The sequence below is a fragment of the Pseudomonas sp. NPDC089408 genome (assembly GCF_044749445.1).
GTDB lineage: Bacteria > Pseudomonadota > Gammaproteobacteria > Pseudomonadales > Pseudomonadaceae > Aquipseudomonas.
In genome coordinates this window covers 396082-453604 of record NZ_JBIVHY010000003.1, presented here as the reverse complement: position 1 = coordinate 453604, position 57523 = coordinate 396082, and the positions used below count along the sequence as shown (strand labels likewise).

The window sequence follows — 57523 nt, the reverse complement described above, 5'->3', positions numbered from 1 at the left end:
GAAGACCTGCTGGCGGCCGAAGCCAAGGCCCCGGCCGGCAACGGCGAGCTGACCAAGGACCCGCTGTCGGCGGAAATCGAATTCGACACCTTCGCGGCCGTCGACCTGCGCGTGGCGCTGATCGTCAAGGCCGAAGCCGTACCAGGCGCCGACAAGTTGCTGCAACTGACCCTGGACATTGGTGACGAACGCCGCAACGTGTTCTCCGGCATCAAGTCGGCCTACCCTGATCCGTCCAAGCTGGAGGGCCGCCTGACCATGATGGTAGCCAACCTCAAGCCACGCAAGATGCGCTTTGGCGTGTCCGAGGGCATGGTCATGGCAGCCGGCCCTGGTGGCGAGGAGATCTACCTGCTGAGCCCGGACAGCGGCGCCAAGCCAGGCCAGCGCATCAAGTAACAGACCTTGCCGGGGGCTGCTCTGCAGCCCCAGGGCCCTCACAGCAAACCCGGACAATCGCCCCGATTCCCGGCTATCGTCATCTCATGAATGACTACATCCTGATACTGATCAGCGCCGCGCTGGTCAATCATCTGTGCCTCCACCAACAGCCACTGCCTAGGCTGCACCTGCATGTGCACGGCTTGGCCTGCGCCCTGTGCATTGCCCTGGGTGTGATTGGCGCTCAGTTGCTGGCTCAAGGGGTGCTTGCACCGTTGCACATCCAGGACCTTGCCCTGTTCCTGTTGTTGTCCTGGCTGGCACTGCTCGCCTGGGGCATACCATGGCTCCTGGCCAAATGGCGCCCGGCCTGGCCCGTAGCGGGGTTGCCAGCACTGCTGTCGAGCAACGCAGTAGCGCTGGGGCTGGCCCTGCAACAGGCCAGCGATGACAGCGCTTGGTCATCCACGCTACTGCAAGCCCTGCTGGCCGGCGCCGGCTTCTGGCTGGCACTGGCCTTGTTCGCCGACCTGCGCCAGCGCACCAAGCATGCCGACATCCCCGGCGTACTTCGCGGCCTGCCCATCGAACTGATCGGTGCCGGCGTGATGGCCATGGCATTTTCCGGTCTCAACGGGCTGTTCACCCAATGATCGCCCAAGCCGACCCGCGGCTACGTACCACCATGGGCCTGGTCTTGCTGGCCTGTCTGCCGGGTCTGCTTGCCCTGCTGTGGCTACATGGCTGGGGGGTTCTGCTGAACCTGTTGTTGTGCGCCAGTACGGCGCTGCTGTGTGAAGCCGCACTGCTGAAGCTGCGCGCCCAACCCTTGAACGCAACGCTGAATGACGGCAGCGCTCTGGTAACTGCCGTGTTGCTGGCCGCCTCCCTTCCCACACTCGCACCCTGGTGGTTGCCAGTGGCCGCTACAGGCGTTGCCATCGGCATCGGCAAGCAGGCCTTCGGCGGCGTCGGGCGCAACCTGTTCAACCCGGCCATGGTCGGTTATGCCTTCGTACTGCTGAGCTTCCCGTTGCAGATGAACCATTGGCCAGGGCCGGTACCTGGCCTGCTCGACAGCGTTCCGCAGGTGTTCGCTGGCGGCGATCAGATCGATGCCTGGGCCCGGCCGACGCTGCTCGACGGCCTGCGCCACAACCGCAGCCTGACCATTGACGAGCTGTTCGCCAGCCACCCTGGCTTCGGCAACATGGGTGGGCGCGATAGCGAATGGGTCAATCTGGCCTTTTTGCTGGGCGGCCTGTTCCTGCTGCAGCGCAAGGTGATCAGCTGGCATGCGCCGCTGGGCGTGCTGGCAGGGCTGTTCGTTTTCAGCCTGTTGGGCTGGAACGGTTCGGGCTCGGACTCGAACGGCTCCCCCCTGCTGCACCTGTTCTCCGGTTCGACGATGCTGGCCGCGTTCTTCATTGCCACCGAGCCGGTCTCCGGCCCCAGAAGCGCGTGGGCCAGGCTGTATTTCGGCCTTGGCGCCGGGCTACTGATTTACCTAATTCGCACCTGGGGTAGCTATCCGGATGGCACTGCGTTCGCCATCCTGTTGATGAACCTGGTGGCTCCCACACTTGATCGCCTCGCCCTGCGGCGCCAGCAGGCCGTTCGATGAGGCACCTGGCACGTGATGTGGGCCTGCTGCTGCTGACAGCGGTACTGGCCGTAGCAGCCACTTTTGCATGGCGGCAATGGACCAGCCCGGCCGTTGCCAGCGCCGAGAAGCAACTGCAAAGCCGCCAAAGGCTGGCAGTGCTGCCCGAAGGCAGTTATGACAACCAGCCGCTGGACAGGCCGTTACCAAGGCCCGCCGCACATCGGCCCAACAGCCGTATCCTGGCAGCGTACCGTGCCACGCTGGCAGGCAAGCCAAGCGCCATCATCCTGGTCACCCAGACACAGGGCTACAGCGGCCCGATCGTGCTCAGTGTCGCCATCGCCAATGACGGTCGGCTGATCGGCAGCCAAGTGGTCGAGCAACAGGAAAGCCCGGGGCTGGGCGCACGCCTGGGTGACCCGCAGTTGAAGTGGCTGGGGCAGTTCGCCAACCGCCAGCTGGGTGAACACTGGGCACTGAAGCGGGACCAGGGGGACTTTGACCAGTTGGCCGGTGCAACCGTGACCTCGCGCGCCGTTATTACCGCTTTGCAAGAGGCGCTGGGCTATTTTGATGAGCAGCGCAGCGTGCTGCTGAAGGGCACCGCAGATGAATAGGTTCTACCTGCTGGCAGCAAGCCTGATCCCCCTGCTGGGTGCCACCCACACACTGCATGAGGGTGCCGGCATCGGCCTGTGCGCGGTAGTCACAGTCGGCCTGCACCAACTGTTGCTGGCCCCGCTACGTCTGCGCCTGGCCAGTTGGGCCTATGTGCTGGCCAGCCTGATACTGCTCGCAGCCCTGGCCAGCTGCCTGCAAATGGCCCTGCGTGCCTGGTGGTTGCCTATGGCACTTGCCCTTGGCCACTACCCCGCATTGTTGTGCCTGCAATGCCTTGCCTGCGACCACTTGCTGCCCTGGCAAGGCCGCTGGCGCCTGCTGGCAAGTTACCTTTGCGCCGTTTTTGCAAGCTGCCTGCTGCTCGGTGCCAGCCGCCAATGGTTGGCCGAGTTTGCCGGCCTGCACCTGGCCAGCCTCGCGCCCGGTGCGCTGCTACTGCTCGGACTGCTGTTGGCCTTGTACAATCGCCTGCGTCCGGGCCCTGCCCACCCACGTCGTCAAGGAAAGTTCTGATTTCATGAATGCCGCCAAACGCCTGGAGATTTTTCGCAGGCTGCATGAAGACAACCCCGACCCCAAGACTGAACTGGCCTACACCACACCGTTCGAACTGCTGGTGGCGGTCACACTGTCTGCGCAATCCACCGACGTCGGGGTCAACAAGGCCACCGCCCGCCTGTTCCCCATCGCCAACACCCCGGAGGCTATCTATGCCCTGGGTGTCGAAGGCCTTAGCGAGTACATCAAGACCATTGGCCTGTACAACAGCAAGGCCAAAAACGTCATCGAAGCCTGCCGGTTGCTGATCGAGCTGCACGACAGCCAGGTGCCACAAACCCGCGAAGCCCTGGAGGCGCTGCCGGGTGTCGGTCGCAAGACGGCCAATGTGGTGCTCAATACAGCGTTCCGCCAACCGACCATGGCAGTGGATACGCATATTTTCAGGGTGAGTAACCGCACGGGTATCGCGCCCGGCAAAACAGTACTCGAAGTGGAAAAGAAACTGCTCAAGTTCGTACCAAAAGATTACCTGCTAGATGCCCACCACTGGCTGATCCTGCACGGGCGCTATGTGTGCCAGGCGCGCAAGCCAAGGTGCGGCAGCTGCAGGATCGAAGATTTGTGCGAGTACAAGCACAAAACCTCCGACGATTGACGCGATAGCTGAAAACCGCTCTCGTCGATTGAAAAAATCTTTTTTACCAGCGTCTGCTTTCTGGTTATAAGGACGGCCAATGGCCCCTTGGCTTGGAGCGACTCATGAGTACCGATAAAGACGACCTGTCGATCGAAGATGATTTTGTTGCCGCAGACGATGACGCGGAGCCCCAGGTAGAAACCGCAAAGACCAACCTGAGCAAACGCCGCACCATCGACAACATGCTGGAAGAGCGGCGCCTGCAGAAGCAGCTGGCCGACTTCGACTACGACCTGTAACGCTAACCCTGTTATCTCGGCAAAGCCTCTGCGCGGAGGCTACAAGGCTTGGCGCTCAGCTCAGGCCTTGTCGTTGCGCCAGCTCGATCAGGTCGACCAGCGACCGCGCATTGAGTTTGAGCAACAGGCGCGACTTGTAAGTACTGACCGTCTTGTTGCTGAGGTACATGCTGTCGGCTATTTCCTTGTTCGAACGCCCGCGCGCCAGCTGTTGCAGCACCGTCATTTCCCGTGCTGAAAGACGGTTGACCATATCCACCTCGCTACCTGCGCTCCTGCCGCGTGACGGATGCAGGGCCTGGTTGGGGAAGTAGCTGTAACCTGACAACACTGCCTTGATTGCGCTCAGCAGCTCGGTAAGTTCCTGCTGCTTGCACACGTAGCCCGCCGCCCCCGCCTGCATGCAGCGCATCGAAAAGTTGCCTGGGGCCTGTGATGTCAGCACCAGTACCTTGCAGCGCGGGCTGAAGGCTGCCATGCGGGCAATCACCTCCAGGCCATCCAGTTTCGGGATACCGATATCCAGTACCACGATATCCGGCAGGTGTTGCCGTGTCAGCTGCAGTGCCGCCACCCCGTTGTCGGTCTCCGCCACGACTTCATACCCATGCCGCTCCATCAGCATGCGTACGGCAAGGCGTATGACCGGATGATCATCCACGATAAGCACTTTATTCATGCGATATCCATTCATTGTTGTGGCCTCGGCCCGCCAAGATAACCGACAGAAGGCCTGTTGGCGCGGCGATTTGCCAACGAAACTCATACGCAGACAAAACCTACAACATTTGCAGAAATTTCCTACGCCTCATTACTATCGTTGTAACAAGCAACTTCCTTATTACCGAAATGACGGTATCACCTGCCTGCAAAAAAACACCAGTTGATAAATGAACGTCAGCTGCAGAGATATCCGACTCAAGCACGTTGAAAAAACAAGGCTGCATGGCCTGTTTGCGATTATTCCTCACCTGGAAAGCAGTCCAGTTTTAGTTGAGTAGTGCTGTAAGGTAATGATGGGCAAAACCGCTGGAGATGGCCCTCATGACTCAAGCACAACCTGTTGCCCCGCTGACGATCATTGCCATCTTCGCGGGAATTATCGAAGCTTCCGCCCTTGCCACACTGCCGTTTCTCAGCGAGTCCAGCCAAAAGCTGTACACCTGGTTCCTGGTAGGCTTTCCGTTTTTCCTGACCGCGTTGTTTTTCCTGACGCTGAATTTCAATTACAAGTCGTTCTACAGCCCGTCACCAGGCAGACCGGCACCCGACGGCGCGCCAACCCTGAGCAGTGCCCCCACACCTGCCGTGGTCCACCAAGGGTTGCCGGGCGAGCCCGTCACATTCATGTTCTCTGGCCCCGACGCCTATCACATGATGGAACAGCATCTCTTGCATGCGCTTGCCCTACCGCCCGTGCCCTCACGCATATGGCGCTTTTGCAATCTGGATAAACGTCAATGTGCGCAATTGTCGATCAGCGCACTTGAAAGCGACGGCGTCACCCCGTCCAGTTGAACGCCTTTGAATTCGAGCAGGCAATAAAAAACCCGGCTTGAGCCGGGTTTTTATTGCACAAGCCAGCAATCAGAGCAGCGAACGGCCCTTGTTGGCAGCAATGCGCATACGCAGAGCGTTGAGCTTGATGAAGCCGGCAGCGTCCGCCTGATTGTAGGCGCCGCCATCTTCTTCGAAGGTAGCGATGTTGGCATCGAACAGCGAATCGTCCGACTTGCGGCCGACCACGGTGACGTTGCCCTTGTACAGTTTCAGGCGAACTACGCCATTCACGTTGGCCTGCGAAGCGTCGATCATCTGCTGCAGCATCACGCGCTCCGGGCTCCACCAGTAGCCGGTGTAGATCAGGCTGGCGTATTTCGGCATCAGCTCATCTTTCAGGTGAGCGACTTCGCGGTCCAGGGTGATCGACTCGATGGCACGGTGTGCCTTGAGCATGATGGTGCCGCCTGGCGTCTCGTAGCAGCCGCGCGACTTCATGCCGACGTAACGGTTTTCGACGATATCCAGGCGGCCGATGCCGTTGGCGCCGCCGATACGGTTAAGGTCGGCCAGGACGGTCGCCGGGGATTTCTCGACGCCGTCAATGGCAACGATGTCGCCGTTGCGGTAGGTGAGCTCGAGGTAGGTCGCCTGGTCCGGGGCGTTCTCAGGCGAGACGCTCCAGCGCCACATGTCTTCTTCGTGCTCGGTCCAGGTATCTTCCAGGACACCGCCTTCGTAGGAGATGTGCAGCAGGTTGGCATCCATCGAGTACGGTGACTTCTTCTTGCCGTGGCGCTCGATCGGAATACCGTGCTTCTCGGCGTAGTCCATCAGCTTCTCGCGGGACAGCAGGTCCCACTCACGCCATGGCGCGATCACTTTCACGCCTGGCTTCAGGGCGTAGGCGCCCAGCTCGAAGCGCACCTGGTCGTTGCCTTTACCGGTGGCACCATGGGAAATGGCATCAGCGCCGGTTTCATTGGCGATTTCAATCAGGCGCTTGGCGATCAGCGGACGGGCGATGGATGTACCCAGCAGGTACTCGCCTTCGTAGACGGTGTTGGCGCGGAACATCGGGAACACGAAATCTCGCACGAATTCTTCGCGCAGGTCGTCGATGTAGATCTCTTTAACGCCCATTGCCTGGGCCTTGGCACGGGCCGGCTCGACCTCTTCGCCCTGACCCAGGTCAGCGGTGAAGGTCACCACTTCGCAGTTGTAGGTATCCTGCAGCCACTTGAGAATCACCGAAGTATCAAGGCCGCCGGAATACGCCAGTACGACCTTTTTTACGTCCGCCATGCCATCACTCCACGGGGTTGTACGGAAAGGGATCGATTCTAACGACGTTGCGGATAAATTTACAGTGGGGCGACAGCTTCTGACGACAAAGCGACAGGAACTTTCAGCGGCGCGACGCGGTTAGTGGCTTGCTACAAGAGGTTCAGCGCCTGTGAGATCGAGCGCCGCCCGCGCGGCGCTTCGCGGGGCAAGCCCGCTCCCACATCTGTTTCGGGCCAATCATTCCTGTGCCTTTGGCGCGCGCACCCTGGGTGCATGGCTGGAGATTGATGAAAAGCCGCGGCGCCCCCTTCAATATCGAAGGGAACAAACAAGGCGGACAGAGGTGACCTCACAGGAGTAATTGGCACGAAACAGACTGTGGGAGCGGGCTTGCCCCGCGAAGCGCCGCGCGGGCGGCGCTCGATCTCATAGGCGCTGAAAATGTTGTGGTGAACACCTGTTCGCCTTGATGCAACCTCAAGGCATGCACCACAAACAAACAAACAAACAAACAAACAAACAAACAAACAAACCAGACTTCAGGGTGCCTTCGCCCCCGGCACACCCGAGGCCGGATTAGCAGCCGAACCGGCTGGGCCTGGAGCTGGTGCTGCCGCTGGAGCAGAAGCTGGCACCGGAACCACAGCCGGCACCACTGGCTCCACCGCCTTCTGCGCCACCACCACCCGCTCCAGCTCAATATTCACCCGCCGGTTCTGCGCCCGGTTCGCCGCACTGTTGTTCTTCGCCAACGGATACCGCTCACCATGGAAGCGCACGGTAATCTGCTCGTCCGCCACGCCATGGGCCTTGAGGTAATCGGCTACCGACAACGCCCGGCGGCGCGACAGGTCGCGGTTGGTCAGGCGGTTGCCGCTGTTGTCGGAATGGCCATTGAGCTCGATATGGTTAACCGTGGGATCGGCCTTCATGTAATCGAGGATCACGTCCAACCTTGCCTTGGCCGCGTCATCCAGCTCGATTCCGCCCCCGGGGAAGCCGACCTGGGTCTGGCGTACCTGGTCGTAGTTCATCGGCAGCAGCTTGGCGGCACAGACCAGGAAGTCGCTATAGGCCTTGGCGAAACTGACCGGCAATACCCGGACTTCCATCGGCCTGCCTGCCTCGCCGGTGTAATTGCGCACCACCGTGCTGCGGCCATCGAGCAAGCCGTTGATCAGGCGGCTGGCCTGGCCTTGGGACGAGTTGAACAGCACACCGGTGCGGGCCAGGCGCACGCTGCCCAAGTTGATGTCGCCACGCCCGGGCTGCCAAGGCGCGGCGGCCGCCAGCAGGCTGGCGCTGCCGGCACCCAGTACGTTGCTGCCCGAGCGCAGCTGGAATACCGGCTGCTCGCCCGCCCGGCGCACGAACTCACCACTGCCAAAACCGTCGATCGGCTGGATCAGGCGGCATTCAAACTGGTCACCCTCGACCTTCCAGGCAATGTTTTCCATGCGCGTCTGGAAAGTCAGTGCGCCGGCCGGGAGGCTGGCGAACAAGGTCAACAGGGCTAGGTAACGCTGGCGCACGGGCGGCTCCACAAATTCTGACGGCTTACCTGCAGGCTATCGGACGCCGCCCGCAAAACTTGATAGCCGCACTCGCCCTTGGGTTTTCCGGTAGTATTGGCGCTTGAGTTCGACCCGCCTGGAATCCCCAATGTCCGATCGCCTGACCCTCCTGCGCCCCGACGACTGGCACATCCATCTGCGCGATGGTGCCGTCCTGCCCCACACCGTTGCCGACGTGGCGCGTACCTTCGCCCGTGCCATCATCATGCCCAACCTGGTGCCACCGGTGCGCAATGCCGCCGAAGCCGGCGCTTACCGTGAGCGCATCCTTTCCGCCCGCCCGGCCGGCAGCCGCTTCGAGCCGCTGATGGTGCTGTACCTCACCGACCGTACCAGCCCCGAGGACGTGCGTGCGGCCAAGGCCAGCGGCATCGTGTACGCCGCCAAGCTGTACCCTGCCGGCGCCACGACCAACTCCGATTCGGGCGTGACCAGCATCGACAACATCTTCCCAGCCATCGAGGCACTGGCGGAAGTTGGCATGCCTCTGCTGGTGCATGGTGAAGTGACGCGCAGCGAGATCGACGTGTTCGACCGCGAGAAGCGCTTCATCGACGAACACATGCGCCGTGTGGTCGAGCGTTTCCCGACGCTGAAGGTGGTGTTCGAACACATCACCACCAGCGATGCCGCGCAGTTCGTTACCGAGGCCCCGGCCAACGTCGGCGCGACCATCACCGCCCAGCACTTGCTGTACAACCGCAACCACATGCTGGTTGGCGGCATTCGCCCGCACTTCTACTGCCTGCCTATCCTCAAGCGCAACACCCACCAGGTGGCGCTGCTGGACGCGGCCACCAGCGGCAACCCGAAGTTCTTCCTCGGCACCGACTCGGCGCCGCACGCCCGTCACGCCAAGGAAGCTGCCTGCGGTTGCGCCGGTTGCTACACCGCCTATGCGGCCATCGAGATGTACGCAGAAGCGTTCGAGCAGCGCAACGCGCTGGACAAGCTGGAAGGTTTTGCCAGCCTGCACGGCCCGGCCTTCTATGGCCTGCCGGCCAACACCGACAGCATTACCCTGGTCCGCGAAGAATGGACCGCTCCGGACAGCCTGCCATTTGGCGAGCAGACCGTAGTTCCGCTGCGCGCCGGGGAAAAACTGCGCTGGCGCCTGCTGGAGGAAAACGCGTGAGCGAAGACCTCTACGAAGACGACCTGGACACCCAGGGCAGCAGCGGTTCACGCCACCCGATGGCCGAGCGCTTCCGTGGCTACCTGCCGGTAGTGGTGGATGTGGAGACCGGTGGCTTCAACAGCGCCACCGACGCGCTGCTGGAAATTGCCGCCGTCACCATTGGCATGGACGAGAAAGGCTTCCTGTTCCCCGAGCACACCTACTTCCACCGGGTGGAGCCATTCGAGGGTGCCAATATCGAGCAGGCCGCGCTGGAGTTCACCGGGATCAAGCTGGACCATCCGCTGCGCATGGCCGTCAGTGAGGAAAGCGCGCTGACCGACATCTTCCGTGGCGTGCGCAAGGCGCTCAAGGCCAATGGCTGCAAACGGGCGATTCTGGTCGGCCATAACAGCAGCTTCGACCTGGGCTTCCTCAATGCCGCCGTGGCGCGCAATGACCTGAAGCGCAACCCGTTCCACCCGTTCTCCAGCTTCGACACCGCCACCCTGGCCGGCCTGGCGTATGGCCAGACCGTGCTGGCGCGGGCCTGCCAGAGCGCCGACATCGACTTCGACGGGCGTGAAGCGCACTCGGCGCGTTATGACACCGAGAAGACGGCCGAGCTGTTCTGCGGCATCGTCAACCGCTGGAAAGAGATGGGCGGCTGGCGCGACTTCAACGACTAGAAGCTGCAAGCTGCAAGAAAAAGCAGGCCGCATGCGCTCGGTTTCTTCTTGAAGCTTGTAGCTTGAAACTTGAAGCTAAAAAAACCGGCCACCAGGGCCGGTTTTTTTATACGCGTGGCAATTACAGCTTGCCAGCGTTCTCGCTCAGGTAGGCTGCAACGCCTTCTGGCGAAGCGTTCATGCCTTTGTCGCCTTTTTTCCAGTTGGCAGGGCAGACTTCGCCGTGCTCTTCGTGGAATTGCAGGGCGTCGACCAGGCGCAGCAGCTCGTCCATGTTACGGCCCAGTGGCAGGTCGTTGATGATCTGCGAACGAACAACACCGTTGGTGTCGATCAGGAAGGCGCCACGGAAGGCTACGCCGCCTTCGGACTCTACGTCATAGGCTTTGCAGATTTCGTGGGTCATGTCGGCAGCCAGGGTGTATTTCACCTGACCGATACCGCCGTTGTTGACCGGGGTGTTACGCCAGGCGTTGTGGGTGAAGTGCGAGTCGATCGACACGCCGATCACTTCGACGTTGCGCGCCTGGAAGTCAGGAATGCGGTTGTCCAGGGCGATCAGCTCGGACGGGCAGACGAAGGTGAAGTCCAGCGGGTAGAAGAACACCAGGCCGTACTTGCCCTTGATGGCCGAGGCCAGGTTGAAGCTGTCGACGATCTCGCCATTGCCCAGCACGGCCGGGACGGTGAAATCGGGGGCTTTCTTACCAACGAGTACGCTCATTGTAATCTCCTGATGAGGGTGAAAAACCGTTTGCCGGGCCAGACGGGCTTGCCCGACATCCAACAAAGGCCGACCATCATACACGGCTTCTGATGACAGGCCGAATCCAACAATCGGGCAACCGCCGGTCGCTCAAGCACGGCCCTTCCAGAAAGTTCTTTGACAAGCATTCTCATTAACATTAAGCTCCACCCATCGACTCAAACCAGCGATGGTCAGCCCTTATGTATGTGTGTCTTTGTGTCGGCGTTACCGACGGACAGATCCGCGATGCGATCTATGAAGGATGCTGCAGTTACAAGGAAGTGCGAGCCGCCACCAACGTCGCCAGCCAGTGTGGCAAATGCGCCTGCGTGGCCAAGCAGGTGGTCCGCGAGACCCTGACCGAGCTTCAGGTCAGCCAGGCAGCCCTGCCCTACCCTGTTGAATTTACCGCCGCCTGAAAGCCAGAATTTCAAGAACCGGACCTAGCGTCCGGTTTTTTTATGCCCGAAATTCAATAAGTTAGCGTTCCAACGCGGTTCACAAACATTCTTATTCCTATTAATTTTCACTTATTATTCAAGAACTTAGGTTTGACACACCTAAGTATCGGGCTCAAACTTCCGGGTATTGGCACACTTCTACAGGGCAGGAACCCAAATGAAAGGCGACGTAAGCGTCATCCAGCATCTCAACAAGATCCTCGGAAACGAGCTGGTCGCAATCAACCAGTACTTCCTGCACGCACGCATGTACGAAGATTGGGGCCTGAATAAACTCGGCAAGCACGAGTACAAGGAATCGATCGACGAGATGAAGCACGCTGACAAATTGATCAAGCGTATTCTTTTCCTCGAAGGCATCCCCAACGTTCAGGACCTGGGCAAGCTGCTGATTGGCGAGCACACCAAGGAAATGCTCGAGTGCGACCTGAAACTCGAGAAGAAAGGCCTGGCCGATCTCAAGGCTGCCATCGCCCATTGCGAAACCGCTGGCGACTTCGGCTCGCGTGACATGCTTGAAGATATCCTCGAGTCCGAAGAAGAGCACATTGACTGGCTGGAAACCCAGTTGGGGCTGATCGAAAAGATCGGTATCGAGAACTACCTGCAGTCGCAGATGGGCGAAGAATAAATACTCGCCACATAAAAAAACCCGCGATCAGCGGGTTTTTTCATGCTTGCCAGAAGATCAGGCTTCGGAAGCTTTGGCCTTGGCAGCAGCGTCCTTGATCAGGGTCTGCAGCTCGCCGTTCTGGAACATTTCCAGCATGATGTCGCTACCGCCAACCAGTTCACCGGCTACCCACAGCTGCGGGAAGGTCGGCCAGTTGGCGTATTTTGGCAGGTTGGCGCGGATTTCCGGGTTCTGCAGGATGTCGACGTAGGCGAACTTTTCGCCACAACCCATCACAGCCTGCGACGCCTTGGCCGAGAACCCGCACTGCGGGGCATTCGGCGAGCCTTTCATGTAAAGCAGAATGGTGTTGTTGGCAATCTGCTCTTTGATCGTATCGATGATATCCATCTAGCACCTCAGCTGAACTTTCCGACGTGGTCGTCGGCACGGTGACGCATTGTAACGGAAAGCCGAGCAGCATGCTCGGCCTTACCGTTCCTCACGCGGCCTCTACCTGCACGGGCACGCCATTGAGCGCAGCGTTGCCAGAAACCTGGTCGCGCAAGCGCTCATCGGTGAGGTCGTTGGCACTGATGCCCGGCTGCGCCTGGGCAATCTGCAGGTGCACACCGTGACGAGCATGGCCGAAGCCATGGGGCAGGCTGACCACACCCGGCATCATGTCCTCGCAGGCCTGCACTTCCACTTCCAGTTCGCCCGTACGCGAGCGGATACGCACCCGCTGGCCGTCCTGCAACTGCCGCTGCTGGAGGTCTTGCGGGTGCATCAGCAATTGGTGGCGTGGCTTGCCTTTGACCAGGCGATGGAAGTTGTGCATCCACGAGTTGTTGCTGCGCACATGGCGACGGCCGATCAGCAGCAGTTCGCCCGGCACCGGTGGTGCTTGTTGTGCCAGACGCTGCAGGTCGTCCAACAGCACCTGGGGCGCCGCTTCGACAGCCTGACTGGCAGTGGCCAGCCGTGCAGCGAGGTTGGCGCGTAACGGCCCGAGGTCCAGACCATGGGGGTAGCCGTCCAGGGTTGCCAGCGAAAGTTGCCACGGCGTTGCCTCCCCGTAGCGCCCTTTGCGCAGGGCCATATCGATCATCTGTGCCGGCGCCCAGGTCGGTTTCAATTCCAGCTCGGCACGCTTGGCGAACGCTTGCGCCAGGCCGACGAAGATCTCCCAGTCGTGCAGCGCCCCTTGTGGCTTGGCCAGGATCGCCCGGTTGAAGCGGGTGACGTTACGCACGGCCAGCAGGTTGAAGGTGCTGTCGTAGTGATCGTTTTCCAGCGCCGAGGTGGAGGGCAGGATCAGGTCGGCATGGCGAGTGGTTTCGTTGATGTAGAGGTCGATGCTGAGCATGAAGTCTAGCCCCTCCAACGCCGCATCCAGCTGACGGCCGTTAGGCGTGGACAACACCGGGTTGCCGGCCACGGTCACCAGCGCCCGTACCTGCCCTTCGCCGGGGGTGAGCACTTCTTCGGCGAGCGCCGCCACCGGCAGCTCGCCGCCGTATTCGGGCAAGCCCGACACGCGGCTCTGCCAGGCGTTGAAGTGGCCACCTGAGGTGGTCGCCACCAGGTCGACAGCAGGTTCCGTGCACAACGCGCCGCCTTCACGGTCGAGATTGCCGGTCACCAGGTTGATCAGTTGCACCAGCCAGTGGCACAGGGTGCCGAAAGCCTGGGTCGAGATGCCCATGCGCCCATAGCACACGGCCTTGTCGGCCGCGGCAAAATCCCGTGCCAACTGGCGGATTTCAGTGGCTGCGATGCCACAACGCGCACTCATGGCTTCGGCGCTGAATGGCGCAATGGCCTCCCGTATCTGCTGCAGGCCACTGACCGCCAAGTGCGAACCACCCGCCAGGCCTTCTGCGAACAAGGTGTTGAGCACGCCGCACAACAGTGCCGCATCGCCACCGGGGCGGATGAACAGATGGCTGTCTGCCATGGCCGCTGTTTCGCTACGCCGAGGGTCAACCACCACCAGCCGCCCGCCCCGCGCCCGCAGGGCCTTGAGGCGCTTTTCCACGTCTGGCACGGTCATGATACTGCCGTTGGAGGCCAGCGGGTTGCCGCCCAGGATCAGCATGAAGTCGGTATGGTCGATGTCCGGGATCGGCAGCAACAGACCGTGGCCATACATCAGGTGGCTGACCAGGTGTTGCGGCAACTGGTCCACCGAGGTGGCCGAGTAGCGATTACGGGTTTTCAACAGACCGAGGAAGTAGTTGCTGTGGGTCATCAACCCATAGTTGTGCACGCTCGGGTTACCTTGATACACCGCCACGGCATTGCGCCCATGGGCTTGCTGGACCGCCCACAACTTTTCGGCAGCCAGGGCGAAGGCTTCATCCCAGCCAATGGCCTGCCATTGCTCACCTGTCCGTTTGTGCGGCTGGCGCAGGCGATCAGGGTCGTTCTGGATGTCCTGCAAGGCCACGGCCTTGGGGCAGACATGGCCGCGGCTGAACGGGTCCTGAGGGTCACCCTTGATCGAACTGATCAACGCCCGCCCGTCGTCTTCGTGGCTGACTTCGATGTTCAACCCGCAAATCGCTTCGCACAGGTGACAGGCACGGTGATGCTGGGTCTTGGTCATGGCCGCCTCTGCCTTGTTGTGGTGAAGGGTTGTGAAACGGTGACTATGCGCCCCGCCCCTCCCCCCTGCCAGCGCGCTTCGCCGCGTGAATCCACCGACATCAGGCGCACGATTTGCGACGGCCATTTGCCAAATTGCCAGCAAGCCGTGTACAACCCTGTGTAGCAAATAAAAAACAGCACGGGCCGACGGGTAAAGACACCCTTTGCAACACCCTTTGCGATCAGGCCGCTGTTTCCCCCCTTGGCTTCAGGCGACATTTACTTATAGTATTGCGCCTTTCCCTATTTCGTCCGCCCCGTGCGGCTTACGCCGCAGGTCACTCCCGTTGTCAAAAAAAACCATACGGTCGACCTGCATACCGTTGCAGATAAGGTAGTCAATCATGAGCGCTAGGCACTTTCTCTCCCTGCTGGACTTCACCACCGACGAATTGCTCGGGGTGATCCGCCGCGGCATCGAGCTAAAGGACCTGCGCAAACGAGGCGTGCTGTTCGAACCACTGAAGAACCGCGTGCTGGGCATGATCTTCGAAAAGTCCTCGACCCGTACCCGCGTGTCGTTCGAGGCCGGCATGATTCAGCTCGGTGGCCAGGCCATCTTCCTGTCGCCGCGCGACACCCAGCTGGGCCGTGGCGAGCCGATCGGCGACAGCGCCATCGTGCTGTCGAGCATGCTCGACGTGGTGATGATCCGTACTCACGCCCACAGCACCCTGACCGAGTTCGCCGCCAAATCACGCGTGCCGGTGATCAACGGCCTGTCCGACGAGTCACACCCGTGTCAGCTGCTGGCCGACATGCAGACCTTCCTTGAGCACCGCGGCTCGATCCAGGGCAAGACGGTGACCTGGATCGGCGATGGTTTCAACATGTGCAACTCCTATATCGAGGCCGCCAGGCAGTTCGACTTCCAGCTGCGCATTGCTTGCCCTGAAGGCTACGAGCCGGATCTGCGTTTCATGGCGCTGGGCGGTGACCGCGTGCAGATCATCCGCGACGCCAGGGAAGCAGTGCGTGATGCACACCTTGTGGTCACCGATGTCTGGACTTCCATGGGCCAAGAGGAGGAAACTGCACGGCGCCTGGCGCACTTCGCGCCTTACCAGGTCACCCGCGAACTGCTCGACCTGGCGGCACCCGATGTCCTCTTCATGCACTGCCTGCCCGCCCACCGTGGTGAGGAAATCAGCCAGGACCTGCTCGACGACCCACGTTCGGTCGCCTGGGACGAGGCTGAAAACCGCCTGCATGCACAGAAGGCGCTTCTCGAATTCCTTGTAGAACCGGCTTACCACCACGCATGAGTCAACCCCTACTGCTTAACCTGCGCAACCTCGCCTGCGGCTACGGCGACCAGCGCATCGTCCAGAACCTCAACCTGCACCTGAATGCAGGCGACATTGGTTGCCTGCTGGGTTCATCCGGCTGCGGCAAGACCACCACCCTGCGCGCCATCGCCGGTTTCGAGCCGGTACACGACGGTGAAATCCAGCTGGCGGGCGAGGTCATTTCCCGCGCCGGCTTCACCTTGGCCCCGGAGAAGCGTCGCATCGGTATGGTGTTCCAGGACTATGCGCTGTTCCCGCACCTGACCGTGGCGCAGAACATTGCCTTCGGCATTGCCAAGCACCCACGCCAGGCCGCTGTCATCGAAGAGATGCTCGAGCTGGTCAAGCTGGGCGGCCTGGGCGGGCGTTATCCGCATGAACTGTCCGGCGGCCAGCAGCAACGGGTCGCCCTGGCCCGTGCACTGGCGCCCGAGCCACAGCTGCTGCTGCTCGACGAGCCGTTCTCCAACCTCGATGTGGAGCTGCGTCGTCGCTTGAGCCATGAGGTGCGCGATATCCTCAAAAGCCGTGGCACCAGCGCCATCCTGGTCACCCATGACCAGGAAGAAGCCTTTGCCGTCAGCGACCAGGTCGGGGTGTTCAAGGAAGGCCGCCTGGAGCAGTGGGACACGCCGTACAACCTGTACCATGAGCCGCAGACACCGTTCGTGGCCAGCTTCATTGGCCAGGGTTACTTCATCCGCGGCCAGATGAGCAGCCACGAGGCGGTCAATACCGAACTGGGTGAACTGCGCGGTAACCGTGCGTACATCATGGCGCCGGGTAGCTCGGTGGACGTGCTGCTACGCCCGGACGACATCGTGCATGCAGCGGACAGCCCGCTACGGGCGAGCGTTGTAGGCAAGAGTTTTCTTGGCGCTTCGACCCTGTACCGCCTGCAACTGCCGACCGGCAGCCAGCTGGAAGCGATCTTCCCGAGCCATAACGACCATGAGGTGGGCGCGGATGTAGGGATCGCGGTGAAGGCAGACCACCTGGTGCTGTTCCCGGTGCCGGGCAGTGTGGCGGCGCAGTTGACGCGGCAGGAGAATGGCGTACGTCGGTACAGTTCTGCGACCTGATTCTGAATATTGGGGCCGCTTTGCAGCCCCAAATTCTCAGCCTCTGCCAATGCCAGCAAACTTGCCCTGGGTATGTTCGGCCAGCACCGCCGCCGCCAATTCAACCTCCAGCCCTCGCCGCCCGGCGCTGACATGGATGGTTGCAAAATTTTGCGCCGATTCATCGATGAAGGTGCGCAGGCGTTTCTTCTGCCCCAGCGGGCTGATCCCACCCACCAGATAACCCGTAGCGCGCTGCGCCGCCGCCGGGTCGGCCATCTCGCATTTCTTCACGGCGGCCGCATGTGCCAAGGCCTTGAGGTCCAACGTGCCCACCACCGGCACCACCGCCACCAGCAGCTCGCCCTTTTCGCTGCTCGCCAGCAAGGTCTTGAACACCTGCTGCGGGTCAAGCCCAAGCTTCTCCGCCGCCTCCAGGCCATACGACGCCGATTTGGGGTCATGCTCATAACTGTGCACGCGGTGCTCCGCGCGATGCTTCTTCAACAGGTCTAGGGCGGGGGTCATGCATGGGCTCCGGTCTGGGACGGCTCGGCGGCTACTTTAGGACAATTCCCACATCGCAGCCAGCGCACCGCAATCGCGCACCTCTAACATGGGCATCCGCGGCTACTTTTAGCGACCATTTCGTGACTGGTCGTTCACTTTCGACCTTTGACATCAGCGTTTCTTGTCTATATTTTTTCGTTTCTGAAGAAAGGGTGCCCTTTTAAGGTGCGCTTCCAACATCTGCCTGGGGTCAATGGGGATCGACACTGGGCTTTGCTGTCGAGCGCCACGCGCCTCACAACAAAAAAAAACGAGGTCATACATGACGACTGCTCTACGCCAACCCACGCTGTCCAGCCAATGCCTGGCCGAGTTCCTCGGCACCGCCCTGCTCATCTTCTTCGGCACCGGCTGCGTCGCCGCGCTCAAGGTGGCGGGCGCAAGCTTCGGCCTATGGGAAATCAGTATCATCTGGGGCGTGGGCGTGAGCATGGCGATCTACCTCACCGCTGGTATTTCCGGCGCACACCTGAACCCAGCGGTGAGCATCGCCCTCACCCTGTTCGCCGGTTTCGACAAGCGCAAGCTGCCTTTCTACATGCTGGCCCAGGTGTGCGGCGCATTCTGTGGCGCGGCGCTGGTCTACACGCTATACAGCAACCTGTTCTTCGATTTCGAACAGGCCCACGCCATGCTGCGCGGAAGCGAAGCCAGCCTGGAGCTAGCCTCGGTGTTCTCCACCTACCCGCATCCATCGCTGTCCACCGGCCAGGCGTTCCTGGTCGAAGTGGTGATCACCGCGATCCTGATGGCGGTGATCATGGCCCTGACCGACGACAACAACGGCCTGCCACGCGGCGCCATGGCACCGCTGCTGATCGGCCTGCTGATCGCCGTGATCGGCAGTGCCATGGGCCCGCTGACCGGCTTTGCGATGAACCCGGCGCGCGATTTCGGGCCGAAACTCATGACCTTCCTGGCCGGTTGGGGCGAAATCGCCTTCACTGGCGGACGGGACATTCCTTATTTCCTGGTTCCGGTGTTCGCACCGATCCTTGGCGCCTGCGTGGGTGCCGCGACCTATCGCGGCCTGATTGCCCGCAACCTGCCAACGGCGTCTGCCGCGAACCCTGAGACAAATGACAATCGCCAGGGCGATACTCAAGCCAATTGATGCCGGCATCACGCCCAGCCCTGACCCCCTATTCTTGCAAGGCCTACGACCATGACAGACACCCAGGATAAGAACTACATCATCGCCCTGGACCAGGGCACCACCAGTTCGCGAGCGATCATCTTTGATCGTGACGCCAATGTAGTGGGCACCTCCCAGCGCGAGTTCGCCCAGCACTACCCGCAGGCGGGCTGGGTTGAACACGACCCGATGGAGATCTTTGCCACGCAGAGCGCGACCATGGTCGAAGCCTTGGCCCAGGCGGGTATCAGCCACGCGCAGGTCGCTGCGCTGGGTATTACCAACCAGCGTGAAACCACTGTGGTGTGGGACAAGGAAACCGGGCGCCCGGTGTACAACGCCATTGTCTGGCAGTGCCGCCGTAGCACCGAAATCTGTGCCCAGCTCAAGCGCGAAGGCCATGAAGATTACATTCGCGAAACCACAGGCCTGGTTACCGACCCGTACTTCTCCGGGACCAAGCTGAAGTGGATCCTCGACAACGTCGAAGGCGCCCGTGAGCGCGCCGAGCGTGGCGAACTGCTGTTCGGCACCATCGACACCTGGCTGATCTGGAAATTCTCCGGTGGCAAGGTACACGTCACCGACTACACCAACGCCTCGCGCACGCTGATGTTCAACATCCACAGCCTGCAGTGGGACGACAAGCTGCTGGAAATCCTCGGCATCCCGCGGCAAATGCTGCCGGCGGTGCGCCCGTCCTCGGAAGTGTACGGACACACCAAGAGCGGCATCGCCATCGCCGGTATCGCCGGTGACCAGCAATCGGCCCTGTTCGGGCAGATGTGCGTGGAGCCTGGCCAGGCCAAGAATACCTATGGCACCGGCTGCTTCCTGCTGATGAACACGGGCGACCAGGCGGTGAAGTCGTCCCACGGCCTACTTACCACCATCGCCTGCGGCCCCCGCGGCGAAGTGGCCTATGCCTTGGAGGGTGCTGTGTTCAACGGTGGTTCCACTGTGCAGTGGCTGCGTGACGAGCTGAAGATCGTCAACGACGCCTTGGACACCGAGTACTTTGCCAGCAAGGTCAAGGACAGCAACGGTGTTTACCTGGTGCCAGCCTTTACCGGCCTGGGTGCGCCGTACTGGGACCCATATGCCCGTGGCGCGCTGTTCGGGCTGACCCGAGGCGTGAAGGTGGACCACATCATCCGCGCCGCACTGGAGTCGATTGCCTACCAGACGCGCGACGTACTCGATGCCATGCAGCAGGACTGCGGCCAGCGCCTTTCTGAACTGCGCGTGGATGGTGGTGCGGTAGCCAACAACTTCCTCATGCAGTTCCAGGCCGACATCCTCGGCACCTGCGTAGAGCGGCCGAAGATGCGCGAAACCACGGCGCTGGGTGCCGCCTACCTGGCGGGCCTGGCCTGTGGTTTCTGGAGTGGCCTGGAAGAACTGCGTGACAAGGCGATCATCGAGCGTGAGTTCAGCCCGCAGCTGGATGAGTCACAGAAAGAAAAGCTGTACGCCGGTTGGAAGAAGGCGGTCGACCGCACCCGTGACTGGGAAGATCACGAAGCTTGATGCCTTGCGATCGTTTGTAGGAGCGGCCTTGTGTCGCGATCGGGCTGCAAAGCAGCCCCAGCAATACTCGCCTTGACGTGAAAAACCTGGGGCCGCTTTGCGGCCCGATCGCGACACAAGGCCGCTCCTACAGGGACCGTGTAAGGCAATGGCATCGCTCGTCTACTGGCCGTAGTCCCCTTCCTACGGCATCATTGCAGAATTTGTCCGGCAGCCCAAAAGGACCGCCTATGAATCTGCCCCCACGCCAACAACAAATCCTCGAACTGGTGCGCGAGCGCGGTTACGTCAGTATCGAAGAAATGGCGCAGCTGTTCGTTGTGACGCCACAAACCATTCGCCGTGACATCAACCAGCTGGCCGAGCTCAACCTGCTGCGTCGCTACCACGGTGGTGCCGCGTACGACTCGAGTGTCGAGAACACCGCCTACGCCATGCGCGCCGACCAGATGCGTGACGAAAAGCAACGCATCGCCGAAGCCGTGGCCCGGCAGATTCCCGATCACGCGTCTGTGTTCATCAATATCGGCACGACCACCGAATCCATCGCCCGGGCACTGCTGAACCACAACCACCTGAAAGTCATCACCAACAACCTGCACGTGGCCGCGATTCTTGCTGCCAAAGATGATTTCGAAGTGCTGGTGGCCGGCGGCACGGTGCGCCGTGATGGCGGCGTGGTGGGCCAGGCGAGCGTCGATTTCATCAACCAGTTCAAGGTCGATTTTGCCCTGGTCGGTATCAGTGGCATTGACGAAGACGGCAGCCTGCTCGACTTCGATTACCAGGAAGTGCGCGTGTCCCAGGCGATCATCACCAACGCCCGACAAGTGATCCTCGCCGCTGACTCCAGCAAATTTGGGCGCAACGCCATGGTGCGCCTGGGCTCGATCAGCCTGGTCGATTGCCTGGTGACCGACCTGGCGCCGACGCCTGCGCTTACCCAGTTGTTGAACCAGTACAAGATTCGGCTTGAGGTGGTGTGACTATTGGGGCGCAGGATGCATGCCTTGAGCCTTTTGGCGCCTTGAGATCGAGCGCCGCCCGCGCGGCGCTTCGCGGGGCAAGCCCGCTCCCACATCTGTTTCGGGCCAATGACTCCTGTGCCAGGTGGGTTGCGGCCTTGGTGCATGCCTCGAGATTGATTATGAGCAACTGCGCTCCCTTCGTTCGAATGGAACAAACAAGGCGGACAGCGGTGAGCCCACAGAAGTGACTGGTCCGAAACAATCTGTGGGAGCGGGCTTGCCCCGCGAAGCGCCGCGCGGGCGGCGCTCGATCTGACAGGCGACACATCTTTCAAACCGATCACCCCGACCACCCAAAATTTTCGGAAATGTTCATTTATTGTCATCTAATCAGTTTTTTCTATAAAGACTGACTGGCTACTCGCTTTCTGTTGCGCTAGTATTTTCGGAAACGAACATCAATGTTCATATTCGATGTGAACAGCCCCAGGAGGCCTTGCCCGTGTCCCAGCCCGTTTCGTCCCAGCCCGCACTCGCCGACTGCTATGACCTCGCCGTGATCGGCGGAGGCATCAATGGCGTGGGCATCGCTGCCGACGCCGCCGGGCGCGGCCTTAAAGTGTTCCTGTGTGAGAAGGACGACCTGGCGCAGCACACCTCGTCGGCCAGCAGCAAGCTGATACACGGTGGCCTGCGCTACCTGGAGCACTACGAGTTCCGTCTGGTTCGCGAAGCGCTGGCCGAGCGGGAAGTGCTGCTGGCCAAGGCGCCGCACATCGTCAAACCTATGCGTTTCGTGCTACCGCACCGCCCGCATCTGCGTCCGGCCTGGATGATCCGCGCGGGGCTGTTCCTGTATGACCACCTGGGCAAGCGCAAGCGCCTGGGCGCCTCGCGCAGCCTGAGCTTCGGCCCGGCCTACCCGCTCAAACCTGCGATCACCCGCGGTTTCGAATACGCCGACTGCGCTGTGGATGACGCCCGCCTTGTGGTGCTCAATGCCATGGCCGCCCGCGAAAATGGTGCGCACATCCATACCCGCACCCGTTGCCTGCGCGCCGAACGCGTGGACGGCCTGTGGCAGGTTGAGCTACAGCATGCCGATGGCAGCCTGCAGAGCATTCGCGCCCGTGCTCTGGTCAACGCCGCCGGCCCTTGGGTCGCCAGCTTCATCAAGGACGACCTTAAACTCGATGCGCCTTATGGCATCCGCCTGATCCAGGGCAGCCACCTCATCGTGCCGCGCCTGTACGAAGGCGAACAGGCCTACATCCTGCAAAATGAAGACCAGCGCATCGTATTCTGCATCCCGTATCTGGAACGCTTTACCCTGATCGGCACAACCGACCGCGAATACAGCGGCGACCCGGCGAAGGTAGCCATTACCGAGCAGGAAACCGACTATCTGCTTAAGGTGGTCAATGAGCACTTCAACCATCAGCTCGGCCGCAACGACATCGTGCATACCTACTCTGGCGTGCGGCCGCTGTGCAACGACGAATCGGACAACCCGTCCGCCGTCACCCGTGACTACACCCTGGCGCTTTCCGCCGGCGAAGGCCAGGCACCGTTGCTCTCGGTGTTTGGCGGCAAGTTGACGACCTACCGCAAGCTTGCCGAATCGGCCATGGCCGAGCTCAAGGCGCATTTCCCTCACATGGGTAGCAGCTGGACGGCCACTGCTCCACTGCCGGGCGGTGAAGACATGCGCTCGCCCCAAGCATTGGTGGACGCGCTGCTGGCCCGTTACGGCTGGTTGCCAGTGGACATCGCCAAGCGCTGGTCGCTGACTTACGGCAACCGCGTATGGGGGCTGCTGAAGGGCGTGGAAGGGCCGGAAGACTTGGGTCAGCCGATCGGCGCAGGCTTGTTCAGCGGTGAGGTCGATTATCTGTGCCGCGAGGAGTGGGCGTGCAACGCCGACGATATCCTGTGGCGTCGCACCAAGCTGGGGCTATTCACCAGCGCCGCTGAACAGCAGGTGCTCAGGCAGTACCTGCAACAGCGTGAACGGCAGCAGCGGGATATCGAGGCCGCTTGACGTTGAGCACTGCGCCCGCTGCGTCATACCAGTCGCTCTGGGTTGGCATATTGCGAACGCGCCCAGATCTCTGCCGTCAGCGTGCGGATCAAGTTTGATTCTTCGGACGCATGCTGGCGCATCAGCTCTGATGCACGCTGGACGTAGTCGTTTTCCTGGCTGAGCCTGGCGTGCGCCTCCAGGGCCTCCATGCGCTCATGAAAAGGAGCCGCCACGGCCTCGAAGCGCTCCGGGTAGGTCTGGCGCAGGTAGGTTTGCCAGAAATGGCGCTCCGCCAGGCTGGCCAGCATCGCTACCGGCGTACTGGCCTGCAGCACTTCGATTTCGGCACGTGACAGGTCTGCCCTGCTGACATTGGCGAACGAGGCAAAATGCATGTCATCGGGCGGCACCGGCAAATCAAGCACGGCGCTCAGGCGCGACCTGTAGTAGAGACGGACTTCGATTTCGTCCACCCTGCGCAAACCTTCCTGGAGCAGCCGCTGGGTATGGCGGTTGGCGACATCGTCCAGCAGGTCGAGCCGGTGTAATTGGCGGCCCAGGCGAAGCAGGCGCGCTTCTCGTGCTGCCAGTGGGAGGCCATCAATACCTTGGTAGGCGAGGATACCCACCTCCATCTGGTTGAGCAGCAAGAGCAGGCGATCTTCACAACTGCGCGGCGCGTCGGCCTCGCGGAACAGGTGCTCACGCAACTCCTCGTTGTTCTCGCAGGCATCGAGCACGCGCCATATCCGCCCACGATAGTGCTTGGGGTCGGTCAGAAAGTCTTCCGTTGCGGTGAAGTCGGCAAGAAACCTGAACAACCCAGCCGAACCGGACTCCTGCAGCAGGGTGTCCCAGGTGGCCTCGCGTTGCGCTCGCAGCAGGTCATTGCTGGTAGCTGCCCACAGCGAGCGGGTCTCCTCGTTGAGCAGCCGATGCTGGTAGGACACGCTGCCTCTCGTACCCGCGTCGGTAACACCACGCGCGTCGTCATAGTAGTGCGCCGACTCTTCAGTCAACGGGTTGTCGTGCAGGTTCAGCCGCTGCAACCGCAGTTGCAAACCCCGCATTTCACGCCTCAACTCGGTAATGGTGTTGTCCCGCAGGTCGATATGCGCCTGCCATGCGAAGTGCTGGTGCAGCCGGCTGACGTCGGTTTGGCCTGTGGAGCGCAAACGCACGTCCCGGATATGTGGCAGGGCCGACAGGTCCGGCAACCCATTGAGCGGGTTGTAGCTAAGGATGAGTGTATCGAGGCGGCCGAGCTGGGAAAGCCGAACACTGCCGGCTTCATCCATTTCAATGCGGTTGTTGCCGAGGTTCAACGCCCGCAGCTGGGTCAAGTGCTCTATACCTTCAGGTATGCGTTCGAAGCGGTTGCCACTGAGGTCTAGGTCGACGAGATTCGGGAACAAGGCTAGAAACTGCGCATCGATGTTTTCCAGACGCATGTTGCGCAAAGCCAGGCGCTGTATGTGAACGTAGTCGACACCCGGCGGCAAGGTCGGGAGGGCCCGCACCTGCTCACCGTCGATGGTGAGTTCGTATTGGTCGGCGCCATCCACCAACTTTCGTCGCCAGCTGCGCCGTAACGTGTCAGCCACCCGGCGACGGCGGATAGCGTCGGCTGGCGTGGCCCAGTCGCTCTGCCAGGCTCGCAGGGTTTCACGAAGCTGGGTCAGCTGGCGCTGCAGCATCATGTAGTGATTCCACAGATTGTCGCCACGCTGACGTACGGCGTCGATGTAGGCGTCGAGCTGTGTTTCGCTGAGGGTCGGAAATATTTGATGGATGCCGCGCCGTATTGCCCGCCGGCTACTTTCCCCGCCGCCACTCAGTGGATAGCCCAGTCGCCCGTCGGCAAAGCGCCTGGGCGGTCGCACCCCCGCACCGACGGCCGGCAGCCCGATCAGCGAAGCGGCCCGCTCACGTTCGGCTGCAGCGCTTTCCAGCAGCCAGTCACGCAGCTGTTGCAGGCGCATCCCGGGTGCAACCAACGCAGTTTTTTGTCGGTCATCCAGGCTCTGCAGCACCGCGTTGAGGAAGCTGAGCTTACCGGCACGCCTGGGCTGGCCCGCCTCGTCGACGACGGTATAGCCATCCGTGTGCCGAATGATCGTGGACAGCTGTTGCTCAGGCGCGCGCCTGCTTGCCCACAGTAACTGACCGTCGCGGCTACCCAGGCGCAACTGGATACGTTGCGAGGCGGGCCACGGCGCTTTGCCTTCGATAAGCCCAAGCACCAGTTGCTCGCTGTCGGCATTGACCATTTTGTGCAGGCGGATACCCAGGCATGCCCGATCAACCCGTGTATCGCGTACATACCAACGCGCGCGCTCTGCCATGGCCAGCGGTATTCGGCCTCCCTCCAACAGGGCTTGCTGAGACGCAGTGGCGTGATCGATGATTTCCTGCGCTCCTCGGGCGGACAACCCTTCGAACGCTTGCAACAACTGCTGCTGGCCCAGTGTTAACGCTGGCCGCTGATCAGTGAGTGCCGCTTCCAGGGCCATGCCGTAAAGCTCAGGTTGGCGTGCGTGCAGTTCGAGGCGCTCGGCCATGTCCAGTAGCCGGGCAGGTGCAGGCGCTCGCTCGAGGTGCAAACGGCGAAGATGATCGAGGCGCATGCCGGTGACCTGTAGAAGCTGTTCGGCTTGATCCAACCCAAGTTGCGCAAAGCTGTTGCCGTCCAGGCCTGCGAACAATATCAAAGCCCCCTCTTCGGCCGCCGGGTAGCGAGGATTGTGGCGCAGCCTCAGTCGGCTGCCAGGGACGTATGTGGGCTCCAGCGCCTCGATAAAAGGCGCCCGCTTCAGTGCGGCCACCGCGCCTACCGTCGCGCCGGCAAGCGCCAACGTTTGGGCGACGGCAAACAGATGGTCCAATGCGCCCTGCCTGTTGCCCAATTGCCAATCCTGATAACCCTCGTACACCTCATCGAGTAACTGTGCGGCGCTAACTACCAACATCACCTCTGCGAGAACCGGCACCACGAACGCAGCCAGGCCCAACAAATCCAGGCCGGCCGAGAGCATTTCCTGCAAGCGTCGGTGCCTGCTCAGGCGATCCTGCTCACCCGTGGGAACGGCCACATAGCGGGCATCGTCGTAAAGTTTACTGACCAGCAAGCTGCGCACATGCTTGAACACGTCGCCTTGCACGGCGAAGTGACGCCCGTCCAGTTCCACCGCAGTGCGATTACCGGGCGCAAGCTGAGCTGACAGGGCCAGCTCGAATTGGCTGCGATCCTCAGCCTTGACGAAGCGGTTGAAAAAGCTGCGAAACGAGGCCGATCGCAGCCGTATCGCCAGATCGCGGTACACCTCAGGCCAGGAGTCGTAGAAATACAGCTGCTTGTCCGGATCACCGGGGATCCAGATAACCACCTCATCTACCTCCGAGCGCCCCGCCGGTCGCCATTCCAGGGCGATGATCGAGACCATGCATTTGCCCAGCAGATACAGTTGGCGCGGCGTAAATGCGCCCGTGCTCGATGCCACAGGCAGGGGATCCAGCATGCTCAACAGCCGTTGCAGATCTCTCTCATCCAACTGACGCTTCAGCCTCGCCTCGTAGAGTGAGGTAGTCAGCTGGGCCCGCACACTGTCCTCGAAGCGCTGCTCGATAAGCTTGCGGTTGTGGTCCGCGGGCTGCCCCCGCCCTGCCCTGGGTTGCAGGACCGTGTTCAGATGTGCCTGGTACTTCGCACCGATATCCAGTGTGCGGCACAAACGGGCGAAGCTTTCAAAGGTCATCCCCAACCGTGTTCCATCCGGGGCGGCCAGGTGCGCTTTGCGCAGCAACCATGGCTGGGTTTCGTGCGCTTCGAAGTTGTGCAGAGCTGCCGCGAGCAGGCTTTGCCGGGTCGTGTGGGAAATGCTCGGCTTGTAGAGTTTTTCGGCTGCGGACGGTAGCTGAAACTCTTCGCTGATCATTACATAAGCTCGGGCCGGGTCCACTTCACCGAGGCCGGCGTCGCGAAGCGCCGACCGCAAAAGAGGCGTTGCGAACGCATCGATGGACACGATGCTTGCCAGTACATGCTGTACGTCTTCGGCAAGGCGCTGTTGCCATGCCAACGCCTGGTGATAACCCGCAAGGTGCGTTGGCTCTGCGGTCGCCAGCCATGCTGGAAGTTGCTGGGCGACCAATTCTTCGACGGACGCCGGGGTAAACCTCTGGTTTGGAGCCATGACTCGATCTCTGCGCTGAAAAGCACTGAGCAGATCACGCTGATCGCTTCCCAATGCGGTAGATATAGCTGGCCGATCAAGTCACTCATTCGGATTACCGAACGCGCACAAGGCATGCGTTCGGTAATCCGGAAAGGAATAAACCCGTCTTCAACGCAAAAATGTCCGCTTGCCATGAATTTGCTGGCGTTATGATCGATATCAGGGCTTGGCACGACTCATGCTCTACACTTGGAGCCGAATGCACTCGCTTCTTGCTGTATTCGTTGAACGAAGAGTCCGCCAACGGCTCCATAAAAAAAACAAACACGTCGAGGAAAATTTGATGCGTATCGTTCGTCAATTGCTGGGCGCCGCCATCGCGGCCGCTGTGATCGCTTCACCGGCCATGGCCGAAGAGCTGACCGGCACCCTGAAGAAGATCAAGGATTCGGGCACCATCACCCTGGGCCACCGCGACTCCTCCATCCCGTTTTCCTACCTGGCCGGCAAGCCCGAGCCCGTGGGTTACTCGCATGACATCCAGCTGGCTGTCGTAGATGCCCTGAAGAAGCAACTGGGTACCGACATCAAGGTCAAGTACAACCTGGTCACCTCCCAGACCCGCATCCCGCTGGTGCAGAACGGCACCGTCGACCTGGAATGCGGCTCTACCACCAACAACGTCGAGCGCCAGCAGCAAGTCGGTTTCACCGTGGGCATCTTTGAAGTCGGTACCCGTCTGCTGACCAAGGTCAAGGACGGTCAACCTGCGTACAAGGACTTCCCGGACCTGGCCGGCAAGAACGTCGTGACTACCGCCGGCACCACTTCCGAGCGCCTGCTCAAGGCGATGAACGCCGACAAGCAGATGAAGATGAACGTGATTTCCGCCAAGGACCACGGTGAAGCCTTCAACATGCTCGAAAGCGGCCGCGCCGTGGCCTTCATGATGGACGACGCCCTGCTCGCCGGCGAAATGGCCAAGGCGCGCAAACCGTCGGACTGGGTCATCACCGGTACCCCACAGTCGTACGAAATCTATGGCTGCATGGTGCGCAAGGATGACGCGGCCTTCAAGAAAGCGGTCGATGACGCCATCGTCGCCTACTACAAGTCGGGCGACGTGCAGAAGAGCTACGACAAGTGGTTCCAGCAGCCGATCCCGCCAAAGGGCCTGAACCTGCAGTTCAAGATGAGCGACGAGCTGAAGAAACTGATCGCCGAGCCGACCGACAAGGCAGCGGACGAGAAGAAGTCCTGACCCCCAGCCTGTGGCCCGCTGCGCTGCAAAGCGCGAATTAAACCTGCAGGCCACCCGTTAGTGTCTAACCTTTCATCCGAGGGCTTAACGCCCTCGGATGTTGGAAGGTGCCCGTGAAACAACCGTCTGAGGGGAAATCCCGATGAATTACAACTGGGACTGGGGCGTGTTCTTCAAGTCCACCGGCGTGGGCAGCGAAACCTATCTGGACTGGTACATCACCGGTCTGGGCTGGACCATCGCCATCGCCATTTCCGCCTGGATCATTGCCTTGCTGCTGGGCTCGATACTGGGTGTGATGCGTACCGTGCCGAACCGCCTGGTGTCGGGCATCGCCACCGCCTACGTGGAGCTGTTCCGCAATGTGCCGCTGCTGGTGCAGCTGTTCATTTGGTACTTCCTGGTACCGGACCTGCTGCCCGAAGGCCTGCAGGAATGGTTCAAGCAAGACCTCAACCCGACCACCTCGGCGCTGATCAGCGTGGTCATCTGCCTGGGCCTGTTCACCGCCGCCCGCGTCTGTGAGCAAGTGCGTACCGGCATCCAGGCGCTGCCGCGTGGCCAGGAAGCCGCCGCCCGTGCCATGGGCTTCAGCCTGCCGCAGATCTACACTAACGTGCTGCTGCCGCAAGCCTACCGGATCATCATTCCACCGCTCACGTCGGAATTCCTCAACGTGTTCAAGAACTCCTCGGTCGCCTCGCTGATCGGCCTGATGGAGCTGCTGGCGCAAACCAAGCAGACCGCCGAGTTCTCGGCCAACCTGTTCGAGGCCTTCACCCTGGCCACGCTGATCTACTTCACCCTGAACATGGGCCTGATGCTGCTGATGCGCATGATCGAGAAGAAAGTCGCCGTGCCAGGCCTGATTTCCGTGGGGGGCAAGTAAATGGAAATGGATTTCAGCGAAATCATCCCTGCGTTGCCCGCCTTGTGGGACGGCATGTTGCTGACCCTGCAACTGATGGTCATGGGTGTGGTTGGCGGTATTGCCCTGGGCACCCTCCTGGCCCTGATGCGCCTGTCGTCGAGCAAGCTGCTGTCGCGCGTGGCCGGTGCCTACGTCAACTACTTCCGCTCGATCCCGCTGCTGCTGGTGATCACCTGGTTCTACCTGGCGGTACCGTTCGTGCTGCGCTGGATCACCGGCGAGGACACCCCGGTGGGTGCCTTCACCTCGTGCGTGGTGGCGTTCATGATGTTCGAAGCCGCGTACTTCTGCGAAATCGTCCGCGCCGGTGTGCAGTCGATCTCCAAGGGCCAGATGGGCGCCGCCCAGGCCTTGGGCATGACCTACGGCCAGACCATGCGCCTGATCATCCTGCCCCAGGCTTTCCGCAAGATGACCCCGCTGCTGCTGCAGCAGAGCATCATCCTGTTCCAGGACACCTCGCTGGTGTACACCGTGGGCCTGGTGGACTTCCTCAACTCGGCACGCTCCAACGGCGACATTATCGGGCGCTCCCATGAGTTCCTGATCTTCGCCGGTGTCGTGTACTTCATCATCAGCTTCTCCGCTTCGTGGCTGGTCAAGCGCCTGCAAAAAAGGATCACCGTATGATTTCCATCAAGAACGTCAACAAGTGGTACGGCGACTTCCAGGTGCTCACAGACTGCACCACCGAAGTGAAAAAGGGTGAAGTGGTGGTGGTTTGCGGCCCGTCGGGTTCCGGCAAGTCCACCCTGATCAAGTGCGTCAACGCGCTGGAGCCGTTCCAGAAAGGCGACATCGTGGTCGATGGCACTTCGATCGCCGACCCGAAGACCAACCTGCCCAAGCTGCGCTCGCGGGTCGGCATGGTGTTTCAGCACTTCGAACTGTTCCCGCACCTGTCGATCACCGAAAACCTGACCATCGCCCAGCGCAAGGTGCTCGGCCGCAGTGAAGCGGAAGCGACCAAGAAAGGCCTGGCCTTGCTGGACCGCGTCGGCCTCAGCGCCCACGCCAAGAAGCACCCAGGCCAACTGTCTGGCGGCCAGCAGCAGCGCGTGGCCATTGCCCGCGCCCTGTCGATGGACCCGATCGTCATGCTGTTCGACGAACCGACCTCGGCCCTGGACCCGGAAATGGTCAACGAGGTTCTCGACGTGATGGTCGAACTGGCCCACGAAGGCATGACCATGATGTGCGTAACCCACGAAATGGGCTTCGCCCGCAAAGTGGCCAACCGCGTGATCTTCATGGACAAGGGCAACATCATCGAGGACTGCCAGAAGGAAGCCTTCTTCGGCGACCCGAGCGCCCGCCACGAGCGTACCCAGCACTTCCTCAGCAAGATCCTGCAGCATTGATTTTGCTTCACTGAACCGGTTGGTGCCGCTGCCCTTTCGGGCAGCTGGCGCTGGTCGTGACAAGGCCACTGTGATGAAATGCGACCCTTCGCTTCTTCTCCCTGCCAAGCCTGCCGTGAATTCCCGCCTGCTCCGCCAATTGCTGCTGCCGCCCCTGATCATCCTGCTGATGGTCGGCCTGGGGATGGCTGGCTATTTGATCAGCGAAAGCAATGGTATCCGCAGCCTCAGCGAAAACGGCGAACGCCAATTGGAGCTGCACGCGCGCACGGTCGAGAGCGAGATCAGCAAGTACACCTACCTGCCGAGCCTGCTGGAACTGGAAGACAGCGTTTCGCACCTGCTCACCGACCCGGATGGCGGTTCGCGCCAGGCAGTCAACGAATACCTCGAGGGCCTGAACCGGCGCAGCCGCAGCCGGGCGATCTTCGTGCTCGACACCAATGGCCGGGTGCAGGCCACCAGCAACTGGCGCGATGCTGACTCGTTCCTGGGTGAAGACCTGTCGTTCCGCGCCTACTTCCAGACTGCCGTACGCGGTGAGCCCGGGCGCTTCTACGGCATCGGCAGCACCACGGGTGAGGCCGGCTATTACCTGGCCCACGGCCTGGAGGAACACGGCAAGATCATTGGCGTGGCGGTGATCAAAGTGCGCCTGGATACCCTTGAAGAGCGCTGGCAGCGTGCCCGCCTGGAAGCGTTCGTCAGCGACGAGAACGGCATCATCATCCTTTCCAGCGACCCGGCCCGGCGCCTGAAGTCGGTGCGCCCGCTGACCCCGCAAATCAAGGAACGCCTGGCGCGCAGCCTGCAGTACTACTGGTGGCCGTTGAACGAGCTGCAGCCACTGGCCCGGGAAACCTTGGCCGATGGTGTGGAAAAACTGACCTTCCCGGCCAACAGCGAAACCGCCCAGGGCAAGCCCCACGAAGTGGCCTACCTGGCACAAACGCGGCGCCTGGCTGACACGCCCTGGCATTTCACCCTGCTGACGCCGCTGCAGGACCTGCGCCGCGAATCCATGGTGCAGGGCATCCTGGTAGGCGTGGCGTTCGCCTTGCTGGCGATTCTCGGCATTGCCTGGAACGAGCGGCGCAAGGTCATCGCCACCCGCCTGGCCGCCCGCGAAGCCCTGCAAGAAGCCAACAGCCAGCTGGAGCGGCGGATAGCCGAACGCACCGCCGACCTGCGCGCCAGCAACGAACGCCTGAAGGGCCAGATTCGCGAGCGCCGGCATGCCGAGCAAACCCTGCGCCACGCCCAGGATGAGCTGGTACAGGCCGGCAAGCTGGCGGCCATCGGGCAAATGTCCACCAGCATCGCCCACGAGCTGAACCAGCCCTTGGCCGCGTTGCGCACCTTGTCTGGCAACACCGTACGCTTCCTCGAACGCGGGGCACTGGAAACCGCCAGCACCAACCTGCGCACCATGAACGACCTGATCGACCGCATGGGCCGCATCACCGCCAGCCTGCGCTCGTTCGCCCGGCGTGGCGACGACAGCGGCCAGGCCTCGCTGGCCAAGGCGGTAGAAGCCACCTTGCAGGTACTGGCCAACCGCATCACTGCCTGCCGCCTGCAGTTGCATCACCAGTTCGAGGACCAGCAACTGGCCATCGACCAGACCCGCCTGGAGCAGATATTGGTCAACCTGATGGGTAACGCCCTCGACGCCATGGCCGCGCAACCCCTGCCACAACTGTGGCTGGAAGGCGAGTTGCAGGGCGACAAGTACCGTTTGCAGGTGCGCGACAATGGCCACGGCATTGACCCCGAGGCACGCAAGCACCTGTTCGAACCTTTCTTCACCACCAAACCGGGCGAGCACGGCCTGGGCTTGGGCCTGACCCTGTCGGCGAGCCTTGCAGCCGCCGCCAAGGGCAGCCTCAACGTCGAGCACCCCGCCACTGGCGGCACGGCCTTTGTCCTGGCCCTGCCGCCGGTTTCTCCCCCTAGCGAATCGGCAGACCACCCATGAACCAAGCGCCTCTTACTGTCCTGATCGTCGAAGACGACCCGCATGTGCTGCTCGGCTGCCAGCAGGCGCTAGCCCTGGAAGACATCGCCTGCGAAGGCGTGGGCAGTGCCGAACAGGCGCTGGAGCGCATCGGCGATGACTTCGCCGGCATCGTCGTCAGTGATATTCGCCTGCCGGGCATCGATGGCCTGGAACTGCTCAACCGCCTCAAGGCCCGTGACCGCAGCCTTCCGGTAGTGCTGATTACCGGCCATGGCGATATCGACATGGCCGTCGGCGCCATGCGTAACGGCGCCTACGACTTCATGGAAAAGCCGTTCTCGCCCGAACGCCTGGTCGATGTGGTGCGCCGTGCCCTGGAGCAGCGCGGGCTGTCCCGCGAGGTGGTGGCCCTGCGCCGCCAACTGGTCGAACAGAGCAGCCTGGAGGGGCGCATCATTGGCCGCTCGCCGGCCATGGAGCACCTGCGCGAATTGATCGCCAACGTTGCCGACACCTCGGCCAACGTGCTGATCGAAGGCGAAACCGGTACCGGCAAAGAGCTGGTCGCCCGTTGCCTGCACGACTTCAGCCGCCGCCAGGGCCAGCCGTTCGTGGCACTGAACTGTGGTGGCCTGCCGGAAAACCTGTTCGAAAGCGAGATTTTCGGCCACGAGGCCAACGCGTTCACTGGCGCGGGCAAGCGCCGCATCGGCAAGATCGAGCACGCCAACGGCGGCACGCTGTTCCTCGACGAAGTAGAGAGCATGCCGATCAACCTGCAGATCAAGCTGCTGCGCGTGCTGCAGGAACGCACGCTGGAGCGGCTGGGCTCGAACCAGAGCATCCCGGTGGATTGCCGGGTGATCGCCGCGACCAAGGCCGATCTCGATACCCTGGGCCAGAGTGGCCAGTTCCGCAGCGACCTGTATTACCGGCTGAACGTGGTAACCCTGGAGCTGCCGCCGCTGCGTGAGCGGCGTGAAGACATCCTGCAGCTGTTCGAACACTTTTTGCAGCAGTCGGCCCTGCGCTTCGACCGGGAAACGCCGACGCTGGACAGCCAGACCCTGTCCCGCCTCATGGCCCACGACTGGCCTGGTAACGTGCGTGAACTGCGCAACGTGGCCGAGCGCTATGCCCTCGGCCTGCCAGCCTTCAAGAAAGGCCCCAGCGGTGGCGCCAGCCAGGGCCTGGGCTTTGCCGAAGCGGTGGAAGCATTCGAGCGCAACCTGCTCAGCGATGCCCTGCAACGCACCGGCGGCAACCTGAGCCAGGCCAGCCAGGAGCTGGGCATGGCCAAGACCACGCTGTTCGACAAAGTGAAAAAGTACGGCCTTGGCTGATTTCAACCCAACCTGGAAAGACAACGTGGACTTGGTATTCAAAGCTGCCCTGGGCGCTGGCGTGGTGCTTTTGCTGGCAGTGCTGTCGAAAACGCGTAACTACTACATTGCCGGGCTGGTGCCGCTGTTTCCCACCTTCGCCCTGATTGCCCACTACATCGTCGGCAAGGGGCGCAGCATTGCCGACCTGAAGACCACCATTGCGTTCGGCATGTGGTCGATCATTCCGTACTTCGTGTACCTGGCGACCCTGTATGTGCTGGTCGACCGCCTGCGCCTGGAAGCATCGCTGGCGCTGGCCACGGTGGCCTGGCTGATGGCTGCGACCGTGCTGGTGACCTTGTGGGTGCGGATGCACTGACCGGCATCGGCCTGGCCGTCTTCGCGGGCATGCCCGCGAAGAAGATCACGCCGATTCAAAGCCCTGCGATATGCGTAACATCCTGCCGATGCACCTGCAGGTAGGGCAGCACGGCCCCCAGCAGTGGCGCCTTGAACGGTTCCTGAAAGCGGTGCGCCAACCCCGGGATCAGGCGCAGCTGGCTGCCCTGGATATGCGCGGCCAGGTGCACACCATGCATCACCGGCAGCAACGGGTCGGCCGTGCCGTGTACCACCAGGGTCGGCACCCGCAGCTGGTTGAGTAGCTCCACACGGCTCGGCTCAGCCAGAATCGCCATGATCTGGCGCTTGGCCCCGTCCGGGTTGAACGCCCGGTCATACGCCACCGCCGCCTGATGCAGCAACACCGCACGATCATCGCGCACGTCGGGGCTACCCAGTGCCGCCAGCAAATCGGCCTGCTGCTCGATCGCCACTTCACGGTTCGGCGCACTGCGCCGTGCCAGCAACTGCACCAGGGCCGGGTCCGGTGCCGGCAACCCCGCCGCCCCGGAACTGGACATGACCAGCGTCAGGCTACGCACCCGCTCGGGCGCCATGGCTGCCAGGTGCTGGGCGATCATGCCGCCCATGCTCACGCCCAGCACGTGAAACTGGTGCACGCCCAAGGCGTCCATCAGGCGCAAGCCGTCATCCGCCATGTCGGTCAGCGTATAAGGCGCCGACACCGGCAGCCCCAGCTTGTAGCGCAGCAACTCGACCGTGAGGTTGGCCGACGGCGGCATCTGGTTCCAGCGCGACAGGCCGACATCACGGTTGTCATAGCGGATCACCCGAAAGCCCTGTCGGCACAACGCTTCGACCACATCGTCGGGCCAATGAATCAGCTGCCCACCCAAGCCCATCACCAGCAGCAAAGCCGGGGCACGTGGCGCGCCGACGCTCTGGTACACCAGGCTGACCGCGCCCAGTTCGGCACGCTGCACCGGTACCTGGGCGTCACAACGCTGTTCAGCGAAACTCGCAGGTACGCTGAAAAACAAGAAAAGAAAAAGCGAAAAAGCCCGCATGAAAGAAACACCAGAATGCAGATTCCCAGTAGAGCGTGAGTCTGATGAATTCTGTTCGGGCGCGCTGCCACAGTTCGGTGACAATTTCGTGACTGCCGCCAGGCGGTGCGGCCGAACGTCCAGTCGACAGCACCGCCAACATGAGGGAAACTCAACTCATTCCCACACCCTTCAAATCTGAACCCCGGAGTCAGTAGTGCTGGAGATCCGTCACCTGAAAACCCTTCATGCCCTGCGCGAGGCTGACAGCCTGGTGGAGGCTGCCGAGCGCCTGCACCTGACTCAGTCGGCGCTCTCGCACCAGTTCAAGGAGCTGGAAGAGCGCCTGGGCTTGCCGCTGTTCGTGCGCAAGACCAAGCCGATCCGCTTCACCAGCGCGGGGCTGCGCCTGCTGCAACTGGCCGATGCCACCCTGCCGCTGCTGCGCGGTGCCGAGCGTGACATTGCGCGTCTGGCCGGCGGCACCGCCGGGCGCCTGCACATGGCGATCGAATGCCACAGCTGCTTCCAGTGGTTGATGCCGACCATCGACCAGTTCCGCGATGCCTGGCCGGAAGTGGAACTGGACCTGGCGTCCGGCTTTGCCTTCGCCCCGCTGCCGGCGCTGGCCCGCGGCGACCTCGATCTGGTAGTGACGTCCGACCCGCTGGACCTGGCCGGGATTACTTACGTGCCGCTGTTCACCTACGAAGCCATGCTGGCGGTCGCCAACCAGCATCCGTTGGCCAGCAAGCCCTATATCGTGCCGCAGGATCTGCTCGACCAGACGCTGATTACCTACCCGGTAGAACGCGACCGCCTGGACATCTTCACCCGTTTCCTGGAGCCCGCCGACATCGAACCGGCTGCCGTGCGCACCTCGGAGCTGACCGTGATGATGATGCAACTGGTGGCCAGCGGCCGTGGCGTGTGCGGCATGCCGCACTGGGCGCTGCACGAATATAGCTCGCGCGGCTATGTGAAAGGCAAGCGCCTGGGCGAGAAGGGCTTGTTTGCCACACTTTACGCGGCAGTACGCACCGATATGCTGGATGCACCGTACATGCGCGACTTTTTGCTGACTGCCAAGGACACCTCGTTCGCCACCCTAGACGGCGTCAGCGCGGTACGCTGACTGCCTGGCGGTATAGCGGCAAGATCAGGTCGCGGGTCAGCGGTGCCAGTTGCATGCCTGGCGCCTGGTCCGCGGCCAGCCACACGACCTCTTCGATCTCGGCAGCCGGGACTACTGCAGCGGCACTGTCGACGCGGAACAGCTCGGCTTGAACCACAAAGCCTGGTTCATTGGCAGCCGGGGCGCTGAACTGGCCCAGGTGCACGGCCTGGGCCGGGTGGATCTGCAGGCCGAGCTCCTCGTGCAGTTCGCGCACCAGTGCCTGCACTGGCGTTTCGCCGGCGTCGATCTTGCCGCCTGGCTGCATGAAGGCCTCGGTGCCGCGCTTGCGCACCAACAGGGTGCGGCCCTGCGGGTCGATCAGCAGGGCGGCGGCGATGCGGATGGTATTGGGCATGGGCTGGGCTCGCTGGAAAATTTGGCCGGGGAGGATCCCATGGGGTCTCTGGCCTGACAAGGCCAGTCTCTCCTGTGCCGGCCCTTTCGCGGGTAAACCCGCTCCTACAGATACAGCGCAAACCTGTAGGAGCGGGTTTACCCGCGAAGAGGCCGGCACAGGCTATAACTGCCCTGCCAGACGAACGGCCCCTTGCCAAAGCGCCCGCTCCCCGCCATAACCAAACCATGAACCTGCCCGCCAAACACCACCCGGTGCTCGAACTGTTCCACCCCGCCGTGCGCACCTGGTTCCGCCGCCATTTCGCCACGGTCACCGGTGCCCAGGCCCAGGCCTGGCCGTTGATCCATGCCGGCCAATCGATGCTGCTGGCCGCCCCGACCGGCTCGGGCAAAACCCTCAGCGCTTTCCTGGCCGTACTCGACGAACTGTTCCGCCAGGGCCTTGAGCAGCAAGGCGAGCTGCCCGCGCACACCCAGGTGATCTACGTGTCACCGCTGAAGGCGCTGTCCAATGACATTCGCCTGAACCTGCAGGCCCCGCTCGAAGGCATCAGCCAGGCCCTTGCCGAGCAAGGCCTGCACGCCCCACGCATCACCACCGCCGTCCGCACGGGCGACACACCGCAAAAGGAACGTGCCGCCATGCGCAAGCTGGCCCCGCACATTCTGGTCACCACGCCCGAATCGCTCTACGTCTTGATGGGCTCGGCGTCAGGCCGCGAAGGCCTGGCCAGCGTGCACACGGTAATCGTCGACGAGATCCATGCCCTGGCCGGTAACAAGCGTGGCTGCCACTTGGCGCTGACCCTGGAGCGCCTGCAGGCCCTGGGCGGCCGGCCATTGCGGCGTATCGGCCTGTCCGCCACGCAACGCCCGGTCGAGCGGGTGGCGCAATTTCTGGTCGGTAGCGCACGCCCCTGCGCCGTTGTCGATGTCGGCCATGCGCGCCAGCGCGACCTGGCCATCGAGGTGCCGCCGGTACCGCTGGGCGCGGTGATGGCCACCGATGTCTGGGGCCTGGTCTATGACCGCCTGGCCAGCCTGGCCCGCGAACACCGCACCACCTTGATATTTGTCAACACCCGGCGCCTGGCCGAACGCGTCACCCGCCACCTCAGCGACCGGCTGGGCAAGGAGGCGGTTGCCGCGCACCATGGCAGCCTGTCCAAGGAGCTGCGCCTGGATGCCGAGCAACGGCTGAAAGGCGGCCAGCTGCAGGTGCTGGTGGCCACCGCGTCACTGGAGCTGGGCATCGACATCGGCGATATCGACCTGGTTTGCCAGATTGAGTCGCCGGGTTCGATTGCCGCCTTCCTGCAAAGAGTCGGTCGCGCCCGTCACCAGGTCGATGGCGTGCCCAAGGGCCGGCTGTTCCCCACCTCGCGCGACGACCTGATCGAATGCGTAGCGCTGCTCGACTGTGTGCGGCGGGGCGAGCTGGACGAGCTGCACATCCCCCGGGCACCCATGGACGTGCTGGCCCAGCAGATCGTGGCCGAAGCCAGCAACCAGCCATGGCACGAACAGGCGCTGTTCGACACCCTGCGCCAGGCCACCCCCTATGCCGAACTTGACCAGAACCACTACCAGGCCCTGCTGCGCATGCTCGCCGAGGGTTACAACGGCCGCCAGGGCGTGCGCAGTGCCTACCTGCACCGCGATGCAGTGAGCGGCACCTTGCGCGGCCGCCGCGGCAGCCAGCTGACGGCACTGACCAGCGGCGGCACCATCCCCGACAACGCCGACTACAGCGTGTTGCTGGAGCCGCAGGCGCTGAACATCGGCAGCGTCAATGAAGACTTTGCGGTGGAGAGTATCGCTGGCGATATCTTCCAGCTGGGCAACGCCTCCTATCGCATCCTGCGGGTCGAACCTGGCCGGGTAAGGGTTGAAGACGCCCAAGGCCTGCCGCCGACCATTCCGTTCTGGCTGGGTGAGGCGCCGGGGCGCAGCGATGAGCTGTCGGCTGCCGTGGCCCGCTTGCAGGCGCAGATCGACCAGCAACTGACGCTGGCCGGCGGCAACAGGGTGGAGGTGCAGGCATGGTTGCAGGCTACGTTCGAGCTGGGCGAAGACAGTGCCGGCCAGTTGCTCGATTACCTGGCCCGAGCCCGCGAGGTGCTGGGCGCCCTGCCCTCGCAGGATACCTTGATCATGGAGCGTTTTTTCGACGAATCCGGCGGTACCCAACTGATCATCCATTCGCCCTACGGCAGCCGCATCAACCGCGCCTGGGGCCTGGCCTTGCGCAAGCGCTTTTGCCGCACCTTCAACTTTGAATTGCAGGCGGCAGCCAGCGAGGACGCCATCGTGCTGTCGCTGTCCACCAGCCATAGCTTTGAACTTGATGAAGTGTGGCGCTACCTGAACAGCCGCAGCGCCGAGGCGATCCTGATCCAGGCCCTGCTCGATGCGCCGCTGTTCGGCGTGCGCTGGCGCTGGAATGCGGGTGTGGCCATGGCATTGCCGCGCTTTGTGGGCGGGCGCAAGGTGGCGCCACAGATCCAGCGCATGAAGAGCGAAGACTTGGTCGCGGCGGTGTTCCCCGACCAAATCGCTTGCCTGGAGAACATCGTCGGCGAGCGGCAGATTCCCGAGCACCCGCTGGTCGAGCAAACCCTCGACGACTGCCTGCATGAAGCGATGGACAGCGAAGGTTGGTTGGCGCTGTTGCGGCGTATGGAAAGCGGCGCAGTGCGCCTGCTGTGTCGCGACCTGCCCGCCCCCTCGCCGCTGGCTGCGGGGATTCTGAATGCCCGGCCGTACGCCTTCCTCGACGATGCGCCTTTAGAAGAGCGGCGTACCCAGGCAGTGCTGAACCGGCGCTGGAACGAAGTGCAAAGCGGCGACGACCTGGGTGCGCTGGACGTCGATGCCATTGCCGCGGTCGCGGCCGAGGCCTGGCCGCAGCCGGGCAATCCCGACGAAATGCACGAAGCGCTGATGAGCCTGGGCGCCATCAGCCAAGCGGAAGTCGAGGCCAACCCCGGCTGGGATCTGCTACTGAGGCAACTGGCCAAGGCCGGGCGTGCCTTGTGCCTGGCCGAGCCCACACTGTGGTCGGCTCGCGAACGCCTGAACCTGATGCTGGCGCTTTACCCGGCAGCGCGACTGGAACCCGCGCTGGAATTACTCCCCGGCTTCGACCAGGCCATCGATGCCGATAGCGCACTGAGCGAGCTGCTGCGCGCCCGCCTGAGTGGCCATGGCCCGCAGTCTCAGGCGCAAATCGCTGCGCCCTTGAGCAAATCGGCAAGCGACATCGGGCAGGCGCTGGCCCGCCTGGAAACCGAAGGCTATGTGCTGCGCGGGCATTTCAGCCCTGGTGCAAGCGACCTGCAATGGTGCGAACGCCATCTGCTGGCGCGCATCCACCGCTACACGGTCAAACGCCTGCGCCGCGAGATCGAACCGGTCAGCTTGCAGGACTTCATGCGTTTTCTGTTCGACTGGCAGCATATGGCGACTGACGAACGCCTGCGTGGCCCGCAAGCGGTGGCCGAAGTGCTGGGCCAGTTGCAGGGCTTCCCCTGCGCGGCCGGGGCCTGGGAGGCCGAGTTGCTGCCGGCGCGCATCAAGGACTACAGCCCGCACTGGCTCGATGATGCCTGCCGCAACGGGCAGTTCGCCTGGAGCAGGCTGGCCGCGACTGTGGCGAGCAATACCTTGTCCAGCACACCGCTGGTGCTGCTACCGCGTGAGCACCTGAACCTGTGGCGCAGCCTTGCCCCTGTACCCGCCCTGGAAAGCCTTGGGCCGCGGGCGCAACGCGTGTACGAGGTGCTGCAGGCACAGGGCGCGCTGTTCTTTGACGAACTGACACACGATGCACACCTGCTGCCCAGCGAACTGGAAACAGCACTGCAGGAACTGGTAGGCGCCGGCCTTGTGGGCGCCGACAGCTTTACCGGCTTGCGCAGCCTGATTACCCCAGCGGCGAAACGCACGTCACGCAACAGCCGACGCGGCCATGCGCCCTTGTCCAGCAGCATGGCCCATGCCGGGCGCTGGGCCTTGCTGCGCAGGGGCACAGTGGATGACAGCCAGCGCCTGGAACATATCGCCCGCACGCTGTTACGCCGCTACGGCGTGGTTTGCTGGCGGCTGCTGGAGCGCGAAAGTGATGTGCTGCCGTCCTGGCGTGAGCTGCTGCGCTGCTATCAGCGGCTGGAGGCACGTGGCGAGATTCGGGGCGGGCGCTTCATTGCCGGGCTGGCCGGCGAACAGTTCGCCTTGCCGGAGGCGGTGGGGTTGCTGCGCCAGGTACGCCGTCGTGAAACGGACGGCGCGCTGCTGGTGGTGAGTGCCAGCGACCCGCTGAACCTGATCGGCTCGTTGCTGCCGGGGGCCAAGGTACCGGCGGTGGGGGGAAATCGCCTGCTGTATCGCGACGGGGTGCCGGTGGCGGTGCGGGTGGCCGGGCGCTATTCGTATCTGGTCGAGGCGCTGGCACAAGAGCAGGACAGCTGGCGGCAGAAGCTGCTGCGCGACGCGTATTGGGTATAAACGAAAACGCCAAGCGTACGCTGTGGGAGCGGGTTTACCCGCGAATGCGTCGTTGGCCTCACCATAGCATTCGCGGGTAAACCCGCTCCTACAACGGCATGTGTCCGGTTCCATTGATTCGGTTCGGTTCGAGAATGATTTTCGCTACCCCGATTTTAATTTGCAGGGCTTGGCAACTTGGCTATGGTCGGGGTTTGCCCCCAGGCCCTGAGCCTGACCGCGCCATCGCAAGGACCCCGTATGAGCCTGTCACTTCTCAGCCGCTACGCCTTCTTCGCCGCTTGTGTACTGTTCACGTTGGCGAGCCTGCCCTTCATCCACCACGAATGGTTGTGGCCGTTCACCCTGACCACCGGCATCCTCAGCCTGATCGGCCTGTTCGACCTGTTGCAGCAGCGCCATGCGGTGCGCCGCAACTACCCGATCCTGGGCAACATCCGCTACCTGGTCGAAGCCATTCGCCCGGAAATCCGCCAGTACCTGCTGGAGTCCGACAGCGACGCCCTGCCATTTTCCCGCGCGCAGCGCTCGCTGGTGTATGCCCGGGCCAAGAATGAAGCCTCGGACAAACCGTTCGGCACCCTGATCGATGTGTACGAATCCGGCTTCGAGTTCATCGGTCATTCCATGCGCCCGGCGCCACTGACCGACCCGGCCAGCTTCCGTGTCATTGTGGGTGGGCCACAGTGCAGCCAGCCGTACTCGGCATCGGTGTTCAATATCTCGGCGATGAGCTTCGGCTCGCTCAGCGCCAACGCCATCCGCGCCCTCAACCAGGGTGCCAAGCTGGGCAACTTCCACCACGACACCGGCGAAGGCAGCATCAGCCCTTACCACCGCGAACACGGTGGTGACCTGGTCTGGGAGCTGGGCAGTGGCTACTTCGGTTGCCGCACGCCGGACGGGCGCTTCGACCCCGAGCGCTTCGCCGCCCAGGCGCGCACCCCGCAGGTACGCATGATCGAGATCAAGATGAGCCAAGGCGCCAAGCCCGGCCATGGCGGCATCCTGCCCAAACACAAGGTCACCCGAGAAATTGCCGAAACCCGCGGCGTGCTGATGGGCGAAGACTGCATCTCGCCGTCGCGCCACAGCGCCTTCTCTACCCCCATCGAGATGATGCAGTTCATCGCGCAGCTGCGTGAACTGTCGGGCGGCAAACCGGTGGGCTTCAAGTTCTGTTTGGGCCACCCGTGGGAGTTCATGGGCATCGCCAAGGCCATGCTGGAAACCGGCATTCTGCCAGACTTCATCGTCGTTGATGGCAAGGAAGGCGGCACCGGTGCCGCGCCCGTGGAGTTCACCGACCATATCGGCGTGCCGCTGCGTGAAGGCTTGCTGTTCGTGCACAACACCCTCGTCGGCCTGAACCTGCGCGACAAGATCAAGCTGGGCGCCAGCGGCAAGATCGTCAGCGCCTTCGACATCGCCAGCGTGCTGGCGATTGGCGCCGACTGGGCCAACTCGGCACGCGGCTTCATGTTTGCCATCGGTTGTATCCAGTCGCAGAGCTGCCACACCAACAAATGCCCGACCGGCGTGGCCACCCAAGACCCGCTACGCCAGCGCGCGCTGGTGGTACCGGACAAGGCCCAGCGGGTATTGAACTTCCACCACAACACCTTGCGTGCCTTGGCAGAGATGCTGGCTGCGGCGGGGTTGAACCATCCCGAGCAGCTGGAAGCCAAGCACCTGGTACGGCGCATATCGGCCACCGAGATCAAGCTGTTCTCGCAAATGCATGTGTTCTTGAAGCCGGGGGAATTGCTGACTGGCGAGGTCAATGGCCAATTCTATTCGCGCATGTGGCAACTGGCGCGGGCGGACAGCTTTGAGCCGCACACCGAGGCAGTGGCCTGATTTCTGGTTCTGTCCATCAGTCGATTGTCGGCGGCACCTCACGCATTCCGCCGACAACAACGCTCCATTGAGGTAACCGGCCGCTGGCCAGAGGTGTCGGATAATTACCACAGTGTTTTGCTGGCGACTGCAAGTATGCCTTGGGAATAAACGCTGACACCAAGGAATCCAGAACGTATGTCACTGACCAATCGCCAACGCTCGTTTATCGCACGAATTGCCGCTAAAGAAGGGACGTTAGGGTTCATCTCGGCGCTGCATGACATCTCGCCCTTTGACCCTTACGATTTTTCATGGTTTGCGCTAAAGCCAGCGAGACTAGGCAACATGCTTTGCCATACATCCGACTCACGAGCGGTAACCCCTTTGCAACTTTATTTCCGATACACAGAAAAAGGATACAAACTCTATATCCGCAGCCGGAGTTACCACCGCAAGACGATCAGCCGCAAAGACGGTTACCTTGGGGCATTCGAAGCTGACAGTGACAGCGACGCAGAGCTGTTCCATGTCGACTCGGAAGCGCTATCGGCTATTCCGCTCGAACAGGCTATCAACCCAAACGATTGGTACAGTTTCAATCTGATTTCCGCCATCACCAAAAAGCCAATCAGCAGGCGAGTTCGCAATCTTGACACACACGCTGGTAAAGACCGCCAGTCCAAGGCCTACACCTGCATCACGGCTGATGGGGGTGCCCCGCTACCGCTACGCATGCAAATTTTGCAAACCAATGCCCCGTACCTGGACCACCCTGACGAAGTTTGACGGCGGCTCGTCGATGTTGTGATCGAACACACTTCAAGCCACCCGATTGCAGCGGGGGCTGCTGAGCAGCCCCCGCCTTTCAATCAGGAGACCGGGCTGGCAACGCCCTGCGCTTCTTTTGGCGCCAGGCGGAACGCGTAATACAGCACCGTCAGCAGCACCAGGAACGCCGGGCCGATATACAGCGCCACACGCGTATCCTCGAAGTACGCCATCAGGCCGACTACCAGCACCAGGAACGCCAGCGCCAGGTACGAGCTCAGCGGCCACAGCCACATGCGGTACTTCAGCCCCTTGCGTTCGGCAGTGGTAAGCCCGGCCCGGAACTTCAGCTGCGCCAGCAGGATCATCACCCAGGTCCAGATCGCGCCAAAGGTGGCGATCGAGGTCACCCAGACAAATACCTTCTCAGGCACCAGGTAGTTGGCCAGCACGCCCAGCAGCAGCGCGCCGATCGACAGCAGCAGCGCATTGCGCGGCACGCCATTCTTCGAAGTGCGGGCGAAAGGTGCCGGTGCCTGGCCGTTCTGTGCCAGGCTGTAGAGCATGCGCCCGGTGCTGAAGATGCCGCCGTTGCACGACGACAATGCGGCGGTGATGACCACGAAGTTGATAATGCCGGCGGCGGTCTTGATGCCGAGGCGCTCGAAGGTCATGACGAACGGGCTGCCCTGGCTGCCGATTTCGTTCCATGGGTAGATCGACAGGATCACGAACAGCGCGCCAACGTAGAACAGCAGGATGCGCCAGAACACCGAGCCAATGGCTTGCGGAATGGTCTTTTGCGGGTTGCGTGCTTCGCCGGCGGTGAGGCCGATCATTTCCACGCCCAGGTAGGCGAACATCACCATCTGCAGCGACATCAGCACGCCGGTCACGCCGTTGGGCATGAAGCCGCCATTGCTCCACAGGTTGGAGATACCGACTGCAACACCGTCATTGCCAAAGCCGAAGGCAATGACACCGATGCCGCCGAGAACCATGGCGATGATGGTGACGATCTTGATCAGGGCGAACCAGAACTCGAATTCACCGAAGGCCTTTACTGCCACCAGGTTGACCGCGCCCATGCTGCCCAGCGCCGCAAGGGCCCAGATCCAGCGCGGCACGTCCGGGAACCAGATGCCCATGTAGATGGCCACTGCAGTGATTTCGGCCACACAGGTCACCAGCCACAGGAACCAGTAGTTCCAGCCGGTAAGGAAGCCCGCCAACGGGCCGAGGTAGTCTTGGGCATAGCGGCTGAACGAACCGGCGACAGGGTTGTGCACGGCCATTTCGCCAAGGGCGCGCATGATCACCAGGATGGCCAGGCCGCCGATGATGTAAGACAGCATGATGGCCGGGCCGGCCATTTCGATAGCCTTGGCCGAGCCAAGGAAAAGACCGACACCGATACAGGCGCCCAGCGCCATCAGACGGATGTGCCGTTCGCCCAGTTCACGCTTGAGCGGGCCGCCTTCAGTGGCTTGGCCATGGGCAGGGTGGTTGCCGACTGGCATAGCAATACAACCTCATTTTGTTATTGGATTTGACCTTCGTGCAGCACCGGCCATGCCGATAGGCGTGACGTTGGCTTGCCAGGCTGGCCTCGTGGGCCGGCCCGTATGCCGGAATAGAGCACCCGGCAGGGCGAAGGGGCCGAGCAGTATAGGAAGACCGTTGTAGGGTTTTTCGCTGTATATACAGGAATAATCAGCGAGTTCTCTGGGGCCGCTGTCTCTTGTAGGAGCGGCCTTGCGTCGCGATGGGCCGCGCAGCGGCCCCAAAAAATCGCTCCGGCACCATAACAACATCCCCGTACCAAGAAACCCACACCAAAGCCGCATAGCCCTGCGCAACCTTTTGCCACTTCCTACAAATTTTTCACCCTACCCGCTCAACGTCTAAGCTTCAGGCAAGCAAGACGAAAACACCTGGCCGGATAGAAGACTATGGGCGCACTGTGGCAATCGGAACCAAGCAGAACGGAAGCACCCGAGATACCTCCGGCCGAGACGCCACAACCCAAGTCCCCCCGTCAGCGTCGGCTATGGTGGCGGCTTATCATCCTCATCCTGCTGGTGGCACTGATTGCCATCGGCGTTGCCGCGTATGACGAATTCCGCACCTCGGAGCTGCAATCGCGCGAATTCAGCAAACTGGCCGGCACGCTGACCTATTCGCTGCAGCCCGGGCCCAGCGATGCCATCATCTACCCCGGCGACGGGCCATTCGACAAACGCCTGGGCTACAGCGCCTTGGGCGAGTTCCTGCCGCGCCTGCTCAAGCGCGACTACCTGATCAGCGAGCAGGTGAGGTTCTCGCCGGCGTTGATGAACTACGTCGATCATGGGCTGTTCGCCCCCTATATCGAGAAGATTCAGGCCGGCCTGTCGATCACCGACTGCCGCGGCGACATGCTGTACCAGTACAACTACCCGCAGCACCTGTACCCGGACTTTGCGGCGATCCCGCCGGTGATGGTCAACAGCCTGTTGTTCATCGAGAACCGCGACCTGCTCGATACCCAGGACCCGCGCAACAACCCGGCCGTGGACTGGCCGCGCTTCGCCAAGGCCGCCTACAGCCAGGTGGCCAAGTACCTGGCCCTGCCTGGCCAGTCGGCCGGTGGCAGCACGCTGGCCACGCAGCTGGAAAAATACCGTCACTCACCGGATGGCCTGACCGTGTCGGGTGCCGAAAAGATCCGCCAGATGGTCTCAGCCAGCGTGCGCGCTTACCAGGGCGGCCCCGACACCACCGAGGCGCGCAAGCGCATCGTGCGTGACTACCTCAACAGCGTACCGTTGTCGGCCGTGCCCGGGCACGGCGAAGTGCATGGCATGGCCGAGGGCCTGCGGGTGTGGTACGGCGCCGACTTCGACCAGGTCAACCAGGCGCTGAACGCCACCGCCAGCGACCCGCAAAGCATGGCCGCCCGAGGGCTGGCCCTGCGCCAGGTGCTGTCACTGATGATTGCCCAGCGCCGGCCTTCGCATTACTTGTCCAAAGGACGAGTCGAGCTGGCCGAACTCACCAATTCGCACATCCGCGTACTCGCCGCCAACCAGGTCATCGAACAACCATTGGCCGATGCCGCGCTGGCCAGCAAGGCGGTGTACCGCGACTGGGTAGCACAGCCGACCATCGTGCCGATCGTTACCAACAAGGGCATCAGCCTGGCGCGCAACCGCTTGGCGGCCATGCTCAACCGCCCGCTGTATGACCTGGACCGCCTCGACGTTTCGGCCACCAGTACGTTGCAGGCCGATTTGCAATTACAGGTCAGCCAGTACCTGAAAAACCTGGCCGACCCGGCCTTTGCGGCGCAGATCGGCCTGATTGGCGAACGCCTGCTCACCACCAAGACCACCGACCAGGTGAGCTACAGCTTTACGTTGTTCGAGCGCACCGCTGACGGCTCGCGGGTACGGGTACAGACCGACAGCACCAACCAGCCCTTCGACATCAACGAAGGCAGCAAGCTGGAGCTGGGCTCCACGGCCAAGCTGCGGGTGCTGACCACCTACCTGGAAATCATCGCCGAGCTGCACGACAAATACGCGGGCAAGCCGCCCGCAGAGCTGAAGATGGTGGAAGTCGCCGAACTCGACCGCATCACCCAGTGGTCGCTGGAATGGCTGGCGCAGAACAGCAAGAACCAGAGCCTGGACGCCATGCTCGACGCCGCGCTGGAGCGCAAGTACTCGGCCAACACCGGCGAGGCGTTCTTCACCGGCGGCGGCATGCACGTGTTCAACAACTTCCGCAAGGAAGACAACAACCGCAACCCCACCCTCAAGGACGCGCTGCGCGAATCGATCAACCTGCCGTTCATCCGCCTGATGCGCGACCTGGTGCGCTATGTGACCTACCAGCAGCCGTACAACCGCGTACCGTTGCTCAAGGACGACGCCGACCCGCGCCGCCAGGAATACCTGGCACGCTTTGCCGACAAGGAAGGCACCAACTACCTGATGCGCTTCTGGAAGAAGTACCAGCGCAAGACTTCGCAGCAGCGCCTGGATACCTTCCTCGACAGCATGCGCGTGACCCCGCAGCGGCTGGCGGCGGTGCACCGCTACCTGTTCCCTGAGGCCGGGCAGGAAACCTTCAACGCCTTCGTCCGTGCCCACCTCAAGGGTGACAAGATCGCCTTGGGCAAGCTGACAGACGGTCGCCTGTCGGAAATGTACGAAGCCTATGGCCCGGGCAAGTACGACCTGCCCGACCAGGGCTACATCGCCAAGGTTCACCCGCTGGACCTGTGGTTGCTCGGCTACCTGTTGAAGAACCCGGGTTCGACCCTGACCGAAATGGTCAACGCCAGCCGCTTCGAGCGCCAGGAGGTATACGGCTGGCTGTTCAAGAGCCGCCATCAGGGCGCCCGTGACAGCCGCATCCGCACCATGGTCGAGATCGAAGCCTTCCTCGACATCCACCAGCGCTGGAAGCGCGTGGGCTATCCGTTCGACCACCTGGTGCCGTCGCTGGCTACCGCCATCGGCAGCTCGGGTGACCGCCCTGCGGCCCTCTCCGAACTGGTCGGCATCATCCAGAACGACGGCGTCCGCCTGCCCACACTGCGCATCGATACCCTGCACTTTGCTGCCAATACACCCTACGAGACCAAGCTGCTCACCGACCCGGACCGCGGTGTGCGAATTCTGCCGGTCGAAGTGGCGCGCGCACTCAAAGGCGCCATGTCGCAGGTGGTGGATGCGGGTACAGCGCGGCGCATTTCCGGTAGTTTCAAGCTGCAGGACGGCACACCACTGGTGATGGGCGGCAAGACCGGTACCGGTGACAACCGCATCGAAAGCTTTGGTGCCGGGGGTCGGCTGATCGGCTCGCGTTCGTTGAACAGGACGGCCACCTTCGTGTTCTTCCTCGGCGAAAACCACTTCGGCACCCTGACCGCCTTCGTCCCAGGGCGCTCGGCGGAAGCGTTCAAATTTACCTCGGCGCTGCCGGTGCAGGTGCTCAAGGGCATGGCGCCGATCCTGATGCCGTACCTGCAGCCGGGCAATCCGAATGAGTGCAAACCGCCCGAGGTTGCCGTGCATGCCCCGGTAAAGGAAGGCAATGCATCGACGAACTAGATGATAATCATCGGCATTAAAGGGCTTGTCTTTAGATATATCTTGAGTAATATCTTACGATATATCGCAAACGACGAAGCCCTATCCTTATGCGCGAACATACCCCCCATGACCCCTTTGAGCGGCGCCCCGGCCGTGGCGAGCGCGGCCCCCGCGTATTCGCCCCCGGCGACCTCAAGCTGCTGATGCTGGACCTGCTCGCCGAGCAGCCTGGCCACGGCTACGACCTGATTCGCCAGATCGAGAACCTGTTCGACGGCAGTTACAGCCCCAGCCCCGGAGTGATCTACCCCACGCTCAATTTTCTTGAAGAAGCCGAGCTGATCAGCGGCCAGGTGCAGGGCAGCAAACGCCTCTATGCCATTACCGACGCCGGTCGCAACGCCTTGGCCGAGCAGGCTGTGGCACTGGACGGCGTGCGCATGCGCATCGAAGTCAGCAAGCGCGCCCTGCGCGGTCACGACCGCCCGCCAGAAATTCATGAAGCAGTCGGCAACCTGCGCCACGCACTGCACATGCACAGCGGCCGCTGGACAGCAGAAGAAATCGAGCGGGTCCGCGACCTGCTCAACCATACCGCCAAGGCCATTGCCTCCGGGCCGGCCGAACCTGTCAGGGAGACTCCCCATGAGTGACAGCATTCACCGCGTCAACCACGAGATCCGCCAGCGCCGCCTGCAAGTGCTGCGGGTTACCGACCTGACCCCGCGCATGCGCCGCATCACCTTGGGTGGTGCCGAGCTGCAGGGCTTCACCAGCGTGGGCAGCGACGACCATATCAAGCTGCTGTTCGGCGAAACGCCAGAGCAGCAACAGGCCATCGAGGCACGCAACCTGGGCAAGGAGGGCGGCGCACGGCCAACCATGCGCGAATACACGCCACGGCGCATTGACCTGGTGGCCAATGAGCTGGACATCGACTTCGTCTTGCACGGCGACGGCCCTGCCTCTACCTGGGCCGCGCAGGCCGCACCCGGGCAAACCCTGAACATCGCCGGGCCACGGGCTTCGCTGGTGGTGCCGGATATTTTTGACAGCTACTTGCTTATTGGTGACGAGACGGCCATCCCGGCGATTGGCCGACGGCTGGAGGAGTTGCCCGCAGGCCGCCAGGTGCTGGCGGTGATCCAGATCGAGGACGAACAGGAACGCCAGCCGCTGCCGAGCAAGGCCCAGGTGGAAGTGATCTGGGTGCGTCGACAGCAGGAAGACTTGTTGGCACTGGTGAAGAACTTGACCTTGCCGCAAGGCCGTTTGTACGGCTGGGTGGCGCTGGAAAAGGCACTCACCCGCCAGGCCAAGGCGCTGTTGCTGGAGAAGGGTGTGCCTGAGGATGCTTTGAAGGCCGCGGCCTACTGGCGGGCTGACGGGGCTGCGGACGACGAGTGATGCACGTCGCCTGCGCTGGCCTCTTCGCGGCTAAAGCCGCTCCCAGATGTAAAGCGTGAGCCCGCAACCTGCGCGGTACCTTTGTAGGAGCGGGTTTACCCGCGAATAGGCCGGCACAGGCTAAGCACGCCTGTACACCCCACGCCACCGATCCAGCCCCAGCAACACCAACCCGATCACCCAGAACCCCGCCAGTACCCCAAGGGCATTGAGCATCACCCGTCCATACCCCAGGCTCGCCACATCGATGAACGGGTAGGCATACACGCCAATCTCGCTCCCCCGCCACAGGGCATAGCCAAAGTAAACCGCCGGGTACAGCGCCCAGGGCGCCAGGTGCCATAACCGCAGCCGTCCCTTGGGCACTTCGCACCACCAGTACAAGGCGTACAGCACCGGCATCACGTCATGCAGCAACTCGTCCGCCAGCCACTGCCAGCCCTGCGGCTGCCACAGGTGCCGCAGCAACACGCTGTACGCCAGCGCTACCAGCACGATACTGGCAGCCACTGCGGAACTCACCGACGGCGACAGGAAAAAACGCCTGGCATGGCCTTCATGACCGAACGCCGCATAACTGAGCACCGTCGCCACCAGGGTATTGGTCAGCACGGTGAAATAGCCGAACACATTGATCAGGCCGCCAATCAGGCTGGCCTGCTCCTGCCAACGCGCCAGCAGCACCAGGTACACCTGCACGGCCAGGCCGAACCAGCCCAGCACTGCCATGCCGGTCAGCCAAGGGCGGCGCGGCATGTCAGGCCTGACGCTGCAGCTTCACGTACAACTGCTCGACCTTTTCCCGCGCCCAGGGTGTTTTACGCAGGAAGGTCAGGCTCGACTTGATGGTCGGGTTGCTCTTGAAGCAGCGCACGTCTATGCGCTCGGCCAGGCCCTGCCATTGGTAGTGCGCCACCAGCTCGGTGAGGATCTGTTCGAGGGTCTTGCCGTGCAGCGCGTTGTGTTGGGCCGTGCTCATGCTGTGCTCCGTAGGAAAGATGCGCACCTTACACGAGTGTAGTGGCGGGTGGGATCAGGCAAGTAGACAGAAAAACTGCTGGCCACGAGCAAAACCTCTGTGCTGAAATAGTTATGTTATGTTGTAACACTATAAAAGCATCTGCCAAGGAACGCCCCACTCCCATGCTGTACACACCGCTCCGCCTCTCCCCCCTTGCCGTCGCGCTCTGCCTGGCCGCATCACCCAGCCAGGCCGTGGAACTCGAACCCCAGGTCATCACCGCTAACCCGTTGGGCAACCGCCAACTGGCCGCGCCCAGCACCGTGCTCGAGGGTGACAACCTGCTGCAACAGCAGCACGGCAGCCTGGGTGAAACCCTGAACAAACAACCCGGTGTCGCCTCGACCTGGTTTGGCCCCGGCGCCAGCCGCCCGGTCATTCGTGGCCTGGACGGCGACCGCATCCGCATCCTGCGCAACGGCGTAGGCGCACTGGATGCCTCGTCGCTGTCCTATGACCACGCCGTACCGCTGGACCCGGTGACCGTCGACCGCGTCGAAATCGTCCGGGGCCCGGCCGCCCTGCTGTATGGCGGCAACGCCATCGGCGGCGTGGTCAATACCTTCGACAACCGCATTCCGGACTCGCCGATCGAGGGCATCCACGGTGCCGGCGAACTGCGTTACGGCGGCGCCGACACCACCCGCAGCAGCGCCGGTAAACTGGAGGCCGGCAACGGCGCGTTCGCCTTGCACCTGGACGCCAACAGCCGCCAGTTCAATGACCTGCGCATCCCTGGCTACGCGCGCAGCGCCAAGGTGCGCGATGCCGACGAACCCGGCAGCAAGCACCGCCTGGAAAACAGCGATGGGCGCCAGGACGGCGGCGCCATCGGTGGTGCCTACCATTGGGACCACGGTTACGCCGGCCTGTCGTACAGCCGCTACGACAGCAACTATGGCTCGGTGGCCGAATCCGGCGTGCGTCTGGACATGAAACAGGACCACTACGCCTTCGCCTCCGAACTGCGCGACCTCGACGGCCCGTTCAGTTCGGTCAAGCTCGATGCCGGCTACACCGACTACGAACACAGCGAAATCGAAGAAGGCGAGGTGCACACCACCTTCAAGAACAAAGGCTACGAAGCGCGTATCGAAGCCCGCCATCAGCCGCTCGGGCCTGTGGAAGGGGTAATTGGTGCGCAGGTCAGCCGCAACGAATTCTCTGCCCTGGGCGAGGAAGCCTTCGTTCCGCATACCAATACCGACAGCCTGGCGCTGTTCATGCTTGAGCAGTGGCAAGCCACCGAGCGCCTGAACCTGAGCCTGGGCGCACGCATGGAACACACGCGTGTAGACCCGGACGCCAAGGGCAACGAGAACTTCGTCGACGCCAACAGCGCCAGCAGCTTCAACGCCTTCAGCCTGTCCTCGGGCGCGGTGTACCAGCTCGACCCGATCTGGTCGCTGGCGGCCAACCTCGGCTACACCGAGCGTGCCCCGACCTTCTACGAGCTGTACGCCAACGGCGCGCACGTGGCCACCGGCGCCTTTGAAGTGGGCGATGCCAGCCTGAACAAGGAAAAAGCCATTTCCGCCGACCTGGCCCTGCGTTTCGACAATGGCACGCACAAAGGCAGCGTCGGGCTGTTCTACAGCCACTTCCGCAACTACATCGGCCTGATCGGTACCGGCAACCTGCGCGAAGGCGGGCATGACCACGGGCATGACGAAGATGACCATGACCACGACCATGATCACGACGACGGCTTCCCGGAATACCAGTATCAGGGCGTGCGGGCGCGCTTCTACGGCATCGAGGCCCAGGACCGCTGGCAGTTGGTCGAGAACCGTTATGGCAGCTTTGCACTGGAGTTGTCTGGTGACTACACCCGGGCCAAGAACCTCGACAGCGGCGAACCACTTCCGCGCATCGCTCCGCTGCGCCTGAACAGCGGCCTGGTCTGGGAACTGGACCGCTGGCAGGCGCGAGTGGACGTACAGCACGCGGCATCGCAGCACCGCAAGCCCGCCAACGAAACCAGCACCGATGGCTACACCACGCTGGGCGCCAGCGTTGGCTACCGCTTCGAAGTTGGCCAGAGCCAGTGGCTCGCGTTTGTACGCGGGGAAAACCTGACCGACCAGACCGTGCGCTATGCCAGCTCGATCCTGCGTGATATTGCGCCGGCGCCGGGGCGTAGCGTGGAAGTGGGCCTGCGTACCACTTTTTAATTCAGCTCGATTCATTGTAGGAGCGGGTTTACCCGCGAATGCGTCAGCAGCCTCACCATCGCATTCGCGGGTGAACCCGCTCCTACAAGTTGTGCATTCCCTCGGACAACCATGAACTGTTGCAAGATCAGCAACAATCAACTGCGACAATTTGTCTTTTTTTCTTACAACTTCCCCTATATCCTCCCCGCCGCAAGCTGAAACGCTTCACTCAGACACCTCAGTCGCCATACCCATTGAAGGGCCCAGCCTTCGATGCGCTTGCCGTTTTTTCAATAATCAGAAGATAGCGCTATCTCATGCTCCAACTGCCCAAAACCTGTTACATCGGCCTTGCCCTTAGTGCCTTGACCGCCCCCGTCGGCGCCAGCGAAATGTTCGCCAGCGACTCACCCTGGATGCTCGGCGACTGGGGCGGTACCCGCAGCCAGCTGCTGGAACAAGGCTACGACTTCACCCTCGGCTACACCGGCGAGATGGGCAGCAACCTGCACGGCGGCTACGACCACGACCGCACCGCGCGCTACAGCGACCAGTTCACCTTTGGCAGCCACCTGGACCTGCAGAAGATCCTCGGCTGGCATGACACCGAATTGCAGTTGACCGTCACCGAGCGCCATGGCGACAACATCAGCAACGACCGCATCAACGACCCGCGCGTGGGCGGTTTCACCTCCGCCCAGGAAGTCTGGGGCCGCGGCGAAACCTGGCGGCTGACGCAGCTATGGATCAAGCAGAAGTACTTCGATGGCGCACTGGACATGAAATTCGGCCGTTTCGGTGAAGGCGAGGACTTCAACAGCTTCCCTTGCGACTTCCAGAACCTGGCCTTCTGCGGCTCGCAGGTCGGTAACTGGGTGGGTGGCATCTGGTACAACTGGCCGGTCAGCCAGTGGGCCCTGCGCGTGCGCTACAACCTCAACCCCGCGCTTTATGCTCAGGTTGGCGTGTTCGAACAGAACCCCTCCAACCTCGAATCGGGTAACGGCTTCAAGCTCAGCGGCAGCGGCACCCAGGGCGCAGTAATGCCGATCGAACTGGTATGGAGCCCACGTATCCAAGGTCTGAAAGGGGAATATCGCGCCGGCTACTACTACAGTAATGCCAAGGCACAAGATGTTCTCAAGGACAGCAACGGTCAGCCCGCAGCCCTCAGCGGCGCCGCTTACCGCAGCAGCTCGAGCAAGCACGGCTTGTGGATCGGCGCCCAGCAGCAAGTGACATCGCTGGCATCCGACCAGTCGCGCGGCCTGAGCCTGTTCGCCAACGCCACGGTGCACGACAAGAAGACCAATGCCATCGACAACTATGTACAGGCAGGGCTGGTATACAAAGGGCCCTTCGACGCCCGCGCCAAGGACGACATCGGTTTCGCCCTGGCCCGTGTGCACGTCAATCCTGGTTACCGCAAGAACGCCCGCCTGGCCAACCAGGCCGCCGGCCTCGACGGCTACGACAACCCCGGCTTCCTGCCTGTGCAGGACACCGAGTACAGCGCCGAGCTGTACTACGGCATCCATCTGGCCGACTGGCTCACGGTACGCCCCAACCTGCAGTACATCCGCCACCCGGGCGGGGTGTCGCAAGTCGATGGCGCCCTGATCGGCGGCCTGAAGATCCAGAGCAGTTTCTAACCCCTTTTTTGACCTGACGGAGAACCTACGATGAGCACTGAAGGTGCCAACCATGGAAGCCGCTGGCTACCGCGCCTGATCGGCGTGTTGCTGTTACTGATGGGCCTGGCCCTGCTGGCCGGCGGCATCAAGCTGAGCCAGGTGGGCGGATCGCTGTACTACCTGATCGCCGGTATCGGTTTTGCCCTGTCCGGCGCACTGCTGCTGGCCCAACGCCGCATCGCCCTGGGCCTGTACGGCCTGGTGCTGCTGGGCAGTACCGTCTGGGCGCTGCTCGAAGTCGGCCTCGACTGGTGGCAACTGGTGCCGCGCCTGGCCCTGTGGTTCGCCATCGGTGTGGTACTGCTGCTGCCATGGGCACGTCGCCCGCTGACCGGCCCGGCCAGCAAGGCCAACACGGCCCTGCTCAGCGTGGCCGTGGTCGCTTCTGGCGCCTGCGCCCTGGGCAGCCAGTTCACCCACCCCGGTGAAGTGTTCGGCGAACTGGGCCGCGATAGCAGCGAAATGGCCAGCGCTGCCCCGGCCATGCCGGATGGCGAATGGCAGGCCTACGGCCGCACCGAGCATGGCGACCGCTACTCGCCACTGCGCCAGATCACCCCGCAGAACGCCTACCGCCTGGAAGAAGCCTGGCGCATCCGCACCGGTGACCTGCCGACCGAAAACGACCCGGTGGAGCTGACCAACCAGAACACCCCTCTGAAGGTCAACGGCATGCTCTACGCCTGCACCGCGCACAGCCGCCTGCTGGCTCTGGACCCGGACACCGGCGCGGAAATCTGGCGCTACGACCCGCAGGTCAAGAGCCCGACCGGTACCTTCAAAGGCTTTGCCCACATGACCTGCCGCGGCGTTTCGTACTATGACGAAAACCGCTATGTCAGCCGCGACGGCAGCCCGGCGCCGAAAATTACCGACGCAGGCCAAGCCGTAGCCCAGGCCTGCCCGCGTCGCCTTTACCTGCCTACCGCTGACGCTCGCCTGATCGCCATCAACGCCGACAACGGCAAGGTTTGCGAAGGCTTCGCCAACCAGGGCGTGATCGACCTCACCACCGGCATTGGCCCGTTCACCGCCGGTGGCTACTACTCCACTTCGCCTGCCGCGGTCACCCGTGACCTGGTGATCATCGGTGGCCACGTCACCGACAACGAGTCGACCAACGAGCCGTCCGGCGTGATCCGCGCCTACGATGTGCACGACGGCCACCTGGTGTGGAACTGGGACAGCAACAACCCGGATGACACCAAGCCGCTGGCACCCGGCAAGATGTACAGCCGCAACTCGGCCAACATGTGGTCGATCGCCAGCGTCGACGAAGACCTTGGCATGATCTACCTGCCATTGGGCAACCAGACCCCAGACCAGTGGGGCGCCAACCGTACCCCGGGTGCCGAGAAGTACAGCGCCGGCGTGGTCGCCCTGGACCTGGCCACCGGCAAGGCCCGCTGGAACTACCAGTTCACCCACCACGACCTGTGGGACATGGACGTCGGCAGCCAGCCGACCCTGGTGCACCTGAAGACCGACGATGGCGTGAAGCCGGCGATCATCGTGCCGACCAAGCAAGGCAGCCTGTATGTGCTTGACCGCCGCGACGGCACGCCGATCGTGCCAATCCGCGAAATTCCCACCCCGCAAGGTGCGGTGAAAGGCGACCACACCTCGCCGACCCAGGCTCGCTCCGACCTCAACCTGCTTGGCCCAGAGCTGACCGAACAGGCCATGTGGGGCGCCACGCCGTTCGACCAGATGCTGTGCCGCATTCAGTTCCGCGAGCTGCGCTACGAAGGCCAGTACACCCCGCCGTCCGAGCAGGGTTCACTGGTCTACCCGGGCAACGTCGGCGTATTCAACTGGGGCAGCGTG

General features: G+C 62.3%; 49 protein-coding genes (2 of these 49 running past the window's edge). 35 read left to right on the top strand and 14 right to left on the bottom strand.

The annotated features are described in order from the left end of the window. The 7 genes from metG to ACIP02_RS07865 form a co-directional block, all read left to right on the top strand. Positions 1–399: the final stretch of a methionine--tRNA ligase gene (gene metG / locus ACIP02_RS07895; protein WP_400614913.1), read on the top strand. Its footprint begins 1641 nt before the window's first position; the window shows 399 of its 2040 coding nt (coding positions 1642–2040); its start codon lies off the left edge, out of view; the stop codon is at positions 397–399. 86 nt (positions 400–485) lie between these two features. Next, the gene (locus tag ACIP02_RS07890) at positions 486–1034 is read left to right on the top strand and encodes an Rnf-Nqr domain containing protein (protein WP_400614910.1); all 549 of its coding nucleotides are present in this window, start codon (positions 486–488) and stop codon (positions 1032–1034) included. Then, positions 1031–2005, top strand: a complete 975-nt coding sequence (locus ACIP02_RS07885; RefSeq protein WP_400614908.1) for an RnfABCDGE type electron transport complex subunit D — start codon at positions 1031–1033, stop codon at positions 2003–2005. Before ACIP02_RS07890 ends, ACIP02_RS07885 begins: the two co-directional genes overlap by 4 nt. Beyond that, positions 2002–2604, top strand: a complete 603-nt coding sequence (locus tag ACIP02_RS07880) for an RnfABCDGE type electron transport complex subunit G (protein WP_400614905.1) — start codon at positions 2002–2004, stop codon at positions 2602–2604. Before ACIP02_RS07885 ends, ACIP02_RS07880 begins: the two co-directional genes overlap by 4 nt. Continuing rightward, on the top strand, positions 2597–3121 hold the full coding sequence (locus ACIP02_RS07875) for an Rnf-Nqr domain containing protein (protein ID WP_400614903.1): 525 nt from the start codon (positions 2597–2599) through the stop codon (positions 3119–3121). Before ACIP02_RS07880 ends, ACIP02_RS07875 begins: the two co-directional genes overlap by 8 nt. 4 nt (positions 3122–3125) lie before the next feature. Beyond that, entirely contained in the window at positions 3126–3764 is a 639-nt protein-coding gene (gene nth / locus ACIP02_RS07870; protein ID WP_400614901.1) for an endonuclease III, read from the top strand. 104 nt (positions 3765–3868) lie between these two features. Continuing rightward, the gene (locus ACIP02_RS07865) at positions 3869–4045 is read left to right on the top strand and encodes a PA3496 family putative envelope integrity protein (RefSeq protein WP_012273877.1); all 177 of its coding nucleotides are present in this window, start codon (positions 3869–3871) and stop codon (positions 4043–4045) included. 55 nt (positions 4046–4100) lie between these two features. On the opposite strand, the gene ACIP02_RS07860 is transcribed toward ACIP02_RS07865, so the two are convergent. Next, the gene (locus ACIP02_RS07860; protein ID WP_400614897.1) at positions 4101–4724 is read right to left on the bottom strand and encodes a response regulator; all 624 of its coding nucleotides are present in this window, start codon (positions 4722–4724) and stop codon (positions 4101–4103) included. A 365-nt stretch (positions 4725–5089) separates the two neighbouring features. On the opposite strand from ACIP02_RS07860, the gene ACIP02_RS07855 reads away from it, so the two are divergent. Then, on the top strand, positions 5090–5563 hold the full coding sequence (locus ACIP02_RS07855) for a hypothetical protein (RefSeq protein ID WP_400614895.1): 474 nt from the start codon (positions 5090–5092) through the stop codon (positions 5561–5563). 69 nt (positions 5564–5632) lie between these two features. On the opposite strand, the gene ACIP02_RS07850 is transcribed toward ACIP02_RS07855, so the two are convergent. Together ACIP02_RS07850 and ACIP02_RS07845 are read right to left on the bottom strand one after the other, a co-directional pair. After that, positions 5633–6850, bottom strand: coding sequence for an argininosuccinate synthase (locus ACIP02_RS07850; protein WP_400614893.1), 1218 nt, complete (start codon positions 6848–6850; stop codon positions 5633–5635). A gap of 521 nt (positions 6851–7371) precedes the next feature. Beyond that, entirely contained in the window at positions 7372–8364 is a 993-nt protein-coding gene (locus ACIP02_RS07845) for an OmpA family protein (protein ID WP_400614891.1), read from the bottom strand. A 130-nt stretch (positions 8365–8494) separates the two neighbouring features. Between ACIP02_RS07845 and pyrC the strand changes: the two genes are divergently transcribed. Continuing rightward, positions 8495–9541, top strand: a complete 1047-nt coding sequence (pyrC, locus tag ACIP02_RS07840; protein WP_400614889.1) for a dihydroorotase — start codon at positions 8495–8497, stop codon at positions 9539–9541. 59 nt (positions 9542–9600) lie between these two features. Beyond that, entirely contained in the window at positions 9601–10212 is a 612-nt protein-coding gene (rnt, locus tag ACIP02_RS07835; protein WP_236548543.1) for a ribonuclease T, read from the top strand. Between the two features lie 121 nt (positions 10213–10333). Here rnt and ACIP02_RS07830 read toward each other — a convergent pair whose 3' ends face one another. Continuing rightward, positions 10334–10936, bottom strand: coding sequence for a peroxiredoxin (locus ACIP02_RS07830; RefSeq protein WP_012273884.1), 603 nt, complete (start codon positions 10934–10936; stop codon positions 10334–10336). Between the two features lie 224 nt (positions 10937–11160). On the opposite strand from ACIP02_RS07830, the gene ACIP02_RS07825 reads away from it, so the two are divergent. Beyond that, positions 11161–11379 (top strand): bacterioferritin-associated ferredoxin, encoded by a 219-nt coding sequence (locus ACIP02_RS07825; RefSeq protein ID WP_003254947.1) that lies wholly within the window; start codon positions 11161–11163, stop codon positions 11377–11379. Positions 11380–11578: 199 nt separating this feature from the next. Continuing rightward, positions 11579–12052: a bacterioferritin gene (gene bfr / locus ACIP02_RS07820; RefSeq protein ID WP_400614885.1), complete on the top strand. Its 474-nt coding sequence runs from the start codon at positions 11579–11581 to the stop codon at positions 12050–12052. Between the two features lie 57 nt (positions 12053–12109). On the opposite strand, the gene grxD is transcribed toward bfr, so the two are convergent. Together grxD and ACIP02_RS07810 are read right to left on the bottom strand one after the other, a co-directional pair. After that, positions 12110–12445: a Grx4 family monothiol glutaredoxin gene (gene grxD, locus ACIP02_RS07815; RefSeq protein ID WP_201202735.1), complete on the bottom strand. Its 336-nt coding sequence runs from the start codon at positions 12443–12445 to the stop codon at positions 12110–12112. 91 nt (positions 12446–12536) lie between these two features. Next, positions 12537–14645: a molybdopterin-dependent oxidoreductase gene (locus tag ACIP02_RS07810; RefSeq protein WP_400614883.1), complete on the bottom strand. Its 2109-nt coding sequence runs from the start codon at positions 14643–14645 to the stop codon at positions 12537–12539. Positions 14646–15030: 385 nt separating this feature from the next. Between ACIP02_RS07810 and argF the strand changes: the two genes are divergently transcribed. Then, positions 15031–15951 carry an ornithine carbamoyltransferase gene (argF, locus tag ACIP02_RS07805; protein ID WP_400614880.1) on the top strand — a complete coding sequence of 307 codons (921 nt, stop codon included), beginning with the start codon at positions 15031–15033 and terminating at the stop codon, positions 15949–15951. Next, positions 15948–17057, top strand: coding sequence for an ABC transporter ATP-binding protein (locus ACIP02_RS07800; RefSeq protein ID WP_400614878.1), 1110 nt, complete (start codon positions 15948–15950; stop codon positions 17055–17057). The genes argF and ACIP02_RS07800 overlap by 4 nt, the downstream gene beginning before the upstream one ends. 36 nt (positions 17058–17093) lie before the next feature. On the opposite strand, the gene ybaK is transcribed toward ACIP02_RS07800, so the two are convergent. Further along, complete coding sequence (gene ybaK, locus ACIP02_RS07795) at positions 17094–17564, bottom strand: Cys-tRNA(Pro) deacylase (RefSeq protein ID WP_400614876.1); 471 nt, start codon at positions 17562–17564, stop codon at positions 17094–17096. Between the two features lie 304 nt (positions 17565–17868). Between ybaK and ACIP02_RS07790 the strand changes: the two genes are divergently transcribed. The 4 genes from ACIP02_RS07790 to glpD all read left to right on the top strand — a co-directional run bounded on the left by ACIP02_RS07790 (position 17869) and on the right by glpD (position 23280). After that, positions 17869–18720 (top strand): MIP/aquaporin family protein, encoded by an 852-nt coding sequence (locus ACIP02_RS07790; RefSeq protein WP_400614874.1) that lies wholly within the window; start codon positions 17869–17871, stop codon positions 18718–18720. 51 nt (positions 18721–18771) lie between these two features. Beyond that, positions 18772–20271: a glycerol kinase GlpK gene (gene glpK, locus ACIP02_RS07785; RefSeq protein WP_400614872.1), complete on the top strand. Its 1500-nt coding sequence runs from the start codon at positions 18772–18774 to the stop codon at positions 20269–20271. Positions 20272–20501: 230 nt separating this feature from the next. After that, entirely contained in the window at positions 20502–21257 is a 756-nt protein-coding gene (gene glpR, locus ACIP02_RS07780) for a DNA-binding transcriptional repressor GlpR (RefSeq protein WP_400614870.1), read from the top strand. 484 nt (positions 21258–21741) lie between these two features. Then, positions 21742–23280: a glycerol-3-phosphate dehydrogenase gene (gene glpD / locus ACIP02_RS07775; RefSeq protein ID WP_400614867.1), complete on the top strand. Its 1539-nt coding sequence runs from the start codon at positions 21742–21744 to the stop codon at positions 23278–23280. Positions 23281–23303: 23 nt separating this feature from the next. On the opposite strand, the gene ACIP02_RS07770 is transcribed toward glpD, so the two are convergent. Beyond that, positions 23304–27455 (bottom strand): NEL-type E3 ubiquitin ligase domain-containing protein, encoded by a 4152-nt coding sequence (locus ACIP02_RS07770; protein ID WP_400614865.1) that lies wholly within the window; start codon positions 27453–27455, stop codon positions 23304–23306. Between the two features lie 325 nt (positions 27456–27780). Between ACIP02_RS07770 and ACIP02_RS07765 the strand changes: the two genes are divergently transcribed. The 7 genes from ACIP02_RS07765 (at position 27781) to ACIP02_RS07735 (ending at position 34654) form a co-directional block, all read left to right on the top strand. Then, positions 27781–28698 carry a glutamate/aspartate ABC transporter substrate-binding protein gene (locus tag ACIP02_RS07765; RefSeq protein ID WP_400614862.1) on the top strand — a complete coding sequence of 306 codons (918 nt, stop codon included), beginning with the start codon at positions 27781–27783 and terminating at the stop codon, positions 28696–28698. A gap of 142 nt (positions 28699–28840) precedes the next feature. Then, positions 28841–29587: an amino acid ABC transporter permease gene (locus tag ACIP02_RS07760; RefSeq protein WP_400614859.1), complete on the top strand. Its 747-nt coding sequence runs from the start codon at positions 28841–28843 to the stop codon at positions 29585–29587. After that, positions 29588–30259: an amino acid ABC transporter permease gene (locus ACIP02_RS07755; protein WP_400614857.1), complete on the top strand. Its 672-nt coding sequence runs from the start codon at positions 29588–29590 to the stop codon at positions 30257–30259. It begins immediately after the preceding gene. Next, positions 30256–30990: an amino acid ABC transporter ATP-binding protein gene (locus ACIP02_RS07750; RefSeq protein ID WP_060512719.1), complete on the top strand. Its 735-nt coding sequence runs from the start codon at positions 30256–30258 to the stop codon at positions 30988–30990. Before ACIP02_RS07755 ends, ACIP02_RS07750 begins: the two co-directional genes overlap by 4 nt. A gap of 73 nt (positions 30991–31063) precedes the next feature. Further along, the gene (locus ACIP02_RS07745; protein WP_400614855.1) at positions 31064–32968 is read left to right on the top strand and encodes an ATP-binding protein; all 1905 of its coding nucleotides are present in this window, start codon (positions 31064–31066) and stop codon (positions 32966–32968) included. Next, positions 32965–34293, top strand: coding sequence for a sigma-54-dependent transcriptional regulator (locus ACIP02_RS07740; RefSeq protein WP_400614852.1), 1329 nt, complete (start codon positions 32965–32967; stop codon positions 34291–34293). The genes ACIP02_RS07745 and ACIP02_RS07740 overlap by 4 nt, the downstream gene beginning before the upstream one ends. A 25-nt stretch (positions 34294–34318) precedes the next feature. Further along, positions 34319–34654, top strand: coding sequence for a GlpM family protein (locus ACIP02_RS07735; RefSeq protein ID WP_400614850.1), 336 nt, complete (start codon positions 34319–34321; stop codon positions 34652–34654). Positions 34655–34709: 55 nt separating this feature from the next. Here the strand turns inward: ACIP02_RS07735 and ACIP02_RS07730 are convergent, their stop codons facing one another. After that, positions 34710–35705, bottom strand: a complete 996-nt coding sequence (locus ACIP02_RS07730) for an alpha/beta fold hydrolase (RefSeq protein ID WP_400614847.1) — start codon at positions 35703–35705, stop codon at positions 34710–34712. Further along, positions 35647–35847, bottom strand: a complete 201-nt coding sequence (locus ACIP02_RS07725; protein WP_400615066.1) for a hypothetical protein — start codon at positions 35845–35847, stop codon at positions 35647–35649. Before ACIP02_RS07725 ends, ACIP02_RS07730 begins: the two co-directional genes overlap by 59 nt. A gap of 54 nt (positions 35848–35901) precedes the next feature. On the opposite strand from ACIP02_RS07725, the gene metR reads away from it, so the two are divergent. Next, positions 35902–36819, top strand: coding sequence for a transcriptional regulator MetR (gene metR / locus ACIP02_RS07720; protein WP_003258025.1), 918 nt, complete (start codon positions 35902–35904; stop codon positions 36817–36819). Here the strand turns inward: metR and ACIP02_RS07715 are convergent. Next, positions 36803–37216, bottom strand: a complete 414-nt coding sequence (locus tag ACIP02_RS07715; RefSeq protein ID WP_400614844.1) for an NUDIX domain-containing protein — start codon at positions 37214–37216, stop codon at positions 36803–36805. The two genes, metR and ACIP02_RS07715, sit on opposite strands and share 17 nt — an antisense overlap. A 227-nt stretch (positions 37217–37443) precedes the next feature. Between ACIP02_RS07715 and ACIP02_RS07710 the strand changes: the two genes are divergently transcribed. The 3 genes from ACIP02_RS07710 to ACIP02_RS07700 all read left to right on the top strand — a co-directional run bounded on the left by ACIP02_RS07710 (position 37444) and on the right by ACIP02_RS07700 (position 44352). Beyond that, positions 37444–41724 (top strand): DEAD/DEAH box helicase, encoded by a 4281-nt coding sequence (locus ACIP02_RS07710; RefSeq protein ID WP_400614841.1) that lies wholly within the window; start codon positions 37444–37446, stop codon positions 41722–41724. A gap of 240 nt (positions 41725–41964) precedes the next feature. After that, on the top strand, positions 41965–43584 hold the full coding sequence (locus ACIP02_RS07705) for an FMN-binding glutamate synthase family protein (RefSeq protein WP_400614838.1): 1620 nt from the start codon (positions 41965–41967) through the stop codon (positions 43582–43584). A 177-nt stretch (positions 43585–43761) separates the two neighbouring features. After that, positions 43762–44352 carry a hypothetical protein gene (locus ACIP02_RS07700; protein WP_400614835.1) on the top strand — a complete coding sequence of 197 codons (591 nt, stop codon included), beginning with the start codon at positions 43762–43764 and terminating at the stop codon, positions 44350–44352. Positions 44353–44435: 83 nt separating this feature from the next. On the opposite strand, the gene ACIP02_RS07695 is transcribed toward ACIP02_RS07700, so the two are convergent. Beyond that, positions 44436–45854: an amino acid permease gene (locus ACIP02_RS07695; protein ID WP_400614832.1), complete on the bottom strand. Its 1419-nt coding sequence runs from the start codon at positions 45852–45854 to the stop codon at positions 44436–44438. A 432-nt stretch (positions 45855–46286) separates the two neighbouring features. Between ACIP02_RS07695 and ACIP02_RS07690 the strand changes: the two genes are divergently transcribed. The 3 genes from ACIP02_RS07690 (at position 46287) to ACIP02_RS07680 (ending at position 50825) form a co-directional block, all read left to right on the top strand. Beyond that, a complete protein-coding gene (locus ACIP02_RS07690) occupies positions 46287–49436 on the top strand; it encodes a transglycosylase domain-containing protein (RefSeq protein ID WP_400614829.1) in 3150 nt (1049 codons plus the stop codon). Between the two features lie 89 nt (positions 49437–49525). Next, positions 49526–50071 carry a PadR family transcriptional regulator gene (locus ACIP02_RS07685; protein WP_201200989.1) on the top strand — a complete coding sequence of 182 codons (546 nt, stop codon included), beginning with the start codon at positions 49526–49528 and terminating at the stop codon, positions 50069–50071. Further along, entirely contained in the window at positions 50064–50825 is a 762-nt protein-coding gene (locus ACIP02_RS07680) for a siderophore-interacting protein (protein WP_400614825.1), read from the top strand. Before ACIP02_RS07685 ends, ACIP02_RS07680 begins: the two co-directional genes overlap by 8 nt. 120 nt (positions 50826–50945) lie before the next feature. Here ACIP02_RS07680 and ACIP02_RS07675 read toward each other — a convergent pair whose 3' ends face one another. After that, positions 50946–51581 carry a Pr6Pr family membrane protein gene (locus ACIP02_RS07675; RefSeq protein WP_400614822.1) on the bottom strand — a complete coding sequence of 212 codons (636 nt, stop codon included), beginning with the start codon at positions 51579–51581 and terminating at the stop codon, positions 50946–50948. A gap of 1 nt (position 51582) precedes the next feature. Next, on the bottom strand, positions 51583–51804 hold the full coding sequence (locus tag ACIP02_RS07670; RefSeq protein ID WP_003252112.1) for a VF530 family DNA-binding protein: 222 nt from the start codon (positions 51802–51804) through the stop codon (positions 51583–51585). A 164-nt stretch (positions 51805–51968) separates the two neighbouring features. On the opposite strand from ACIP02_RS07670, the gene ACIP02_RS07665 reads away from it, so the two are divergent. From ACIP02_RS07665 to ACIP02_RS07655, 3 genes are all read left to right on the top strand, one after another. Next, positions 51969–54020, top strand: a complete 2052-nt coding sequence (locus tag ACIP02_RS07665) for a TonB-dependent receptor (RefSeq protein ID WP_400614819.1) — start codon at positions 51969–51971, stop codon at positions 54018–54020. Between the two features lie 299 nt (positions 54021–54319). Further along, entirely contained in the window at positions 54320–55654 is a 1335-nt protein-coding gene (locus ACIP02_RS07660) for a carbohydrate porin (RefSeq protein ID WP_400614816.1), read from the top strand. 30 nt (positions 55655–55684) lie between these two features. After that, positions 55685–57523: the 5' portion of a glucose/quinate/shikimate family membrane-bound PQQ-dependent dehydrogenase gene (locus ACIP02_RS07655; RefSeq protein ID WP_400614813.1), read on the top strand. Its footprint extends 573 nt past the window's final position; 1839 of the gene's 2412 nt are visible here — the first part of the coding sequence; its start codon is at positions 55685–55687; its stop codon lies beyond the right edge, outside the window.

What these genes read in the sequence shown, in the direction of transcription:
- ACIP02_RS07890 (WP_400614910.1), top strand. Translation starts at nt 486, where the DNA reads ATGAATGACTACATCCTGATACTGATCAGCGCCGCGCTGGTCAATCAT.
- ACIP02_RS07885 (WP_400614908.1), top strand. Translation starts at nt 1,031, where the DNA reads ATGATCGCCCAAGCCGACCCGCGGCTACGTACCACCATGGGCCTGGTC.
- ACIP02_RS07880 (WP_400614905.1), top strand. Translation starts at nt 2,002, where the DNA reads ATGAGGCACCTGGCACGTGATGTGGGCCTGCTGCTGCTGACAGCGGTA.
- ACIP02_RS07875 (WP_400614903.1), top strand. Translation starts at nt 2,597, where the DNA reads ATGAATAGGTTCTACCTGCTGGCAGCAAGCCTGATCCCCCTGCTGGGT.
- nth (WP_400614901.1), top strand. Translation starts at nt 3,126, where the DNA reads ATGAATGCCGCCAAACGCCTGGAGATTTTTCGCAGGCTGCATGAAGAC.
- ACIP02_RS07865 (WP_012273877.1), top strand. Translation starts at nt 3,869, where the DNA reads ATGAGTACCGATAAAGACGACCTGTCGATCGAAGATGATTTTGTTGCC.
- ACIP02_RS07860 (WP_400614897.1), bottom strand. Translation starts at nt 4,724, where the DNA reads ATGAATAAAGTGCTTATCGTGGATGATCATCCGGTCATACGCCTTGCC.
- ACIP02_RS07855 (WP_400614895.1), top strand. Translation starts at nt 5,090, where the DNA reads ATGACTCAAGCACAACCTGTTGCCCCGCTGACGATCATTGCCATCTTC.
- ACIP02_RS07850 (WP_400614893.1), bottom strand. Translation starts at nt 6,850, where the DNA reads ATGGCGGACGTAAAAAAGGTCGTACTGGCGTATTCCGGCGGCCTTGAT.
- pyrC (WP_400614889.1), top strand. Translation starts at nt 8,495, where the DNA reads ATGTCCGATCGCCTGACCCTCCTGCGCCCCGACGACTGGCACATCCAT.
- rnt (WP_236548543.1), top strand. Translation starts at nt 9,601, where the DNA reads ATGGCCGAGCGCTTCCGTGGCTACCTGCCGGTAGTGGTGGATGTGGAG.
- ACIP02_RS07830 (WP_012273884.1), bottom strand. Translation starts at nt 10,936, where the DNA reads ATGAGCGTACTCGTTGGTAAGAAAGCCCCCGATTTCACCGTCCCGGCC.
- ACIP02_RS07825 (WP_003254947.1), top strand. Translation starts at nt 11,161, where the DNA reads ATGTATGTGTGTCTTTGTGTCGGCGTTACCGACGGACAGATCCGCGAT.
- bfr (WP_400614885.1), top strand. Translation starts at nt 11,579, where the DNA reads ATGAAAGGCGACGTAAGCGTCATCCAGCATCTCAACAAGATCCTCGGA.
- grxD (WP_201202735.1), bottom strand. Translation starts at nt 12,445, where the DNA reads ATGGATATCATCGATACGATCAAAGAGCAGATTGCCAACAACACCATT.
- ACIP02_RS07810 (WP_400614883.1), bottom strand. Translation starts at nt 14,645, where the DNA reads ATGACCAAGACCCAGCATCACCGTGCCTGTCACCTGTGCGAAGCGATT.
- argF (WP_400614880.1), top strand. Translation starts at nt 15,031, where the DNA reads ATGAGCGCTAGGCACTTTCTCTCCCTGCTGGACTTCACCACCGACGAA.
- ACIP02_RS07800 (WP_400614878.1), top strand. Translation starts at nt 15,948, where the DNA reads ATGAGTCAACCCCTACTGCTTAACCTGCGCAACCTCGCCTGCGGCTAC.
- ybaK (WP_400614876.1), bottom strand. Translation starts at nt 17,564, where the DNA reads ATGACCCCCGCCCTAGACCTGTTGAAGAAGCATCGCGCGGAGCACCGC.
- ACIP02_RS07790 (WP_400614874.1), top strand. Translation starts at nt 17,869, where the DNA reads ATGACGACTGCTCTACGCCAACCCACGCTGTCCAGCCAATGCCTGGCC.
- glpK (WP_400614872.1), top strand. Translation starts at nt 18,772, where the DNA reads ATGACAGACACCCAGGATAAGAACTACATCATCGCCCTGGACCAGGGC.
- glpR (WP_400614870.1), top strand. Translation starts at nt 20,502, where the DNA reads ATGAATCTGCCCCCACGCCAACAACAAATCCTCGAACTGGTGCGCGAG.
- ACIP02_RS07770 (WP_400614865.1), bottom strand. Translation starts at nt 27,455, where the DNA reads ATGGCTCCAAACCAGAGGTTTACCCCGGCGTCCGTCGAAGAATTGGTC.
- ACIP02_RS07765 (WP_400614862.1), top strand. Translation starts at nt 27,781, where the DNA reads ATGCGTATCGTTCGTCAATTGCTGGGCGCCGCCATCGCGGCCGCTGTG.
- ACIP02_RS07760 (WP_400614859.1), top strand. Translation starts at nt 28,841, where the DNA reads ATGAATTACAACTGGGACTGGGGCGTGTTCTTCAAGTCCACCGGCGTG.
- ACIP02_RS07755 (WP_400614857.1), top strand. Translation starts at nt 29,588, where the DNA reads ATGGAAATGGATTTCAGCGAAATCATCCCTGCGTTGCCCGCCTTGTGG.
- ACIP02_RS07750 (WP_060512719.1), top strand. Translation starts at nt 30,256, where the DNA reads ATGATTTCCATCAAGAACGTCAACAAGTGGTACGGCGACTTCCAGGTG.
- ACIP02_RS07745 (WP_400614855.1), top strand. Translation starts at nt 31,064, where the DNA reads ATGAAATGCGACCCTTCGCTTCTTCTCCCTGCCAAGCCTGCCGTGAAT.
- ACIP02_RS07740 (WP_400614852.1), top strand. Translation starts at nt 32,965, where the DNA reads ATGAACCAAGCGCCTCTTACTGTCCTGATCGTCGAAGACGACCCGCAT.
- ACIP02_RS07730 (WP_400614847.1), bottom strand. Translation starts at nt 35,705, where the DNA reads ATGCGGGCTTTTTCGCTTTTTCTTTTCTTGTTTTTCAGCGTACCTGCG.
- ACIP02_RS07725 (WP_400615066.1), bottom strand. Translation starts at nt 35,847, where the DNA reads ATGTTGGCGGTGCTGTCGACTGGACGTTCGGCCGCACCGCCTGGCGGC.
- ACIP02_RS07715 (WP_400614844.1), bottom strand. Translation starts at nt 37,216, where the DNA reads ATGCCCAATACCATCCGCATCGCCGCCGCCCTGCTGATCGACCCGCAG.
- ACIP02_RS07710 (WP_400614841.1), top strand. Translation starts at nt 37,444, where the DNA reads ATGAACCTGCCCGCCAAACACCACCCGGTGCTCGAACTGTTCCACCCC.
- ACIP02_RS07705 (WP_400614838.1), top strand. Translation starts at nt 41,965, where the DNA reads ATGAGCCTGTCACTTCTCAGCCGCTACGCCTTCTTCGCCGCTTGTGTA.
- ACIP02_RS07700 (WP_400614835.1), top strand. Translation starts at nt 43,762, where the DNA reads ATGTCACTGACCAATCGCCAACGCTCGTTTATCGCACGAATTGCCGCT.
- ACIP02_RS07695 (WP_400614832.1), bottom strand. Translation starts at nt 45,854, where the DNA reads ATGCCAGTCGGCAACCACCCTGCCCATGGCCAAGCCACTGAAGGCGGC.
- ACIP02_RS07690 (WP_400614829.1), top strand. Translation starts at nt 46,287, where the DNA reads ATGGGCGCACTGTGGCAATCGGAACCAAGCAGAACGGAAGCACCCGAG.
- ACIP02_RS07685 (WP_201200989.1), top strand. Translation starts at nt 49,526, where the DNA reads ATGCGCGAACATACCCCCCATGACCCCTTTGAGCGGCGCCCCGGCCGT.
- ACIP02_RS07680 (WP_400614825.1), top strand. Translation starts at nt 50,064, where the DNA reads ATGAGTGACAGCATTCACCGCGTCAACCACGAGATCCGCCAGCGCCGC.
- ACIP02_RS07675 (WP_400614822.1), bottom strand. Translation starts at nt 51,581, where the DNA reads ATGCCGCGCCGCCCTTGGCTGACCGGCATGGCAGTGCTGGGCTGGTTC.
- ACIP02_RS07670 (WP_003252112.1), bottom strand. Translation starts at nt 51,804, where the DNA reads ATGAGCACGGCCCAACACAACGCGCTGCACGGCAAGACCCTCGAACAG.
- ACIP02_RS07665 (WP_400614819.1), top strand. Translation starts at nt 51,969, where the DNA reads ATGCTGTACACACCGCTCCGCCTCTCCCCCCTTGCCGTCGCGCTCTGC.
- ACIP02_RS07660 (WP_400614816.1), top strand. Translation starts at nt 54,320, where the DNA reads ATGCTCCAACTGCCCAAAACCTGTTACATCGGCCTTGCCCTTAGTGCC.